The sequence below is a fragment of the Pseudomonas idahonensis genome, from assembly GCF_037903935.1.
Taxonomy (GTDB): Bacteria; Pseudomonadota; Gammaproteobacteria; order Pseudomonadales; family Pseudomonadaceae; genus Aquipseudomonas; species Aquipseudomonas danubii.
This window is the reverse complement of sequence record NZ_CP149586.1, coordinates 1,721,722-1,779,392: the sequence shown is the minus strand read 5'-3', so window position 1 is coordinate 1,779,392 and position 57,671 is coordinate 1,721,722. Positions and strand designations below refer to the sequence as shown.

The following is a 57,671-nucleotide window of genomic DNA, read 5'->3' as shown; positions in this document are numbered from 1 at the left end:
CTTGGACGGGGTCAAAAAACAATCAGAACCTCTCCCCTGCCCCGAGGTGTTTATGGACCGTTTCGACATCCAGCCAAGCATCCGCCTTGATCCAGACCTTGATCTGTACCGGATCAACTCCATCAGCGAACTCAGCCAGGTCATCCTGGAAAAGACCCGCGCCGACGCTGCCCGTCCCGCCTGACCTGCTCGCTCCTCGGGAGTAACGCGATGAAACGGGCCGAAGCACGCGTGGCCGTACACCTGCTCATCCGTCGGGGGCTGGATGAACTCACCGACTTCGATGACCAAAGCGCTCTGCAAGCACTCGGACTCGACCGGGAGGATATCGAAGCGCTGCTCTGGCGCCTGGAGGACAGGTTCGATCTCTGCATCTCCCCCCGGGAAGAGCAGCGAGCGCTCTGGCGCCTGGAAAAGGTCGACGACCTGGTGCAATGGTTGCTGGAAAAGTCCCGGCAAAATCAGGATTGACCCGATTGCCTCGGGTGGATGGCCGAGCGACTGCCGGCCAGAAAACCCTGGCGAGAGCCGGAGTCTGCACTCCGCTCTCGCCCTGAGCTCAACGACGACGTTGCTGACGGCGCCGCAGTTCTTCGTCGGTAGGAATCGGCACCGGTTGCAGCGGTGGCTCGATCAGGCCCAGTGCGACACCAAGGTCGTGCAGCCAGCTTTGCAGTTTGTCTTTCATAGTGCCCCCTCAGGGTCGTGCCGAGCGGCGATACTGCGCCGCCTCAAGCAGATAATAGTCCTAACTTTTCCCGCGCGCTGCCTCGCAATAGCAATGAACTGTTACTGGATTGAAGCGAATCGGCCAAGGCTATTCAGCCATTGGCCCGCAGCGCCTGTGGCGCCTGCCCGGCAGGCGCATGGGCAGCGGCTTATAGAAAGCGCTTGATCCGCCGACGCAGCCATTGCTCGGCGCTGACAAAGGTGATGCCCAACAACACCAGCAGCGCCCCCAGCACAAAGTTGAGGCTCAAGGGTTCACCCAGCAACAGCACGCCGAAGGTCACGCCAAACATCGGTGTCATAAACGAAAACACCGCCAGGTTCGCCGCCAGATAGCGACGCAACAGCCAGAACCAGGTCAGGTAGCTGAAAAACGACACCACCAGCCCCTGGAACAACACACTGGCCACGGCCACCGGGGTCAGGCTGACCTGGGTCACCTGGCCGCTGAGCACCGCAATCAGCAGCAGGCCGACGAACCCGACGATCAACTGATAGAACAGGGTCAGTGTGGCTGGCGCTTCCGACAATCGCGAGGCGCGTACCACCACCGTGGTCGCGCCCCAGGCCAGCCCCGCCAGTAATCCCAATACATCGCCCAGGAGCATGCGCCGATCCAGATTGTCCAGGGAGATTCCACCGGCAAAGGCGATGCTGATGCCAATGAAAGCAAGGATGATCCCCAACCATTGCAACGGCCGCAGCCGCTCACTGGGCAGCAACCAATTGACCCCAAGGGCAGTGAAGATCGGGGCGGTGTAGAGGAACACCGACATATGCGCGGCGCTCGTCAGCTTCAGCCCCTCGGCAATGAACAGGAACTCCAGGCCGAACAGGGCGCCGGCCAGTAAACCGCCGCGCCAGGTACTGGAGACCTGGGACCAGCCCCCTTTCCAGCACATCAGCAGGGCCACCAGCAGCGCCGAAATCCCGGAACGAGCAGCCGCCTGCATCACCGGGGCAATATCCGCCGCCGCCCATTTGATCATCACCTGCTGCACGCCCCAGATCAGGCACAACCCCAGCATCACCTGCAGGGCAAAACCATCGGCGTTGCGCCGCTCGATGCTCACCGCAGTCCCTCAGATTGATTCATCGACATGACAGCTACCCGCTGTGGAAAAGACAACGCCCCCAGGCGCGCGCCCAGCCGTCGTGCTGCAAGGCCGGCCGCACCAGGAAAGACAAGCAACACGAGACAAAGAAGAGGTGGGGCTTTAAGCACATCCACCCCAGAGCGAAACAAGAATCAGCTTAGCTCGATACGATCTGCGTGAATGACAATCTGGCCCTGTTTATAGAGCGCGCCGATGGCCTTCTTGAAGTTGCCTTTACTGACCCCGAACAAACTGCTGATCAAGGCCGGATCGCTCTTGTCGCTGACCGCCAGAGAGCCATTGTTTTCGCGCAACTTGGCGAGGATCTTCGAGTTCAGGCTGGTGGCCGCTTCTTCACCCACCGGTTGCAGGCTCAGGCTGATCTTGCCATCGGCCCGCACTTCCTTGATGAACCCCTTCTCTTGCATGCCGGAGCGCAGGAACTTGAACACTTCGTTCTTGTGAATCAGGCCCCAGTGCTTGTTGTTGATGATCGCCTTGAAACCCATGTCGGTGGATTCAGCCACCAACAGGTCGACTTCCTGACCAACCTTGTAGTTAGCCGGAGTCTTGTCCAGGTAGCGGTCCAGGCGAGCCGTGGCCGTGATACGACGGGTGTGCTTGTCCAGATAGACATGCACCACGCAGTATTCGCCGGCATTCATCTGGCGCTTCTCTTCCGAGTAGGGCAGCAGCAAGTCCTTGGGCAATCCCCAATCCAGGAATACCCCGATACTGTTAACTTCGACGACTTTAAGACTGGCAAACTCGCCAACTTGAACTTTCGGCTTTTCGGTAGTTGCGATTAACTTGTCGGCACTGTCCAGATAAACAAAAACATTCAACCAGTCTTCATCTTCACTGGGAATGTCCTTGGGAATATAACGATTGGGCAGCAATATTTCGCCGTCCGCCCCCCCGTCCAGATACAAACCAAAGTTAGTGTGTTTAACCACTTGCAAACTGTTGTAGCGCCCGACTAAAGCCATTTCCAATACCCTCATTGCGTGGGCGGCATTCTACCTGTTTTCCACGCCCAGGTTGGCGCTCCTGAGTCCCGGACCGGAAAATTCCGTGAAGAGCCTTGGTTTTTCTAGCATCACTGGCGCTCAAGCGGCCATTCGTCAGGCCAACAGCGACCTGCCGGGTAAGGGCAAACAGCCACCAGGCCGCATTTTCAGTAACGGGTCTTTATTTAAAACAGCCACTTAGGAAGATGTCAGCAAGATCAACTTAAGGAAAAAGCCCAAAAAACGACCCTTTATTTCAGAGGATATTTACCAAGCAATTGTCAAGTATTTCTGATAAGATGCCTGGCCAAATTAATTTTCCAAAAGGTTAAATGGCCGCCATGCGAGTAAAAGCCTCCAACAGCAAAGCAAAACCAGCTCCCGCCGTTGAAACCAGCGAATCGATCAACGAACAAATCGCGGCCTTCCTGAAATCGGGCGGCGAAATCCAGCAAATTGCCAAAGGCGTCAGCGGCCAGACTTTCGGCCCATCCAAGCAGATCAGCCTCGGCAAAAAGTAATTCCCCCGCATTATCCTGGTCCCTTAGCGCTTTGCCCTCAAAGCGCTAGGACTGGCACCCCTTCTCTCCTCCCCCTAGCACTAAAAGTCGACCAACGGCCCTTATCCGCTGTTCCTGGCCGCTATCCTTTCAGCTCTCTGGATCAATAGTTTCAGCCAACTCGCAGTTCATCACTGCCGGCCTTCCGCCCTGCGACTGAACGGCTGGCAGCCTTCCGGGTTCAGATGCAGGAACCCGAACTCGCAAGGACTCGAACATGGCGCGCCAGTGGCCCCTGCTTATCTCGTTGCTGATCCTCAGCCTGCTGCTCGGCGCCTGCAGCCGAGTCGGCCTGGCCTATCGCAACCTGGATGTAATCATCCCCTGGACCCTCAACGACTACCTGGACATGAACAGCGAGCAGAAAAGCTGGTTCAACCAGCGTCTGCAGCAGCACCTGAGCTGGCATTGCAGCACCCAGTTGCCCGGCTATCTGGACTGGCTCGATCGCCTGCAACTGATGGTGCAGAGCAATCAGGTCAGTGATCAGGACCTGCAAGCACGAACCCGGGAAGCCAAGCAGGCCATCGCCGAGACTGTAAGACAGATCACCCCTTCCGCTGTAGAACTGCTCCGGGGCCTGGACGACGGGCAAGTCAAAGAGATGAACAACGCCTTCGCCAAGGACCAGCAAGAACACCGCGAGCAGTACCTCACGCCATCATTGGCGCAACAGATCCAGCAGCGCAGTCAGCGCATGAGCAAGCGCCTGAATGCCTGGCTTGGCCCCCTGCCCCCCAGCCAGCAACAACGAATCGAGCAATGGTCTGCCTCCCTGGGAGAGCAGAATCAGCAGTGGATCGCCAATCGCGTCCATTGGCAGACGCAATTCAGCGCCGCGGTGGCGCAACGCCGAGACAGCGATTTCCCACAGCGCATCGAGCAGTTGCTGATCAACCGCGAGAGTTTATGGACAGACGACTACCGCCAGGCCTACGCCCACACCGAACAGGCCGCACGCAGCCTGTTGGTTGACTTGATGGCCGCCAGCAGCGTGGACCAACGCCAGCACCTGCTGAAGAAAATAGACGGTGTACGCAAGGACTTCGCCGCCCTGAAATGCCTGCACAACGCGAGCCAGGGCTAGCATCGCGAAACTAGGCGATCTGCGCCTTGGAGGCCACCTCGTCAAAGGTATCCGCAGCCAGGGCATCAGCCTGTTCATCCAGCACCTGACGCGGGTGATCGTGGCCCGGAATACTGCTGTCGATCAGACACAGCAGGCTTGAGCCGCGAGGCGTCAGTACAAAGTTCTCGCCATTGCCGCCCTCTTCCTCGGGCCTGGTTTCAATAAAACCCCGGTCCAGCAGCAACTTTTCGTACTGGGTGGCGGTGACTTTCAGCTCATCCAGATTGCCGGTGGGCTCACCCTCCGCCTCCTTGGCCGCCGCATGCTGCTCGGCGTAGGGGCGAGGCGTGAAACTGTGGCCGGCGCCGTTCTGCACTTCGTGCAGCAGTCGTTCAATCAGATCCCAGTTATATGTGGTCATTGCGGTTCAACCTCCAGACATGAGAATGAAATGCCGTTCATAGGTTGTGACCGACCGGGTTTTCAGCCGTTCAGGAAATACGCCGCGCCAGCCTGACCCCTGATCGGAAAACCGCTGGGCAGCTTGTCGATCCAGCCCTGCGCCAAACGACTAGCGTGTGTAAGACCCATACCCCCTGCCTTGAGGAGAAACGCCATGAGCACTACCGATCACCCCGTGGTCTCCCGGGAACAATGGCTGCTCGCACGCAAGCAGCACCTGATCCATGAAAAGGCCTTTACCCGCCAGCGCGACCAGCTCAGTGCCGAGCGACGGGCGCTGCCCTGGGTCAAGATCGACAAGCCCTACCGCTTTCAAGGCCCCGACGGAGCACTGAGCCTGGCGCAACTGTTCGGCGAGCGTAGCCAGTTGCTGGTCTACCACTTCATGTTCGGCGCCGGCTGGGAAGAAGGCTGCAAGGGCTGCTCCTTTCTTGCGGACCACTTCGACGGCGCCAACCTGCACCTGGCCCATCACGACGTAACGCTGGTGGCTGTCTCCCACGCGCCCTATGCCCAATTCCAGAGCTTCCGTCGACGCATGGGCTGGCGCTTCGACTGGTATTCCAGTGCCGGTGACGACTTCAATCAGGACTTCGGTGTCAGCCTCAGCGCCCAGCAGCTAGCCGCGGGCACCGCGACCTACAACTATGAACAGGCCAGTGGCGATGAAGCCGAGTTGCCCGGCCTGAGCCTGTTCTATCGCAACGACCAGGGTGAGATTTTTCACACTTACTCCACCTATGCCCGCGGACTGGACCTGCTGGTGGGAGCCTATAACTTCCTCGACCTGACGCCCAAAGGGCGCAATGAAGAGCAGATCATGGACTGGGTCCGCCTCCATGACCGCTACGAACAGACACCCGAAGGCAAGGGAAGCCACCCTTGCTGTGGTGACGCTTAAGATCGTGTTCACCGGCAAGCCGGCTACGGGGCGTTTGTAGGAGCCGGCTGCCGGCGAATCGTACCGACAGGCGATTCGCTCTCACAAACGGCACAAATCTGCGGCAGACTGCAACGTCCGCCCCACAGCCAACTAATCTGCAAACATGAGCGCCGCCTACCACAGCCTCCACGAATACACCCTGCGCATGAGCCGGGTGCTGGAGCATATCGACCAACACCTGGACCAGCCCCTGGAGCTGGCTGATCTGGCGCGGGTGGCGCATTTCTCGCCCTACCACTTCCACCGCCTGTTCAGCGCCTGGGTCGGAGAGCCCCTCGGGGCCTACCTGCGTCGTCGGCGCCTGGCCTGTGGGGCTTATCTGATGGCCAGCCGCCCCGAAGCCTCAATCCTGGAAATCGCCATGGATGTCGGCTTCGGCTCCGGCGAAGCCTTCTCCCGGGCCTTCAAGCAACACTTCTCGGTCTCACCCAGCACCTGGCGCGACACCGAACCCAAACGCTGGCACCGCCGCCTCGACGACATCCGCGAACGCCGCCTGCGTGAATTGAGCAATCCTGATCAGACCCACATCCCGGCCTTCGACGATCCTGACGCCTTCATTCATCTGAAGGAAACCAGCATGAACGTCACCCTGCAGCAACTGCCCGCCACCCGCGTGGCCTACCTGCGCTACATCGGCGCCTACGGGCCCGGCATCGGCCTGTTCTGGCGCGAAACCGCCATGCCCTGGATGCTCGAACACCAGCTGTTCAACCACGTGCGCTACGGCATCGGCCACGACGACCCGGACCTCACCCCCGCCGACAAATGCCGCTACGACGCCTGCGTCGAAGTGCCCAAGGACTTCAAGGCCAGCGCTCCCGCCGTGATCACCACCCTGCCCGGCGGCCTGTACGCCGTGGCCCACTTCCGCGGCTTGGGCCCAGCTATCGCCGACGCCTGGATCGAACTGTGCCGCGACTGGCTACCCAAGAGCGGCCTGCAGTTCGACCCACGCCCGGCCTTCGAGCGCTACCCGGCGGATGCGTACTACGACCTCAAGACGGGAGAGCTGGAGTGTGAGATCTGCATTCCGGTGAAGAAGCTGTAACCCCAAAAGCACGTTGATCCCCATGTAGGAGCTCGCTCGCGAAGAACGCCAACGATAACGCGCTGTTACTGACAGAGCGCGGCGCCATCGGGTTCATCGCGAGCAAGCTCGCTTCTACAATCCCGACACACCCACTCAACGAGAAGGAATGGCCGTGATATCACGAACGATGAACTTCGGCAGAGCGCGAATGTAGAAGTTCTCCACATCCGAGTTACCGCTGTTGGTGATCGCCCCCAACATGGTCTTCATATTGCGCAACTGGCCCATGGCCCCGGCAGGCTGCAAGCCATTGTGCTCCTGAGCGAAGTGCAATACCTCGGCGCCATCGCGTTTGACCTGAACCTTGTAGCCGAAATCGACACTGGCCAGGATCGTATTGTCATCGACGACCATCGACACCAGCCCGCCCTGGGAATCGCTGAGCCGACGTTTGTACACCGCATTCACATCCAGCAGGTAGTCGGCGCTGTCCTTGGTGGCGGCGTAGCGATTGGCATTGCCCAATTGCCGGATCAACTCCATGCCCAGTTGCTGGCGCAACTTGTCCTCGGGCAGAAAGCGCTCGCTCTCGCCGACCAACTGCAGGTTGAAGGTATCGATCCAGTAAGTGGCGGTAGCGGGAATCCGTACCGGCTTGGGCGAGATGTAATAGTCCGGGGTGGAAGCACAACCGGCGAGCAGAACGAGGGTGAACAGCAGAGACAACAGACGCATGACGGATCTTCCTTGAGAAGGTTTTCAACAACGCACTGCCACCGGAAAACCAGCTGTGGCATGGCGATGAGCGGCGGCATTGTAAGCCAGGAAAATCGCGGCGGACCGGCTCGAAAAGATACGCTCGGCAAATTAGGAATTGCCTTACGGCAGAAGCAGACAATCCAGTAGGAATGGGGCTTTAAGGACAGGGGGAGCGCTGGATATAGTCGAGGGGTCGTTGAAAGGACGACCGGGTTTGGCGACCTGATTTACAGAGTCCTCAGTCAAACTAAAGAGGCTCAATAAATGACGCGTTATCAAGCTATAACCGGTCACGACTGCAACATTCCATCCCTGCTGATCGATACCCAAGCTCCCATAGACGTCCTGCACGATGCAGCGGCGTATCGCATTCGCGCCGTGACTCAACTGCTGGAGAACTTCGCGATTTCTGATGACGCGCCCAAAGGTGCAGTGGTGCTGCAGGAACTGTCGCTGGTGTGCAGCATTTTGCTGCGAGATGGGTGTGATTTGATGGATGTGACGAGGAGGCGGATGCAGAAGCAGGTACTTCAGTAAGCAAAAAGGGCGGCTTGAAAGTCGCCCTATCTCATGCTTGCTCGTCGGCTTACTACATGATTTTGTCTACACTCTCCTAGCTATCCTCCAAGAGAGCATAAGTTGCCCTATTGCAAAAACTTAAAGCAATTATTGAAATATTATAAATTTATCCCCTACAACCGCATCAACCGTTTAAAGCAGTTATCTACAGAGCATCCACACTAACTTATTAATTTAACCTCCTCACATCTCAAGAAAAAACCATCCTCCTTAAAGAAACACAAAACTTGATAGCTGCTGAAAAATCTACGGCCGCTTCAAAACCGAAGAAAACATCTGAAGACTCTTCATCTCTCCCACCGCAGTTAAACATCACCCCTATAGAAAAGTATCCATCTTCCAAGCTTTCAGCCTCCCCCGTCATAAACCTTATTTGAAAGTCATTCTCCAAAGGCATGTAAACTCGCGACTCACTTACAGTACCAGCAACCACTTCAGCTCGGTGGTCGTCAAAATATCCAACCAACCTTTTTATATCTTCTCGATACAGCCTACAAAAAAAAGCATTTGGCAAACAGTTAGAAAAATTCTCAAAAAAAACACAAATAATATCAAAGTCAATAACACCGCCACTTTCCACAACGCTCTTAATGGAAAACGTTACAACTCCAGCATCTGTTTCAAGATCAATACTCATACTAAGCCTCACCTAAAACGGAAGATTTTCCCAGCCTTGGTTTCGAGCCATTTTTTCAACCGCGTCCTTCTTAAAAAGACGCATACCCGTAACAACACCTTCTTCTCCAGACACCACAATATTATATCTCGCTTTAGCTCCAAGCCCAACTTTCTGAACAAAAACTACAGCACCATCACTTTGATTAATCTTATGCGCTGCATTATTAATTACTTCATCCACCTGCCTAAGATTTTTAAAGCCATGACGTTGTAAGCTCTCAAATGTATGACCAGTCAGAACACGTCCATCAGGCGTAGCGGAAGAGTTAAAGTTAGAGCCAGCACCTCGTGGATAATCACCTTTATAACGCTGCCAATCTGGATGATAAGGGTTGACCTTCATTTCATCCGAAACTTTGGTTATTGCACCGCCAGCTCCTCTTGCACCACTAACAACCCACTTCCCTCCAACCCACTCAACAGCCTTACCACCAATACCCGCAGTAATCGCCCCCGTCGCAGCGTCAAATACGATACCACCCAACTTGTCCGGTGTTGAAAAAAGTAACTGATCACCGGCACGTTCGATGCTTTGAGCTGGAATTGGGCTATTGAGCCAGTCAACACCATTCTTGCCAGCCTGTACAAGATTGCCCGGAATATCCGTCAAATGAGTCAGGGTATTGACAGTACTTTCGTAAACCTTGCCAGGCCAGTTGATAGCCGCATCAACAAAACCTGCTCCCATCCCACTGGCAATGTACCCCCACTCTTTCGCAGGACCATATCCGGACCAAACAACCTGACTTTTATCAATCCCGCTCCAGTAGCGGTCTAAAGCCTGTTGGTGTTCCGCTGGAGTCATGCCCTCTTGATAAGCCGCAAGCTGTACCAGACGGGCCTGTTCAGTCCGCTCAAAATTTCGAGCCTGATCCAGGCTATCCATGGCCTTAGTAATTCTATTTTGACAAGCCGCAACATCTCCCCCTCGAGCCTTACAACCTTCACGCGCTTGATCTGCTGCCTCTATTTCTCTATGCAGCAACCAGTTGTACTGGGTCGCATTTTTTGCAATCCAGCCACCCTTCTCCATCGACTTCTCATCCGCATCCTTCTGCGCAGCAGCCGTCAGTACACCCACTATCTGTGAGCTCATGGTCAACAAGTTTTCATCCTGTTTGACCAACCGATCCAGTTGCACCACCAACGCTTCGTTGGCTCCCGCGGCCAATGCGCCGGTCTTGAAGTCACCACCAGTCGCTTGCGAAAGCAGTCCTCCCACCATCGCGTGAATAGCGATTTTCGGCAGGGTGCCATCCTTAATCCCCCATTTTTTGGTGTAATCCCCAACAGCGTTAAAACTCGCCGCCGCCAAAGTATTGAACAAGGCACTTTTCAGAGCATCACTTGCACTGCCACCCTGCCCCAGAGCCTTGCTCAACAGCATGGAGGTGCCGCTCTGCAGTGTTTGGCTCGCGGCAAATTGCCCAACACCTGTCCAAGTGCTGAGGTTCGGCCCAATAACCTGATTCGTTACTGGGTTGGTGTAAGTGCCTGTCCATTCATTGAAGTAGCCAGCGGTCAAGCCGGCCGTCACACCTGAAATCACATACCCCTTCATTGCACCCGAAGAGGTTACATCCTTGAATACAGCGCCAAGGTTGCCTCGGTTGTTGATCGTACTGACCGTGGCATTGGTGGCCACGCCCGTGGCAACAGCGCCGCCTATAGCACTGCTGGCGAGCGGCCCAACCACCGCCGCCATCACAATCGCAATAATGATCTGCGAAGCCGGTCCCAGCCCGGAGTTGCTGTACTTGTAGGAGTCGTGGATCTCCTTCACCACCCGCCAATCAACATCGCCGCGTTTCTCGGCCTCCTTGAGCCACGCCAGTTGCGGGTCGGCCTTGACCATCGCGTCGATGCTCTGGCTGACGGTTTGCTGGTTGACCTGCCTCACATCGATCTTCAGGCCATCAACGGCTTTGATCACGATATTGCCGGCCGCCACCATCTGGGTCTGGCGCAGGGTTTCGTCGGTATTGCCCTTGCCTTTGGAGGACACCCAGAAAGAGTTGTTATTGGTCCTCTCGTGGCTTTCCTGGTGCAGGTCCTTCACCCCTTCGAAGGTGATGACGCCACCGCTATCCAGGGTGATGTCCTTGCCGCTCTCCAGCTTGGCGACCTGATACCTCTGGTCGCCATCGCTCTTGAGTGTCAGGTTGCCACCGGCACTGATTTCGCTGCCGATATGTGTGGTGCGGGTGACTTCGTCACGCTGGGTCTGCAGGTTGCCAAAGCCCCCCTTCTTCTTCATGTCATACAACGAATGCTCACTGTCCTGCTCCGCCAGCAGGTTCAGTTCGCCACCAGCCACCAGATAGGCTTCATCCCCAGCCTTGACCTTGCTGGAAATCAGGGTCATGTCCTGGCCAGCCTTGAGCGTCACATCCCCGCCCGCCGTCACCGTGGTGGCTTGTTGGTGGACGCGATCCTCTTCGCTCTTGGTGGTACCGGTCTTGCTGGCCCAGTGTTGCTCATTGGCTGCCGAGGCCAGGGTCAGGTTGTCCTTGGCCGTCATCGAGACGTCGCCCTCGGCGTCGATCTGGCTGGCGACGGCGGTGACGTTGCCTCCGGCCTCAATGCTCAGGTCGCCGCCGCTCTCCAGGGTGGCGCCGTGCTGGGTTTTGCTCTGGTCGAGGTTGCCGATGCCGCGGTCGTTGCTGACCACTTGTTCGACGGCGTTGAGGCTGACGTTGCGACCGGCCTTGATGCGGGTGTCGCCGCCGCTGTGCAGGACGCTGCCGTTGCTGTCGAAGTCCCGTTCGGCATCGATGCTCAGGCTGTTGCCGGCTTCGATGCGGGCGGCGCTGTCGAGGAAGTCGCGGCGCTGCTCGCGGACGTAGTCTTCGCTGCTGCTCTGGTGGGTGGTCAGGGTGCGGTCGTTGATCACGTCGCCCTGGGTGGTGGTCAGGGTCACGTCGCGCCCGGCGATGATGCCGCCAGCACGGTTGACCAGGTAGTTGCCCGCGAGCAGATCCTGGCGGTTGCCCGCCTCCACCAACCCACTATTAACCAGGTTCTCCCCCGCCACCGCCGACAGGTCATTAGCCGCGCGCAGGGTGCCGACGTTGTTCAAGTCTTTACCGGCAATCAGGCTCACGTCCTTGCCGGCGATCAGGGAGCCGTTGGGCGCCAGGCGGTTGTTGGCCTGGGCCAGGTACAGCACTGGCACCAGCACCTGTTCGCCATTCACTTCATGGCTTTCCAGCCAGACGATGTCGTGGGTCAGGGCGGCGATTTGTTCGGAGGTCAGGGTCACGCCCACCGACAGGTCAAGCTGTTGCTTGCTCTGGAGGGCGTTGTCCATCAGGTGCTTGAAGAGCTTTTCGTTGCTGTCCTGGCCGTCGATAAAGCGTTGGCCGGTGCGGGCCACCATGGCTTGCTGGATGAGTTTCTGTTCGTAGAAACCGTCCCCCAGGCGTTTGGCGCTTTCGTCCGGGTTGTAGCCGAGGTTGGACAGCAGGTAGTCCGAGCTCATGAACTGCTTGAGCTGTCAGCAAGATGTTTCCAGAGGTTTTTTGTACTCCTCGTGAGTTGCTACTACTCGTCCTCCACGTTACCCTTCGGCCCTCGTAGCAAATGCTGCGATTGGACTTGGCGGTCCAAACAGATATAGGCGCAACAGCGCCCCCAATACGATTGCAGGCGCTTTTTTTGTGCCCGCATTCTCGTGTTATGGCGGGTTGCGCAGGGACTCCTTCGGGAGTGCCAGGTCCTATATCCCTGGTCCGCCAACCTTGTGCAATCCGTCACCCTTACTCTGTTTGGCGGCAGAAGGTGATGGCTCAGATTGATATAGGAGTAAGATCCATGACGACTCTGAATCGATACATGCCGATTACCGGTCACGACTGCAACATTCCCTCCCTGCTGATCGATACCCAAGCTCCCATAGACGTCCTGCACGATGCAGCGGCGTATCGCATTCGCGCTGTGACTCAACTACTGGAAAACTTCGCGATTTGTGATGACGCGCCCAAAGGAGCAGTGGTGCTGCAGGAACTGTCGCTGGTGTGCAGCATTTTGCTGCGCGATGGGTGTGATTTGATGGATGTAACGATGAGGCGAATGCAGGAGCAGGTGCTTCAGTAAGCAAAAAAGGGCGGCTTGAAAGTCGCCCTTTCTCTCTCGCCATTGATGGCGATATCGATCGATCAAAGGCTTAATTACTCTCTTTGACGATAGAGTGGCAACTACAACCAAAACGCACTACCACACCTAAGTTTCGCGCACTTATTCCGCACATCTTCAATTACTTTAAAACCACAACATAGCCTTTCAACTCTGCCTTTAGCCGCTCAAACAAATGTTTTCCTTCTTTATTAAACTCCGCCTCATCCTCCTCGCTAGAAAATCCAGAGTCAGGAGGATATTCTTCATCTAAGGTATCATCATACTTAAGTGCCCATGACATTAGATTAGCTTTGAGCTCTTGTGAAATCGGCAACTCCTCGGGATCAACATTCCCAATAGAGTCTGGCGACAAACTCCACAATGGGAAACACTGATAGTCAGGCATCAGTTTAATGATCTTCATTCCACCCTCAAAATTAGTCACACCCTTGAGAGCAACTTTACTTTTATGATCCGATATAGATACCCTCGGCAGATCCAGGCGAGCTAATAGGCCAGTCCATTTTTTTAGCCACCCCAGCAGCAAGCCCTCTTATTCCATCCCAGTGGACAGAGTCGTACAAAGAATTTTTAGTCCAAATCTGCGAATTAGAATCACCACTAATAGATAAAATCATTTCATCTAGATTTTGAATTGCCAATAGCGCGTCCGCTGACACCAGCTCTCTAAAAACCTCAAGACCTTCTAAGACATCCTCCCAAATTAATGCAAGCTCATCTGCAACATTAACAAAAGGTGAAAATAAACGCACCTGCTCAGATGCTGGAATAGCCAAAGCTTGAATTATCCATTTTAATTTTGACAACATCAAACTAACCTCCAGAAACAAGCTTTGCCTTTTCCCCAGGATTCGGCTTACACGTTGAAGGATCAACTACCTTTATAGCTCCCTCCGTTGTAGTAGAAACTTTCTAATAAGCTCCTTCATGCCGACCTCCACCAGAATTAACTTGAATCTGCGAAATTTAGGGGTACCCTTTCACCTCCACAATTAGAGTCTTTCTGAAACCACGAGTAAATTTAGGATGAGGCCTGTTTAAGCCAATCATCCCTCAGACCCGTTAGAATATTCAAAACGTTGGAATAACTCAAAAATGGCACCAAAAGAGAAAATCCAAAAGACTCACACTCAATATCTATAGGAAGATAAAAATCAAAGTCCTCTCTTTCACTAGAGAAAAAACTTGCATTCAAATGACTTTTTATAGCAACAACCTCCTCAAAAAGAACCTTGCGAACCTCATCTTTTTTCGAAACAAAAAATCCATCTACACATATATCTAAAACGCCGCTCTCAAGTTTTACAGAACAAAGCAACTGCCTTTCATCTGCAACCTCATAAAAACGCCCTCGACCCGATGCATCTAGTTGCCTCATTCTTTTTTCAAGGGTACGACGTATCTTCACTTCTCAAGCCCTTTTAAGAACCCTTTCAACCCTTCTCGGGTAGCGGGGAAACTGAAGGAAAAATTTTGCTTAACATTATCCACACTACCCGTACCCAACATCGCTCCTTCCTCAGTTGCATAACGGCCTTTTAAAGTAATTTTCTCTGCCCCTTGAGACTGCGCATAGTTGAGCATCTGTTTCAACGGGCCAACCAACTCAGCTGCACCATCTGGCCCATAACCAAAATACCCCTTTGAAGTGCCTACAGAAAAATCGTTAAATATTATCTCACCATTACTCAGACTAACCTTAGGAGAATAGATTGTTCCTATACCATTCGCAGCATCAAAAGAAGCAGAGCCCAAGTTTTTAGAGGTATTTTTTGAACTATCTGACTCACTATACATCCCCCCCGGATTCAGCTTGTGCTCCGGAGTCACATAGGCGCCATCCTTCTGCACCCCATCCAGTTGAGTACCGCCGGTATGTGGCGTTGTAACAACTCCGCCACCCTCAGCGTAGCCTCCACTGGCAGGAATCCCTCCTGACGTATCAACAATCGGATTGACCAGCTTTCGGTTTTCGTCATCAAGCAGGTGAATTGGAAACGCAGTGAGGGTTACCAACTCCCAAAACCTCATCGAAATTTTTAGCTGCCTCTGCACCTCTTCCTTTGCAACACCACCTGCTTCTTTAGCGCTTTCAACAACCGAGTTGGCTGTGTTACGCATATTTTCTTGAGTCTGGGGTAACGCTCCTGAGTAAACCAACGCCAACGCTAAGGCCCCCATCATTCCTAAGCCAGGAGCAGCGGCAAGATTTAACGATCCATTTGAAGGGTTCTTTAAACTGGCCAGCATTTCTGCCAGCTCCAGTGACTTCTCCGGGCTCTCGCGGGCGATATCCTTCATCCGAGCGAAAAGAAGTCTGGCCCCTTCCCCATTCGCTTCGCCGACTTTCGCCCGGATCAGATAATCCATACCCTCCGCACGCTTGTTCTCATCCTTACTGACGAGTTTTCGAGCGTTTTCACGGATCACCAGCACGTTATTCACATGCCTGGATGCAAACTCGATATCACTTCCCGCTGTAAGCAGCACGACCATACTGGCCATAAGCTCGTCGAGCTTTAACATCGCGTCTCGACTGTTCTCCCCATACAACTCAACACTCTTCTTCCACTGCTCATACGTCTTCTTCGGGCTCGCCACCGCCCCAAGAGAAGAACTGCTCGCATACAGATCCGTACGCGACTCCTCATCCTTGGTGATCTCATACGCCTTGTTCACATCCCGGTTCAGCCCGGCCGTTGAATCGGCTCCGGTTTCGGCATCCTTGCGCACCACGATCTCGCCCGCCCCGACGGTGGCGCGGACGATCTGCTCGCGGTCCTTCTGGTAGTCCCAGCCGCTGACGCTCCAGCCGGTTTCACCTTCCTTGCCTTTGCCCACCTGGCTGCTGTCTTGTGTGGTACCACTACCGGAGCTGTAGGTGCCGCCCACGTTCAGGTAATAGCCGTGTTCCTTATCCTTGCCGGCGATATCGCTGAAGCCCAGGGTGCCGGTGTCCAGCTTGAGGTTGCCGTTGTCGGCGGCGATCAGCGCGCCGTCGATCTGGGTGTGGTTTTCGGTGCGGATATCGACCTTGTTCTTGCCAGTGATGCGGGTTTGCTCTTCAACCCAGTTGGTCTTGCCGGTGGTCTGGCCGTAACCGACTGAGCCACTGACACCGGCACCCGGGCCGATGGTGGCAGTGACGCTGATGTCGAATTCCTTGCCCTTGACCTTGCCGGTATCGGCAACCGAAGCGACGTTCAGATCGCCGCCCACACGCCCAATAACCTCGTCACCACGCAGGTTGCCACCGGCGATGGTGGTGTCCTTGCCACTGGTGAAACCTAGACGGTCCCCGGCATAGAGATAAGCCTCTTGATGGCGCTCGCCCTCACGCTCCAGATCGCCCTTACCCAAGCTGACACTGGCATAGAAGCCGATGCCTTTCTCGGTTCCCACGGTGATGCCCACTTCCCCACCACCACTGTTGCGGTTGTTCTCGCTGCTGTGGTCGTTCTGCGCGGCGCGGATGTTCAGGTCGTTGCCAGCATCCAGGTCGATGTTGCGTCCGGCCTGGGCCTGGGTCCCGATCAGGTTCAGGTCGTTGCTGGCCTTGAGGTTGATGTCGCGCCCGGCATCCAGTTGGGTGGCGGTGGAGGAACCTTGGCTGCTCTCGGTGCTGGCGGTGCCGAAGCTGCCGCCGACGCCGATCTTGAAGCCACCGCTGGTGCCGCCGTGGATGCCGCCCCACATCTCGGTGTTGCGGGTTTCCTCGCTGATGCTGCCTTTGGCCACATCCAGGGTGACGTCGCGCCCTTTGATGTTGATGTCGCGCCCGGCACCCAACTGGCTGCCCTTGACGGTCACGTCGTTGTTGGCCGTGAGGTTCAGGTCGTTGCCGGCCTGCAGGGTTGAAGAGCGGTTGCTCTGCTCGATGATCTCCTGGCTGCTGCTTTGCCTGCTGTTGCCAAGCTTGACGTCAGCGGTCGGCCCGGCGAGGAACTGGCTGACCGAGTCGACGGCCTTGAGGGTGCTGGAGGCTTTGCTGGTGTTGTTTTCACCGTCGCCGGCGCCGTTGACCGCGTCCTTGGTCTTGCCATAGTTGTGGTTAATGGTGACACCCAGGCCATTGCGCTCGCTTTCACGCTGCTGCTCGGTCACCCGCACTTCCCGGGCGGCGTCGATCTTGATGTCGCGGCCGGCCACCAGATTGATGTCGTGATCGGCCCGAAGGTCGGAACCGATCTGATTGATGTCGCGCTTGGCGTTGACCGACAGGTCTGCACCGGCGCTGATCTGGCTGGCGGCGGCGGTCTGGATTTCGACGCGGTTCTTTTCCTTGTTGCGCTCAGCACCGGCAAAGAAACTCACACCGTTGTCGTCACTGCTGACGCCAACGCCGACTTGCTTGCTCTTTTTCCAGTCCTGCTCCGCCGAGCTGTTCTGTGCCGCGACGACATTGACGTCACGTCCGGCGTCGAGGCTGACATTGCGCCCGGCGCTGATGCCGCTGCCCACCACGTTGATGTCGCGCTCGGCCTTCAGGCTCGCATCGCGCTCGGCCAGCACCTGGCTGCCCACGCTGGTGCTGCTTTGCGCCTGGCGCCCGGACTCCTTGGCCGAGGCAAAGGAGACGCTGGCCCCAGAGGAGGAAAGCCCGACCTTTTTCTTGTACTGCTCGCTGCGGCTATAGGCGGTGTCGTTGGCCGAAACCAGGTTGATATCACCCGTGTCCTTGACCAGCCCGGCACGCAGTTCCACATCGTTTCCGGCGGTGGCTTCACTGGCCCGCAAGCGGATATCGTTGCCCGCAGCCACCACCACATCGTTGCCAGCGCTCAGCTCGCTGCCGACCTGGGTCGCGGTGGTTTGCAACTGGCTCTTACCGCTTTTGGACAGGCCGAGGAAACCAGACTTGGTCTTCTTGCTGTAGGAGCCGTGTTCCTCGACGCCGGAGAGGATCGCCACATCGCCGGTGGCACCGACCATCAGGTCTGCACCGGCCTTGAGCTGGCTACCGATCACCGTGACGTCGCGGCCACCGTTAATGCTCATACCGCCATCGGCTTTCTTGCTGGTGTTGAGGGTCAGGTCTTTCCCAGCCTCGACCACAGAGGCGATGTTGGTGCTGTGGTAGCTCTCCTGCTGCTTGCTGCTGCTACGCCCGAGGGAGCCTTTGCTCTTCTTCGAGTAGAAAGAGGCGCTCTCGTCCTTGGCGGACAGCAGATTGAGATCGCGAGTGGCGTCGAGCGCGACGTTTTGCTCGCCCTTGACTTTACTACCCAGCAACGTCAGATCCTTGCCTGCGCTGATAGCGACATTGCCACCAGCCGCGACACTGGCCCCTACCTGCCTAATATGGTCTTCCTGACGGGTGACTTTCTTGCTCTTGCTGTAGGAATGCTGCTCGTCCGCTGCGGAGGCCAGGGTCAGGTTCTCCGTTGCAGACATGGTGATGTCGCGTTCAGCCTCGATCGTGCTGGCGATGGTGGTGATATCGCGACCTGCTTCAACCTTCAAATCACGGCCAGCACCCACTGTGGAACCGAACTGGGTGATGGTTTTGTTCAGGTTACGCTGGGTTTGCTCCAGATTGAGTTGCTCAACCGACGCAACATTGATGTCACGACCAGCCTTGAGGCTCAGGTCGCTACCGCTTTTCAAACTACTGCCAATGTTGCTGATATCACGCCCCGCCTGAAGACTCAGAGTGTTCGCAGCTTCAATACGAGCGGCACTGTCCATCACATCATTTTGATTGTGGGACCTGCCAGATTGACTTTCCAAACGGGTGGACGTCCGCTCGTTGATCACATCCCCTTGAGTAGCAGTGACGCTCACGTCACGCCCGGCGATGATGCCCCCGGCCTTGTTCACCAAGGTGTTGCCCGCAAGCAGGTCCAGGCGGTTGCCGGACTCAACAAGGCTGCTGTTGATCAGATGCTGTCCTGCCTGGGCAGACAAATTGTTGGTTGCCCGCAGTGTGCCGGCGTTTTCCAGGTTTTTCCCTGCGATCAGATTCAGGTCATTACCGGCAATCAGCGCGCCATTGGGTGCCAAGCGGTTATTGGTTTGGGCCAGGTACAGCACGGGAACCAGAACTTGCTCCCCGTTGACCTCTGCTTTTTCCAGCCAGACGATGTCGTGGGTCAGAGCCGCTACTTGCTCCGAAGTCAGACTGACACCCACCGACAAGCTAAGTGAGTCTTTGCTCTTAATAGCGTTGTCCATGAGGTACTTGAACAGTTGCTCATCGCTGTTCTGACCATTGATAAAACGCTGACCTGTGCGGGCAACCACGGCCTGCTGGATCAGACGTTGCTCGTAAAATCCGTCACCCAAGCGCTTAGCGCTCTCCTCAGGGTTATAACCAAGATTCGACAGCAAATAGTCCGAACTCATGAACTGTTTGAGATCGGTAAGGGCCGGGTTGGTTTCGATCAGGTACTTGTGCGGTTGCGATCGAATGGAACTGTCTGGGAGACCCTGTACGCGATTCAGGCTTTGTGAGCCAAGCGATGTCACCTGATTGCCTGCAGGATCGATTTGTTGCAGATCCATTAACGAGATGCGCCCTGCAACGTCGCTTACCGGTACAGTGACATTAGTCGTAGCCCCATCGGCAAAGATATCGATACTTTTATGATCGCTCTGAAGTAGCTCTGGAGTGCTGGCCAACGCCAATGTGGAAGCATCGATCTGAGTCTCGCGCACTGTGGCAGGTAACGCTGACTGGTGTTTTTTAAGACTAACTAACGCACTGCTCATGCTCCAGTTCGAGGGTGCCTGGGGTACTGCTGCACTCCCATCTTGTTGACTTAAGCGGAACAAACCGTTCTGACCAGAAGGCAAATTGAACCCTGGCAAGGTCAGCGGATTAATTTGCTGCTGCGCAAGATCGGGAGTTAGCTGTTTATTTAAAAGAACAACTACAGGCGCGACAGACTTTCCAACTTTCGTATCTACACTGCGAAAGTCTCCACTTACACTTTGAGTAAACGACCGCTCCACTCCATTAGAGACCCTTTCAGTTGCAGCAATAGACACACCACCGCCAGCCTGAACGATTGACGAAATAAATTTCGATCCCGTATCCGCCACTATTTTTTCGAAAGTTACGTCAGCACCTTTAAATACAGCTGACGCCTCAGAACTTACACCATTTACATATCGCCCAGATGGAATAGGCAGCGCTCTATCAAGATGCCCAACCAAGCCACCAATATAGACCCAGGCACTTCCGAATATCTGCCATGCTTTAGCCTGTTCTCCCTTTGCTCTATTTGTAATAGCGATTCTTATAGGCGCCATTGTTTCAGAACCCGCCGCATTCCAAAAATGCACACCCCCATTGTAAGTCGGGTCATTGATCGAGTTATAGGTCAAAGCCTCAGCCCAGAGAGCTTTATTGGACGCATTCAAATTCAGATACTTGACTGACTTGTAGCCACTCAGAGAAGTCCCAATATTTGAAAAAGACTCAGACCTTATAGAAACATCACCCCCCGCACTAATCAAGGAGTTGGAATTTACAACATCCCCTCCAAAAACTGAGATATGACTACCCGAAACCAGACCCGCTTGCCTTGGCTCTTTACCAACTATACTTTTTTCGCCATACGTTTCCACCAACACAAAGTGCGAGCGTGGACCGCCACTACCTTTGGTAATATCGTAAAAACCATTACATTCGTAACAACGAACACCAACGTACCCTGACTCCAACTTTGAATCGGCATAAAAATTATCACGCTTGTTTACAACAGTATCAGAAAAAACAGAAAGATCGCCCACACTTTCTATCACCCCCGAAATATTCTCCAGCAATGCCGCCCGAGCGTTCCGTTCATTTTTTGCAATGTAAATACTACCCAAGCTGTAAATATCAGAGTTCTTATTGGTCAAACTACCAACATACAGGTTCATGTTAGAACCACTAAAAACAAACCCGTCTATGTTTTGCAAGTTTTCAGTAACCGCTTTAAATACTTGCGAGCTACCCAGAGAACCATGATTACTGATAGTTCCCGCTTCGATCATCAAGTCAGCAGCAGATGTCAGGCGGCCCGCATTATTTAGCAAACCATTGACGTTGATTGTTGTGGTATCTCCCCCCGCCAAGCTCCCCGCACTGGCCAGGTTCACCTGCGCCGCACTCAGCCCCAAGGTGCCGAGGCTACTGGCACGCCCTCCACCGCTGTAGGCGCCACCCAAGCTCAAACTCAGGCTGCCGTCACTTGCAATCAGCCCGTCGTTCGACCAGTTCTGGCCCGTGCCCACCAGGCTTTCGGAAGCCAGAAGCTGGCCACCCGCGGTCTGGTTGAGGGTGTTGACGTTGACCGTCAAGCGGCCAGCCTGAATCACGCTGCTGTTGGTCCAGGTGTCGGTGTTCAGCGTCAGGGCGCCACGGGTGACGAAGGTGCCGCCCGCCCGGGTCAGGTTGTCGGTGCTGATGTCGAAGGTGCCGCTACCGGCGTGCAGGACGCTACCGCCTTCGTTCAGAAAACTGCCGACATTCAGGGACAGGTCACTGTTGGCGGTTTCCAGGGTGCCGGCACGGCTATCGAACACCCCGCCGATCTGGAATTCAGTTTTGCCGCTAGTGCCCAGCGCACGCAGCTGTCCCCTGCGGTTATCCACGCTGGCGGCGTCGATGGTCAGGGCATGATCGCTTTCGATGACGCCTTTCTGGTTGTTCAGGGCGCCGCTGAGTTTGAGGTCGATCTGGCTACCAGCGACCTGGCCGCGGACATCGCCGCTGTTGTCAAAACTGCTGGCACTGACGCGGACCGCCTGCTTCGCATACAGACCGCCATCGCGGTTGTCGAAAGCGCCGGTGCTGATGAGGACATCACCGGTTTGCGCCGAGAGGCGGCCACCGTTGTTGTTGATACCGGCGCTGACGAGGTTCAGGGCTTGCGCCTGTATCACCCCGACCTGACGGTTGTTGTGCAGATCGAGATCGTTACGCAGCCAGCCACCCAGGGCTTTGGCTTGCAGGATGCCCTTGAGACTGGACAGGGTGCCACCACGGTTGTCGATGGTGCTGGCCTTGATATCGAGATCTCCCGCCTCGGCGATGACCGTGCCGCTCTGGTTGTCCAGGTCGCCACTGATGTCGAGGTTCAGGCCAGTCTTGCTCTGGATCGAACCTTTGCCGTTGTCGAGGCTAGCGGCCTGGAGTTGCAGCTCGGCGTTCTGGCTATGAATCAGGCCGGCGTCACTGTTTTGCACCGCGCCCTCAGTGGCGAGGGTCAGCTTGTGGTTGGCCACAATGGCGCCGTGATTACGGTTATCCAGGCTGCCAGCGAGCAGGTTCAGCCAGCCCTCGCTGGCCAGTTCACCGCCCTGGTTGTTGATCTGGGTGGCACGCTTGAGCAACAGGGATTCGGCGCTACCCAGCTTGCCCTGGTTATTGATCAAAGCGCCGAGCAGGTCGAGGGTGACCGCCCCCTTGCTGATCAGCATGCCGTTGCTGTTGTCGAAACGAGTGCCAATCAGGCTAAGCGCCTGCTGCGTGTTGATCGTGCCGCTGGTGTTGTCGAGGGTTTGCACATTCAAGCCGAGCGCCGCGCCGCTATCGATCAAACCGCCTTGAGCGTTGCTGAGCAAACCACTGACGTTGAGGGTCTGCCCGGCAGCGCTTGAGAGGGCACCATGGTCACTGTTGTCAATGCTGGCTGCGGTAACGCTCAGGGCTTGCTGGCTAACCAACGCGCCGCCACCACGATTGAGCAGACTGTTGGCGAGACGGGCATCGACATTGCCATAACGGCTGGACACCGTGCCGTTGTTACGGTTATCCAGATCGATACCTTTAATCTCCACCCCTTGCCAGCCGGATATCAGGCCGCCCTGGTTGCTCAGTTGGTTGGCATCCAGGATCAGGCTCTGGTGGCTGATCAACTTGCCGCCGTTGTTGTCCAGCGTGCGAGCGACAAGGCTGAGGTTTTCAGTGGTGGAAATCTCGCCACCCAGGTTGTGCAGGTCCCGAAGGTGCTGAATGCTCAACGGACCGCTGCTTTTAATGAAGCCGTTCTGGTTGCTCAGGTCGCCCGTGGCCTGGCCCAGGTCGATGGCAACGGCAGCGCCCGAGAGTGAGCCGCGGTGGTTATCCAGGCCGTGACTGTTGAGAGTCAGCGTCGTGCTGGCGTCGATCAGCCCTTGCTGCCGATTGCTGAGCTGGCCGTCGATGTTCAACAGCAGGTCACTGCGACTGGTCAGGGTGCCTGCATCGTTGTCCAGGCTGGCGGCACGAGCATCAATAGACTGCGCCGCGATCAGGCCCTTGAGGTTGCTCAAGACCTGAGCGATACGCAGAGTCAGCCCCTGGTTGCCGAGCACCTTGCCGCCCGTGTTGTCGAGGCTTTCGGCGGTCAGGGTAAACGCCTGCGCGCTGGAAATTTCACCGTCCTGGTTATTCACCTCTTTGAGGTTTTTCAGGCTCAGCAGCGGGCCGTTGATCAAGCCCCCCTGGCTGTTCAACCGGCCATGGTTGAGATCCAGGTCCACTGAGGTCTGGCTCGACAGCTTTCCACCCTGTTGCTCCAGCCCACTCACCGTGGCGCTCAGGGCCTGATTGCTGGTGAGTTCGCCACCGTCCTGGTTGGTCAGTTGCTCGGCATGAATATCGAGGGTGTCGCGGGAACTGACATTGCCGCCATGACTGTTATCAAAAGCCCCGGTGACGATCTTCAAGGGCCCGGCACTGCTCAAGGTGCCTGCGTGGCGGTTATCCAGGCTCAGGCTCTGCAGCGTAAGGCTTGTATCGGTCACCAGTTGCCCGCCCTGATTGTCCAACGCTCCCAGGCTGGTAACGCTGACGGAGCCGGCGCTGCTCAGGCTGCCTTGACGGTTGTCTAAGCTCGCGACCTTGACGCTTGAGCGGCCTTCGCTGCTCAGCAAGCCCTGGCGATTGATCAGCTCGCCACGAAGGTCAAGATCAAGGTCTTTCTCGCTGATCAGGCTACCGGCACTGTTATCGAGCTTGCTTGCGCTCAGGCTCAGTCCGCTCTGCGCACGCAGCTCGCCTTTGTTGCGGTTCAGAACCTGATCGATTGTCAGGTTCAGGGCCTGTCCAGCTACCACCCGTGCGCCATCACTGTTGTTCAGTTGCTGGCTCTCTAGGCTGATAGCCGCCTTGCTGGAGATTTCACCGCCGCGGTTGTCAATGTCTCCAACCTTGAGTTGTATCCCCTGGGTTGCACTGACCAGGCCACTGCTCTGATTGTCCAGAGTGCTGCCATCAAGCTGGAGTGTGCCTTGGCTAATCAACAGCCCCTTGCGGTTGTTGATTTGTGCGACCTCGATAACGAGATCACTCTTGCCGGACACCTTACCCTCGGCGTTGTCCAGGCTGGCGGCGCTGAGCCGGGTAACACCGTCACCAACCAGGGTGCCGCCCTGGTTCAACAACTCTCCGTCAACGGCAACGCCGGTAACGCCACGGCTGCTGAGCATGCCCGTGCGGTTATCCAGGCTAGCGCTGTGCACCTGCAGAGCAGCGGCGGAAATATGGCCTTTGACGTTAGCCAGCGCCTTGTCGATGCGCAGGGTCAGCGCCTGGGTGCTGATGAGTTTACCGGCGCTGTTATCGAGGTTGTTGGCGGCCAGGGTGAAGGCCTGGGCACTGGAAATCTCGCCGCTCTGGTTGTTCACCCCATTGAGGTTTTTCAACATCAGCAGCGGTCCATTGATCAGGCCCTGCTGGTTATTCAACTGGCCATGATTCAGGTCCAGGCTCAGCGAGGTTTTACTGAACAGCCGCCCTCCCTGTTGGTCAAGACCGGTCACACTGGCCGTCAAGGCATGGTCGCTGGCGATGAGGCTGTCAGTGCCGTTGCTGACCTGCTCGGCCTTGAGGTCGAGGCTGTCCTTGCCGGTAAGGTGTCCGCCTTGAGTGTTGTCGAAGGCTCCCGTGTTCAGGCGCATCGCCCCGTTCGCACTGATTTTGCCCTGGCGGTTGTCCAGGTGGGCGCTGCTCAGGTTCAAGCCCTGATCGGCGCTGATCGAGCCCGTCTGGTTGTTCAATGCACCGCGGCTGGTCAGCTTGATTGCGTCATTACTGAATACTTGGCCGGCCGAGTTGTTGATGTCTTTCGCCGTGAGGTCAATGCCACCGTCGCTACGCAGGCCGCCACGAGTGTTATCCAGTTCGCCGCTAAGCAACAGGTTCAGACCCTGTTGGCCAGACAGTTTGCCGTCGCGGTTATCCAGGCGCTGGCCTTGCAACGTCAACTTGCCTTGGCTGAACAACAGACCCTTGTTCTGGTTGATGACCTGCGCGACCTTGAGCCCCAGATCAGTACCCGACAACACCTTACCGCCGCTGTTGTCCAAGTGCGTGGCGGTCACATTCACGCCTGCCACGCCGGTGATTTTCCCTTCCTGGTTACTGACCTCTTCAATATTGAGCTGCACGGTTCGATCAGCACGAACCTCGCCACTGCGGTTATCCAAGCGAGCAGCAGTCAAGGTCAGTAGGTCCTTGCCACTCAACAGACCGTCTCGGTTATCAAAACTACCCGTTTCTAAATCCATCGCGCCCTTGGCGCTGATCTGCCCCTTGCTTCGATTATCCAATAGCCCGGTGATACGCGCAGTCAGACCGCCATCGCCGATCACCTTGCCGGAATGGCTGTTGTCCAAGCTGGCAGCATGCAATTGGGCAACAGCACCACTGGAAACCTCGCCCAGATTGTTGTTCAACGCACCGTCAACACTCAGGCTCAGGTCGCTCTGGCTGGTGAAGGTGCCGGACTGGTTATCCAGCGCAGATACCCGTGCCGTCAGCCCATTGGCCGAGATCACCCCTTGGACGTTGCTCAACGCCTGGTCCAGGCGCAGCACCAACGCTTGATCGCTAAGCAGTTTGCCGCCACCGTTATCCAGGCTGCGGGCGTTCAAGGTAAACCCCTGTTCGCTGGAGATTTCACCGCCTTGGTTGCTGACGTCAGCAAGGTCTTTCAACACCAGGCTCGGGCCACGAATCAAACCGCCCTGGTTATTCAGATGACCGTTGTTCAGGTCCAGGCTCAGTTGGCCAACGCTGGTCAAACGACCGCCATTGCGCTGGTCCAGTCCCGTCACGCTGGCGCTCAATGCCTGGTTGCTGGCAATACGTCCGGCATTGCTGTTGTCGACCTGACCGGCCTTCAGCTCCAGAGTCTTCAAGCTAGTGAGCTGACCGCCCTGATTATTCAGGTTGGCGACCTGGACCTTCAGGTGCTCGTGGCTGTTGACCAGCCCGCCCTGGGCGTTACTCAGTTGGCTGACCACAAGATCAGCGCTACCGCTACTCAGCACCCGTCCCTGGTTCTGGTTATCCAAGGTCTCGGCGCGGAGGTTAGCGCTCCGCCCTGCACTCAAAGTGCCGCCCTGGTTGTTCAGGGTCTGGGTGGTAGTGACCGTCAAATCACGGCTGGCCACCACGCTCTTGCCGCTGTTGTTCAGGTTTTGCGCGTTCAGCGTGACATTGCCGCGCTGATTGCGGCTGTTGTCGGCATTGACCCCGGCTTCGATGATGCCGTGGTTGCTCAGTTGGCCGCCGCTGCTGAGGCTGATGCTGTCGCCGGCGGCGAGGGTTTTCTGGTTGATCAGATTGTCTTGGGTGTCGATCTTCAGATCAGTCCCGGCGTAGACCGCGCCCTGGGCATCGAGGCTGCCGGTCTTGATCGCAACCGCGCCCTTCTCCGCGCTTGCCTCCACCATGCGCAACTGGCCATTGGCATCCAACTGAATATCGCCGCCGCTGGCGATCAGTTTGCCGTCGAGCTTGACCCCGACACCGGCCTCAGTACCCACCAACTTGATGGCCCCGGCGTACATGCCGCCCAGGGCTGATGAGTCGATCGCCAGTTGCGGCGCATCCGCCGGGTTGGCGGTCCGCGCCGTGGCGTTCAAGGTCTTGGCGTCAACATCGTTGGCCCCGGCGATCACCGCCAGGTGCTTGGCCTGGATCTCGGCGTTGATCTTGGCGCTGCGGGTGATGATTTCGAACTGGTCGATATTGCTCGCGTTGAGCCCCGCGCCTTCAATGGCGACGCTGCCTTGATCCACCTGGTAACGCTGGAGCTGGCCGTTCTCGATCACCGGTTTGCCGGTGGTCAGGGTGGCTTTCGGGGTGTTGATGAAGCCGCAGCCGTTGCAGCTGACGCCGTAGGGGTTGGCAACGATGACATGAGCCGACTGCCCGGCCACCTCGGTGTAGCCCTTGAGCTGGCTGGGGCTGCCGCCGTTGACCTCGTTGAGGATCACATTGGCCGCGCGGCCACCCAGGTTGGGGTTGCCGAGGATGATGCCGCCGAGTTGGGTTTCCTGGGTGCGGTTGATGGCGTTGTTGAGGATCACGCCCTGCTGGCCGACGTTGTAGTCACTGAACTGGTTATGGGACAAGCCACCGCCATTGGGCGCGGCGATGTTGACGATGGGCACGCCATTGCCGGCCTGACCGAGGCTGGTGCCGCTACCGTTAACTACGATGCCGTCGGCCATCACCACCAGCGGCTGCCAAAACATCATATTGGCGAGGATGAACGCCAGGCCGCGTTTTGGCAGGCCCCAGAAGGAGTCGCGCGATTGCAGGGCAGCCGAAGGCTGGCGGGCCAGGAAGGCGAGTTGGCGAACGTCCATGTCAAAAGCCTCAATGAATCAGTGCAATCAGAGAAAGAGATCCAAACGGAAGTAGATCGGTGCTTCCCGCTCACTCAGGGCATCTGGCCGTTCAAGTGAATGAGCAAAGGTCACGCTGGCGGCAAGATTCTTGCCCCGGGCAAAGAACTCGATGGAGTCGCTGGAGACCCGGCCATGCTGCTCAGCGTTGTAGCGGTCGTTGCGGATCGCGCCGAGGTCATAGCCCAGCCCCGTGCCGTACTCGGCGAACACCGGGCGCAGCCAGTCCCAGGTCACCGGGCGACTCCAGCGCAGGTCGTTGCGCCAGTAGTAGCCGCTGTCGCCATTGAGGCTCTGGTCCTTGTAGCCACGGATCGAGGACTGGCTGCCCAGGCTCATGCGTTGCGAGCTGAACAGCACATCCTTGCTGCGCTGGCCGGTGACCAGGCTGCTGAACACCAGGGACTCGTCCCACAGCTTGAACGGCTGCAGGTAGCTGGCGGTGGCGGTGTACTTGCGGTAGCGGGCGTTGGCCTGGCGATTGCCGTATTTGTCGCGCTGGTTTTCGCGCTGGGCATCGAAGGCGCCAATACCGTCCTGCAGCCCCAGGTCGAGGTTGAGGAAGGCGCTGCCGATACGCCGACCGTGGTTGATGCCGAACTGGGCTTCGCTGAGGCGGTTGCTGCTGTTACTCAGCTTGCTGTCTTCGATGTAGTTGTTGGTGCGCAGGTAGCTCAGGCCGCTGTTCAGCGAGGTCTTGCTCACGGCATCGCGGTGGATCACTCGCTCAAGGCGCAGTTGATGGTTCTGGCTGTCGCCGGTCTGCTTGAAGTTGAAGCCCACGGCCTGGGCCAGGGAGCGGTATTCGCTCTGGCTGTAGCTGTAGCTGAGGTTCCACCAGCCAAACGGCAGGTTGTAGTAGAGCATGGCGTTGCGCGAGGTTTTCTGGTGGTCGCTGACGGCGTCGTGGCCGCCGCGCAACACCAGTTGGTCGGCCAATCCCAGAGGGCTGTCCCATTCGAAAGAGCTGCCCCACTGCTGCTCGCCGGTGCTCTTCTGGCCCTCGTTGCTGCGCGACAGACCGACGCGCCAGGGCTTTTGCGGGTTGTTCTTGACCAGGACTTCACTGCCGCCCACGGCCTGCCCCGGGGCCAGTTCCATCTGCGCCTGGTTCGACGGCAGGCGGTTGAGCTGGTCCACCATCTGTTCGATCTGCCGCAAGTTGAGCAGCTCACCGCTGCTGCCGGGAAAGGCCATGTTCAGTTCGCGGGCTGTGAACTTGCTGCCCTCGGCGGCCTTGAGCCCTTCGAGCTTGCCCTCTACCACCAGCACCTGCAGGTGGCCGCTGGACAGGTCCTGTTGCGGCAGATAGGCGCGGCTGGTGACCAGGCCCTTCTCGATGTAGCGGTTGGTGATGACCTTGAGCAGCTCGTTGAGCTGGGCCACCCCCAGGCACTGGCCGATATAGGGCTTGAGCAGGCTCTCGCGTTCGCTGGCGGACAGCGAATCGGCGCCTTTGAGCTGGATATCCTGAATCGGGAAGCAGCGGCTATCGCTGGGCGCGCTGGGCGCTACAGGCGCGGCGCTCTTGCCGGGCAGGTCCTTGAGTTCTTCGAGACGCCGCTGCTGCTCTTCCAGCAGGCGGTTCTGCCGGTCGCGGATCAGGTCCTGGTCACCGGGGTTGAAGGTCGGTGCGGGCAAGGGAGCGGCAATCGCCATGGACAGCGGGACTGTCAGCAGCAGGCAGGACAAGGCACGGCACAACCTCATCCCGAGGGTGGGGATAGACATATTCGGTCCTTCGAAAGGGCAGCAAGGGTCAAGACAGGGCGCGTGATATTAATGCGCCACCATCTTGACGTCAAATAAGCGCTGAACGCCCCGACAAACTGCGTATCCCCGCATAATCCGGGCACTGGAGCGGGTGCCGATACTAGATAGAGCCCGGCAAGCGACACATCAGACGCTTCTGAATCTTCAGGAAAGTTTTCTTGGTAGCGGGCTGTTGATCGACCAGCAACCCAAGGAACTGGCCCACACCGAGAAAAAGCCCGAGTCGAGTCCGTGCTACCCCTCTTGCCAAAACGTATCCAAATGGATACGTTTGCTGCATGAAATATCTCATCCAACAAACCCAGTCCTTTGCCAGATGGCACTCATCACTGAAGGACTTGCGCGCAAAAATCTCCATTGCCCGCCGCATCGATCGCGCTGCAACAGGCAATCTGGGGGATGTGAAATCCGTGGGAGAAGGTATTTCGGAACTGCGCGTGGACGTGGGTCCCGGGTATCGGCTGTACTTCACCCAGCGTGGCGGCGTGATCATTGTGTTGCTGGCAGGCGGGGACAAATCCTCTCAAGACGCGGACATTCGCCGGGCAAAGATATTGGCAAAGGACCTTTCAACATGACCCAGATATTGACCCACTTCGACATGGCCGAGTTGCTGGACAGCGACCAGGCCATCGCAGAGTACCTGTCACAAGTGCTGGCCGACGGTGATACCGAGGAGTTTCTTCGAGCCATCGGCTACGTAGCCAAAGCTCGGGGTATGTCCCAGATTGCCCGGGATGCCGGGATGGGCCGGGAAAGCCTGTACAAGGCTTTTGCCCCGGGCTCAAAACCGCGATTCGACACCGTCTTGAAGGTCATTCATGCCTTGGGGATCGATCTGCAGGCCCAGCCAGGGCATGTGGAGAAACCCAAGGCAAGTTGAGCTATCGAGGCCCGGAGTAGCTCTGAAAGCCAGCCCCAAAAAAACCCGGACCAGGTCCGGGTTTTTCGTTTACCGCTGGCCGCTGGCTTATTCGGCTGCCGGCGCCTGTGGCTTGCGGCGCTTGAGCGGCGCCAGACCGTCCTGGCTGACCAGGCTGTCGCTTTTCGGCCGGTTGGCGGTCTTGCGCTTGGTCGGGGCCTTGGCCACGGACTTTTTCTTGTCGCCCTTGGCGTCGGTCTTTTTCTTCTTCACGCCAACGGCCTTGCCGGACGCCTTGACCTTTTTCGGGCCGCTGTAGGTGCCTTTGACTTCCTTGATGGTGCGGCGCTCGAAGCTCTGCTTGAGGTAGCGCTCGATGCTCGACATCAGGTTCCAGTCGCCGTGGCAGATCAGCGAGATGGCCAGGCCATCGTTGCCAGCACGGCCAGTACGACCGATGCGGTGCACGTATTCGTCGCCGCTGCGCGGCATGTCGAAGTTGATCACCAGGTCCAGGCCATCAACGTCCAGGCCACGGGCGGCGACGTCGGTGGCCACCAGGATCTTGACCCCGCCCTGCTTCAAGCGATCGATGGCCAGCTTGCGGTCCTTCTGGTCCTTCTCGCCGTGCAGGACGAAAGCCTTGTAATCCTGCGCCACCAGGCGGCCGTAGATGCGGTCGGCCATGGCCCGGGTGTTGGTGAAGACGATGGCCTTCTGGTAGGTCTCGTTGGCCAGCAGCCAGTTGACGATCTGTTCTTTGTGCTGGTTGTGGTCGGCGGTGATGATCTGCTGACGGGTGGTTTCGTTCAGCTGGCTGACACTGTTGAGTTGCAGGTGCTCAGGGTTGTTGAGGACCTTGGCGACCATTTCCCGCAGGCCGGAGCCGCCGGTGGTAGCGGAGAACAGCATGGTCTGCTGGCGATTCGGGCATTCGTCCACCAGGCGCTGCACGTCTTCGGCAAAGCCCATGTCGAGCATGCGGTCGGCTTCGTCGAGCACCAGCACTTCGACTTCTTTGAGGTCCAGGTTGCCGGCGTTGAGTTGCTCCAGCATGCGCCCCGGGGTGCCGATGAGGATGTCCGGCACCTTGCGCAACATGGCGGCCTGGACCTTGAAGTCTTCACCGCCGGTGATCAGGCCAGACTTGATGAAGGTGAACTGGGAGAAACGCTCGACTTCCTTGAGGGTCTGCTGGGCCAGTTCCCGGGTCGGCAACAGGATCAGGGTCTTGATGCTGACGCGGATCTTCGCCGGGCCGATCAGACGATTAAGGATTGGCAGGACAAAGGCCGCGGTCTTGCCGCTGCCGGTCTGTGCCGTCACCCGCAGGTCACGCCCTTGCAGCGCGAGCGGAATAGCCGCTGCTTGCACCGGCGTCGGCTCGACAAATTTAAGCTCGGCCACGGCTTTGAGCAGGCGTTCGTGCAGGGCGAATTGGGAAAACACGGGTGCTACCTCGAAGATATGCAAAAAAACAGCTGCATAGGGTAACGGTTTCGAGCGCGCAGGCCGAGTTTCTTTGTGCAAACGGTGGCAAAGAGTTGGTTTTTTGTTAGCCGATTTGTCCTTAACCGTAACTTTCCCAGGGTTAAATGCTCTAATTCTGCCCTTGTGCCTCATAGAAGAATCGTTTTAGCCCATGGATTTCAAACAGCTCTGGCTCAATACCCAGGACCTCTGGGGAGCCCTCGATCAACACCCTCTCCTGCACGCCGGCATCGGCCTGGCCCTGTTACTGGTGATCGCCCTGGTGCTCGGACGAGTGGCCCGCTACCTGGTCCTGCACGCCGTCAGGCTGCTGGGCCGCCAGCCGTCCCTGCACTGGCTCAATGATCTGCGCCACAACAAGGTGTTCCACCGCCTGGCGCAAATGACCCCGTCCCTGGTGATCCAGTTCGGCCTGCACCTGGTGCCGGAGCTGAGCAAGACCAGCCTGCTGTTCCTCGGCAACCTGGCCATGGCCTTCACCATCCTGTTCCAGCTCCTGGCCCTGAGCGCCCTGCTCAATGCCCTGCTGGACATCTACGCGCGCACCGAACACGCCCGCACCCGCTCGATCAAGGGCTACGTGCAACTGGCGAAGATGGTGCTGTATGTGTTTGGCGCAATCATCATCGTCGCCACCCTGATCGACCGCTCGCCGCTGTTGCTGCTGTCCGGTCTGGGCGCCATGTCGGCGGTGATCCTGTTGGTCTACAAGGACACCCTGCTGTCCTTCGTCGCCAGCGTGCAGTTGACCAGCAACGACATGCTGCGGGTCGGCGACTGGATCGAGATGCCCCAGGTGGGTGCCGACGGCGATGTGGTGGACATCACCCTGCACACGGTCAAGGTGCAGAACTTCGACAAGACCATCGTCTCCATCCCGACCTGGCGCTTGATGAGCGAGTCGTTCAAGAACTCGATCCAAGCACCGCACTAAAACTACTATAAGACCCACAACCCCCGCAAACCCTGAACCCTCAAATAGTAGACATACTCCCCATCCTACTACTATCTTAGTAGCCCTCTGTTACCTGGCCTCCCTGGCAGCCACCTTGCTCACCTACGTAGCCAGCAGCCAGCCAAAAGCCACCCGCGACGCCCCGGAGCCAATTTTGATGGACATGATGCGGTTCAACGATTTCTATCTCCGCCTGTATCAGGGCGACGCGAAGCAGGACGGCCCGGCCATACTGGAAGACTTCTACACCCTCTGGCGGGAAGCGGAGAATTCGGGCGTGGACGCACATACTCTGCACGAAGAAGCCAAGGGCGTCCTTCAGCGGATCGTGGCCAAGGACTTGTTCTTATTGGCTGCCTGTGACTGGATCGGAAAAAAGGGCCATTTCAGGCTCAGCAAGGCACTGGCCCACGAGGTCAGCGTCCGTTACCTGCAGCACACTGAGTTGCTGAAATTTGCGCTATCCGAGACCACCGAAGAATGCGCTACTACCGTAGCCCGCAGGTTGTGTGCGCTGGATGTTCCGGTGGCGGTCTCACTCGGCTGGGCGCTCAGCATGAGCGAAGACCTACCTCCGAGCCAGCTGATTACGAGCACCATAGCGAAGGTCACCAATTTCCTAGCCACGGAACACCCGGCAACCTGTAAACGCCTTCTGGAATCGGAGTCGTCACCTTTTGCTGACTCGCAGGTTGCCCAGCAACTAGCAAAGAGGCTTGCCACTGAACTCGATGCCTTGGAAGCGCTGCCCCAGTTGGTCGAGCTCCGGATGTCATCGGAAATGCGCCGGAGCTTCCGCTACCTTCGCCGGAGCGAAAGTCGAGCGGTCACCGAGCGAGCGCATGGGGAGTCCTTCCTGGCCGACATGTTCATGGTCTCGGAGCATTTCAAATACTCCAACCAGGTCGCCGTGGAATACCAGGACGATCAGCAAACGGTAGAGACCATGATCCCCATGTTCACTCACGAGATGAGTGTGGAATTGCCCCAGACCTGGATCGCCGATCCTCTCCTTTATGGACACATGGTGGCGGATCTGTGGAAGGAGGCTTGCCAATGAGTATCCAACTTGTCCTGTCCCATTACCTATCAGGGCTTCGCGAACGCGACGAGTTAGACGCCCTCCTCCCGGATCTACTTCAAGCGATGGGCCACTCGGTGCTGAGCCGCGCCCAAGTTGGTGTGAACCAGGGCGGGGTTGACGTGATGTCCACCAAGGAGAGTGACCAAGGTGAAACGGAAGTCTTTCTGTTTGTCATCAAGTTCGGAAACGTAAGCCGAAATGATTTTTACAGCAGCCAGCAGGCGATCCTTCCGTCCGTCCTGCAAGCTTCGACCGAGTACATCCAAAATCGATTGCCGGAAGCGCTACGCGGTTTCAAGAAACGGATCGTCCTTGTCTCCAACGGTGTGCTGAAACAAGACGCCCAGTCGGACTACTCCGCCCTGTCGACCCGGGTAACGCAGATGGATCCCCTCTGCTCGCTGGATTTTTGGGGTATGGATCAGCTGAGCCCGTTCATTGAGAAGTACCTCTTTGACGATGCGCTGCTGCTCGAAAAAGGTAAATCTGACCTCCGAGCAGCACTGGCAGGCCTGGAAGACACGCACTCCTCTTTCTCTAGGTTCGTACGGTTCGTCGATGATTGCTTGAGCGCCAAGGAAGATGACCAAGACGTATCCGGCAATTCTCGTCGGAACCGCTTCTATAAACGCTCGGCTGCGGCAGCCGTGGGATGGGCAGTGCTGCTCGTATGGGGCGAGAGCGAAGGCAACCAAAAGCCAGGGGTTCTCGCAGGTGAATACCTCTTACTGCGCCTGTGGGGCGAGTCGGTGAAGCTGGGGCTGCAGAATGAGGTTCAGTTCACCAAGAGGTTCGAAACACTTGCGCACCTCCACGCCGATGCACTGCTGCGGTACTACGAGCGTGTGATGCCGTCATTTCTCAACCGCCGGAACGTGCTCCGGTATCGCCCTGATCACGTGCTCTACATGGACTTGATTTGCGATGAGCTTGGCCGGCTAGGCACCACGCTCCTGCTGCTTCTCGCCCTGAAAGTCGATCGGACAAGGGTGGTGGCCATGCACAGTTGCCTGGTATCCCTCATTAACGAACATAACGGTTGCTTCCTGCCGGTCTATGACGGGCAGGCCATCGATCTCTCGCTTGCTATGGGGGCGATCCTGGCAACTGGTGACAACACCAGCGCACGCTTTATGCTTCAGGAATGCATAGATCGCTTTGACACAGCCCTAAGGCAGAGCAGGATCATGCCTGTAGACACTGATGACCTGGAAGACGCAATGGCGCTGCACTATGGAAAGGAACCTGACAGGAAACGGTTCTTCCAAACCACAACGCTCGTGCCGATGCTAGGCACCATGGCCGCCGTGCTGGGTGATCAGGACTGCCTCACCCAGCTGTCTGATGAGATCATCCCGAGATTGAAAGGCGTGACCAAGGAGCGCTGGTACCCCCAAAGAGCGCTGGAGACACTGGTTTGCTCCGATGCCTACGTGAATGGTGTTGGGATATCACGAGGCCTTTCCGGCTTCCAGCCATCATCAGCTGAGGAGCTGGAGGCATCTCTGAAGGTACCTGAAAAAGCCGCGCCTCCCGAAGATTTTTCTTGGCACGGCACTCCCTGGGAAGTATTAATTGCACTTTCGGCAAGGTTGCACCGCCACCCTGTACCGACTTGGTATCTGGCGAAGCTCGCGGGATTACAACGATCGTCATAATACGTCTCGATCCATCTCACCATTTCAATCCATAGAAAGGCTAGGCCCGACCTACACCGCATCGGAAAGTAGACTGGCCGTACTCCGAAACATGGAAATTGCAAAATTAAGGCTACCCCATGGACGTGCAAAAGACGTACGAAAGCTTACTGAAAGGATATCAGCAAATTGTCTTCGATGACTTGACCCCCAAACTAGCTCTTTACCATTCACTATATAAGAAATATGAAGAAAACAATGAGGTCTTCCTCGATAAAGCTGGCATCTTCGCCTACGTGATACAGTCACTAGAAGTCGACACCCTTTTGCTCATGGCAAAACTACTTGACGGCAAGCGATCTGACAGAAACATTCTTAAATTTATTGCTTTCAGTGACAGCAATCGTCTGGCGATCAATTGGAAAAACGGGAACATCCCTGCAGAGTTGACAACAAAGCACAAAGAGCTTATCGCTGAAAAACAAGCGGTTATAGACCGAATCACTGTACGCCGTGATAAATTCTTAGCGCATTCCGATAAACAATATTTTTTGAACAGGGAAAAACTGGACGAAGATTACCCTGTAAGCATCGATGACTTAATAGGTGTAGTTCAGTGTTTTCAGAAGATACTAACTGACCACAGCTTCGGATTGATGAGCGGTGGACGAGCATCATACGAGGGTGCTTTCTACATCGCAGTGGATAATTTGTTGAACAAAATCATGTACCCAGAGCATTTCAAGTGGCCGTGCTCGACCCCTGACAAAACCCTTTGATTTTCTGCCATCTAAGTTGCAAGGCCGCCTACCCTCAGACGGCCATAGCAGGCCGTTCTTCAGGGTCACCTACCGCTGTTTTCCAACGATCATCATCCCGTAAAAGCCTTCATGCCAGGCGGATGGAGTTGCACAACCACCAAATAACACCTCGAAGCAAAGCCCCCTACCCAGGCCTCAACCTGAAGAATTCCGTACTCGACAGGTCGTGAATCACCTGGCCGAAGACTTGGTCAGGATCTGCCGAGTCCGGAGGCTAGCTACGTTAGGCACAGAAGCCATGCTCCAATCGCGCGAGCAGATTCAGTGCATCCTCAATGTCTGCATCAACCGGGCTTTTGTCGGCCAGGGCATGCAGTGGAGTGGTCAGCCAACGCTCTGCCAGCGACTCATCACCGAAAACTCGGATTGCGGCTTCGCGTAGTTTAGGATCGCCTTTTTTCACGTTTACACCCTCAAGAGGCACCACCGGCTCGGTGATGCCCGGCCTTGCTAGTGGCCAAGACACCGGCAAGAAATTTGAACGGGCAGCTCAGGGACGTATCACTCCGGCCATGGGCTTATGCGCCGTGGCATTTTTTGAACTTCCGCCCTGACTCACATGGGCAAGGTTCATTGCGGCCTACTGTACCCATTTGAGAACGGAACGCCACACGCCTGCTTTCGTTGATGATGTTACCAATTAGCGCAGTTTGGCCCGCCAGCTCCTGCCGCTGCCAGTCCTCCAGCTCTTCTAAGTAGGAGTCTAACTTCCTCACGCGTGAGCCCTGTATCATCCAGGCTGACGGCGGCCAACGCGTTCTGGGTAGATATTGTGCTCAGGCAGAAACGAGCACCGGTGACGGTGTACCATTCTCTGGTGATCGGCGCAAAAGAGCGAGCAACCCCCCCTCCCAGCCATGGCCCGTCATAGTTCACCGTTTGTACGAATCGAGCTCCACCTGCGTGGGCTCACTCACACAATCCCTCCCCTCCTGACTGACCAGGGTGACGCAAGAGACTGCGCAATGGTCGCTGACAGGAACGCTGTATAAAAACACGGCTAAAACCTAGAAGCGACCGCTACGAAGGTGAGTATTGATCGGGCGCCTGTAGGCACAGATCAGACAGATTTTGCCCCCTCAGCAGAGGCCAGGAGTGAGGGTGGTAGTAACTGCATGGGTTGCAACGCCCCCACACAAAACCGGAAGCTTGAGTGAGTCCTGGCCCCTCGGCCAGGACAGCCTTTCACCTGGAGTTGCCATGACCCATCTGCGTTTCCCGCCCACTCAACTGGCCCACTATCCACACACGAACGAAGCCCTGTTCGCCATTGCCATATGGCCGGTGCTGTTCGCGGTCGGCTGCTGGCAAACGCCACAGACCGCCCAGTTCCTGAACGCTCTGGGGCTTGAGATCAGCACGCTGCAAGTCTTTCTAGCAGGCTTTGGGGCCTACCTATTTTTGCTCGGCAAGCACCGGGTATTCAACCGCCGCCATTTCGTGCGCCACGCAGTCGATATTGCTTGGCACCGCCGGCTGTGCGAGGTTGAGCAGGAGATGGTTGCCGCAGGCCAGGCTGGTACCGATACGCACAAGGCTGTGATGAGCGAGATTGCGCAGCTTCGCAAGGAGCTGGGTTTCCTGATCGACGCGGACAACTTCTATCGCAAGCTGAAAATCTTGATCGATGTGATGAGCTGGCTACGCAGCAAGCTCAAGTAACTCAAGTCGTCCGCCGGCAAAACACAGTCCGGGTTCCCAGCACTGAACCCGGCTTCTACCGTACCTGAACAGGCAGTTGAAATACGACCATGACAACCGAGCTAAACATTCACAGCATCAGAGGACTCACGCGTCTCGCACTACCTGCTGACGATGGATACATTTACCGACTAGGCGTCGCGCTGTATGGCTTCGCTTCGCTGAGCAGCTTCATGGCCGAGGTAGCACACCATATGGATCCGCGCGTAGATCGTATGGAGCTTCAAGCGAAAACCGGCGGCCATATATTAGACGATTTCCGCGCTAGCCTTAAAAAAGCCAAAAAAACACTTCCGGCGGTGGGGCCCATTGGCAGGGTCGCCGCCGACATGTTCCAGGCGCTGAACACCAGGCGATCAGACATCGTGCATGCCTACCCCATCACCGACGAGGCCAACCAGCAAATACTGCACCGTCGACTGGACGAGAAAAATCGATACTTCGACGTCACCAATGAACTGTTGGACGAGTTCATCAGCAAACTTCATGAGGTGAGCCTCAAGCTCTACGACATCCGCGATATTGTGAAGCCGGAGCTCGGCGACTGATCACCGAGAACAGCAGAACGAAGGTCGCTCGGGAATGCAACCAGCTGTCATAACCCGCCCCGACACCACCTACCTACTGCAGCGGTAGGTATGGATTGACGTAACTGCAACCTGGCAACGAAGAGATGAGAGTCAAAACTGAGGGGAGGTGCAGCTACCACCTAGGAACGTTCAAATTAACGGCGCGGAAGGGAGCGCATGTGCATGCACACGGTCTCCCACTGCCCGAACCGGAATCGGTTGTACTGGCGAACCAGGACAACTTTTCCATGATTGTTCATGGCGTATTCTCCATCTGATCTCAGCGGGCCGCTGATAGCCTTTACACCACGTGCAAAGCGAGCAGATGAATGACAGGCAGGAAGGAGAGTCCATGGGTGGTAGCTGCAGGCGCAATGCTATCAGCGCAGCCAGAGCCTGGAAAGCCCAGCGAAAGGGTAAAACGATTCACTACTGGCGCATTCTCAGCAAATCAGTCCTTGGAGTAGCCGTCGATCTGAGGAGCCCGCTGCAAGCGGCCACGCACGTCGTCCCCATGCCCTGACTCAAGCGATAAGCGAGCGCTACTCCATCATCTTGTCGTAATGCTCCTGAAATTCCGTTCTGACAAACACCTGGCGGAAGCGCTCGACGTACACCGCCGGGTCGATCTCACCAAAATCGGTGATGTTCACGGCATCAGCATGGGACTCGCGGTTGATGTAGCGGTACAACGAGCGGAACTGGGGATCTTCGTCGCTCAGGTCTTCGAGCGCCTTGGCGAGTCTGTCCTGGCGGTGCACGAACGTGAAGTAGTACTCCAGGATATTTCGCATCATGTTCGGGATGACGGTGGCCGAGGTGCGTCCACTCAAGGCGTCCTTGATGGCCTGCCAGAAAGACTGGTAGTCGTTCTGGATCTCCTTGGGCTGCATCGCAACCACTGCGCTGTAATCGGACTTGGTGATCCGGAATAGGGCCAACTGGCCTTCCTGCTGACCACCACTACCCCGGCCACGTCCTCCGTCTTCGTTCATGAGCTTGACCATCTCGTGAAAGAAAAACAGGTTGTGGGTCAGGATGATCACCTGATTGAAGCGGGTACTCGGGCTGATTACATGGCGCTTGATCAGGGAGGCAATGTCATACACGTAATTGTGGGACAAGCTTGAAATAGGATCATCGATCACGATGATACGGTCGCTGATCAACCTTCCCGCAGTCGCGTTCAGCTCTCCATTGCAGACTTCCAGAAAGTACAAAAACGAGATGAGTGTTTTCTCGCCCTCACTCAGCGTTTTGAAGACACCCGCGCGTTGCTCGGGGCGCTGCAACCTGTATTGAGGAACATCTCCCTCTTCCTTGGTCAACTCAAAACCTTTGAGGCCGAGGATGCGCAACCAGTGGTTAATGCTGTCAACCGACTGGTCGATATTCGTGATGGCTGCCCTGGACTGGGCGATGATTTCGCGTTCAGCCCTGGCCTTGCCCCTAAGCGCCTCGATGGTGTCCCTGGCTTTTTGCTGAGCCTGGGCCAGTTCCTGATCCACTTGAGCGTAATGATCCAGCAATGCACCAGCTGAAGTCCTGAGCACGCCCCAGAATCGATCCTTGATCTGGGCCAGATGAACCTGCTTGTTTTTGACCTTGAGGTTGAAGACGTCGATTTTTTCCTGTTCGACTGCAATGCACTCATTCAAGGCTTCAACCAACCCTACGCTGGACTCAAGCTCAACCACGATCGACGGGCTGGCTATCTTTTTCTCGATAGTCTGAACGTTGCGCTGAAGCACTGTAGTTAGGTTTGAAATGGCCAGTTGAAACGAAGGTTGCTGATAGCTCGGACTACGCAGGCGCTGCAGCGTTTGCTCAACAGCTCCGACGTAACGGCGTTGCAGGTTCGTTAGGTCACGTATGCGCTGCTCGTAGGTCTTATCGAAGATCTTGGCAATCTCGCCATGAAAACCTTCCGGCAACGGCTGCTGACAGAAGGGGCATAAATCGCCATCGATGGGGGGAAATGTCAGCGCATGCTGAACCCAATCCGAATGGCCGAGCGCATGGATGAGACCTGCCAAGTAGGAGTTGTCTGTGCCCGTGATGATCTCCTTGAAAATAGGGTTGTGCTCAAGCTCGGAGCTTGGGAAACCGACAAGCGAAATAGAGGGCAACTGCGCGTCTGTTGCCGCCTGAAGCTCAGTGGCCTCTGCCATCAATTCGGCAGTGGTAACAGTATCCGGCACTTCAGAGGTGGCCTGGATCCTCTCCAGCAGACGCTCTTTGGTGTTCACACCTTGAAAGCAGTAGGCCAAGGGTGAGCCATCGAATGGTGTTTTGAGCTTCCAGAGGCCGTCTTTCAATGCCTGCTTCTCAGTGTCTCGGGCTGCCTTACTCGCCTTGCCCTTGGCCATCTCCTCCTCTTGCTGGGTCGACAGCAACTTGATTTTGGCCTGCGCTGCATTCAGAGCATTCTCGGCCTCAATGTTGCCAGCGTTGAGTGTAAATACCCCAGGCTGCGCTACGTCTTCGTGGAAGTTCATCTCCATGAAGGTGTGGTTGTAGACCAAAATTTCGCGTTCGGGGTCAGCAGGCGCCATGCTACAACTCTGGTAGCACGCCTCGCCTGGCGTTTGCAGGTAGTTGCCAATCGTGCTCTTACCGGTGCCATTTTGCCCGTAAAGCATGCTCACACGCTTTAGAGGGCCGATGAGGGTCGGGGCGTTAGGCGAATAGCTTGATACGCCGCATATGAGCAGATTCTCAATCACAAGGGCTGTCCATGGCACACAGAGATTCCGAGATTAAGCCCTCTACCAAAAATTGCAATGTGCCACCACAGAACTCTTCCTGCCCCCAGAACGGCCAACTCATACCAGTCCGATACCGTTGGCGTATGCTAGGGCGCGCAAAGCCCTGCTTGACCAACGCACCCAGAAATGTAAGGGATCAGGATGATGCAGCCCCCTCTTCAGGAACAGGAAAAAACTCAGCTGTGGCTCAACCAGTTCGATAAGCGGCCTGGTGATCGCGAGCTGGCCGAGGTTTTGCTGGACTCAATCAACTACTGCCCACTTAACGAATTCAAGAACAGCCTGGCCAAGCTCATAAAAAGCGAGCTGCCAATGAGGAGGTCTTCGGCTCTGTTCATTGAGCGTGAGCTGCAGAAGACAAAAGCCAAGCTTCCCCCGCCTTTCTACAAGCAGAAGAAAGCCCGCAACTCCAGATCAAAAAAGAAGCACCTACGGGCATATGGTGCAGCGAAGCAAGCCGTCCAATCACTGACCTACTCGACTCAAGATGTGGGTAGCGAAGGCTTGGTGGCATTCATGGCCAACACGCTGTGTCGCTCGAACCCAACGCGCTTTCTGCTTCAGCCTACAGCAGAAAAGGTTAGGGAATCAGAGGTTCGGAACTTCGTCATTTTGACCGACTTTATCGGGAGCGGTGATCGAGCTACAAGGATGCTCGATGCGATGTGGAATGTGGCCTCGATCAGAAGCTGGTACTCAGGAAAGTTTGTCACCTTTTGGGTGATGGCCTACAGCGGCACCGACCAAGGCATCAAACATGTGCGCAGTCACAAATTCGCCCCCAACGTCCGGGTGGTGACCGAATGCCCAACGCTCTTCAATAGCTTTGACGATGACCTGGACGAAATGGTCGAGCTGTGTGAAACGTATGGCGCACATAGCAGCGCCCCTTTGGGCTGGAAAGACACTGCGGCATTGCTGACATTTGAGCACGGGGCGCCGAACAATATGCCGGCGATTTTTGTCTCTGAAAAAACCAGGGGCAGGAAAAAATGGGCGCCTCTCTTCCCCAAGCGCGTTACTGACAACCTCTGGCAGTCCACTCAGGTCAACATGGCCAGTGTGATAAGTAATGCTCTGCATCAGCTTGACCTGCCCGAGATATCAAGATCACCCACCTTCAAACGGGCGAGCGAGCAGAACAAAAACGCAACCATCATCTTGCTTGCTCACTCCCAAAGTAGGCGGAGAATATCGGAGCTTCGGCAAGTCCTTCCGCTTTCCCTTGATACGATCATCAGCGCGATTGAACGCGCAGTAACCCGGGGTTGGATTACCAAATCCGGAGCGTTAACGCTCGCGGGCCAAAAACGCATTCGTCTTTTGCGCCGGGAAGGACGGAAATTTTTTGTAGCTCCTGATCCCTTTACTTCGTACTATCCGAGCCAGCTGAGGGCTCCGCAGTAGCGGAATCTAGAATCCCGCACGTTGTGCGGGCGTAATGGGAGCAAATTATGCTTACCGTCGAACGATCTCACGCCTACTGGAGGGCGACAGCCTTCATGGTGTTCGCGCCGAAGTCTTGCGCCAGAAGGCTGCCATCCGCCAGGGCGGAATTTGAAGGTAGATGAATCGCTGGAGCTCTCAGCCCTATTTGAAAGCAGGCCAACAGGCAGGCGTACCCGAGGGGATTCTCAAAAATGCCGTAAAGACGGCAAAGCAGATGAAACACGGGTGCCCACCCATCCTCACACTGAATCACCTCTCCCATCTAACAGGCATCCCGTACCCCTTCTTACATCGCACCATCAGCCGGAAGTACAAGACTGAAGCGTACAACGTCTTCAAGCTCAAGAAGCAGAATGTTGGCCACCATGTGGATCGCTTCAGGTGGATATGCGCCCCGTGTGAAGATCTATTGAGAGTGCAACGGTGGATAAATACCCACATTCTGTCCAAGATCGAGCCCCACGAGGCCAGCTACGCTTATGACACTCGCCATGGGGTGCTGGAGGCCGCCAAGCTTCATTGCGGTGCAGAGTGGCTGATCAAGCTTGACCTGACAAACTTCTTCGAATCGATCCTAGAGCCACGCGTTTTTGACCTGTTCAGGTCACTAGGGTATCAACCTTTGGTGGCATTCGAGCTTGCCAGGCTTTGCACTCGCGTACGAGCAAGCGGTAACCCGGATCAAAGGTTCTACAAAAAGACACTTCCCCCAGGGCTCCCCTACTCCGGCGATGCCCGTATTGGCCATTTACCCCAGGGCGCTGCCACGTCGCCACGAATCGCCAACTTGGTCATGCAGTCCTTAGATGAGAGCCTGCAGGAATATGCGTCTGAAAATGATCTGGTCTACTCCCGGTACGCCGATGACCTTGTGTTCTCTTCCAAGAATGCATTCGATCGTTCAAAGGCGATCCGCCACATCAAGACGATCAACGAGTGCTTGATTGAAGACGGATTCTGGCTCAACGAGGCCAAGACAAAAATCATCCCACCAGGGGCTCGTAAAATCGTCCTGGGACTGCTTGTCGACGGTGACACGCCACGGCTCCCGAAATCTTACAAGAAGTATGTCAGCGACCACCTTTACTACCTGACCCACCCCACGATCGATGCCATGGCCCATGCGCAGAGTCGTGGTTTTCAGTCACTCCAGGGGCTGCTCAACCATGTCAGTGGAAAAATCGCCTATGGCTTCAGCATTGAGCCGGATTGGGGCAAACAGCACGGTGACCGTCTCAAAGGTATCTGCAGGGCGCTTGAGTTCGACCACGTGATTTTCCCATAGGCACTCTTTGAGTAGCAGCAGACGAGACCACCTACGTTGCTTCAGCGCTGATTTGCAGAATGCGCTGCCACCTGCAAGACCTCGAAAGACCAAAAAGCAGCTGAAAAGATTTCACTCCGCTTCGGCATGAAACTGTCATATAGCGACAATGGCGCCATGCTACGATTCTGCCACTATCGCATCAGGCAGGGACGCATCATGCTTAACAATATCCGATTCGATCTATCCGACTACCTCATTCATTTTTTCCGAGATGTGGATCAGAGCAGCTCTGAAGTCATTCTCTTCCCGGAGCATGTCCGGTTCAACAACATTGCAGAAGCCACTGTGCTGGATTCGCTGTTCCTGATGCGCTGCGCGCTCCGGCACAACAAGATCTTTGCAACCTGGTCATTTCGAAACGAGAGGCCGACCATCTACGGTAGGTCGCCAGCAGTCTGCTTCACAGACATGCCCCTCGCGGCGTTCGTCCAGTCCAGCAACGAGCGCTTGTCCCGAGGCGAGAATGTAGGCCGTTACGCCTTCATGATTCCAAAGGGCACGATGTTCAGCGTAGGCGCCAGGCCAGTGATCTATGGCTTAAGCCAACCGGCCTGGGAGCGCAGAGACGCCGATCCTTACAGAGTCCTTGAAAACGACGTGCTGCCCATCGGTGAGCAATATCGTTATGTCGCGTACAGCATCGGTGATGAAAGAACTATTGACTGGACGCATGAACGAGAGTGGCGGTGGCGCTACCAAGGTGAAGAGTCGCATTTCGAGCCAGATGGGGAGGACTTAGTCGAGACCCTGGCAGAGATGCCTGGGTTAAGTCTTGGAGGCTCGGGTATCCATGGAATGGGGGTATTGGTTCAGGATCAGGAAGATGTACCAAAAATTGTCTATGACATCCTGACCTTGGTGGACGCTGGAATCATTGATCAATCGATGATTCGCTTTGTGATACCCCTATACAAGGTGGAACAGCATGGGAACATTCAAGATCCGAGCCGAGTCTCCGACCTGATCAACAAGCACACTATCGACCTCTCCGGCTATTTCTCTATTACTAAGGAGCGGGTCGAAGAAATCAATAACGAAGTAGATAGCATCATTAGGATCATTACCACCTCGGGGGGTCATGAGCCAAGTGATCGAGATGACGGCTACGGGAAGTCCTGGGTCTGGATTCCGGATAACGGTTCGGAGCTAGTCAGAGCTCTGCTCGCCGCAGACCGCCTAATCGTCAGCACCGAAGGCCGCTACCTTCTTGATATCGCTCCCTTTGAGTCACTCCCTGTAGGCTTCGAGGAGCACTACTGCAAGAGGGTTGCCATGGGCTTGGCAACTGAATTCGAGGTCAATGCCACTTACTTCACCGTTCGGAACAGCCAAAGCTGCGACGGCGTCCCCTACTACACAGATTTTCACGACACGGATCATCCTTTCTACAACAGCACCAAAGGGTGTTATTAGCAGGGTATTCGGCGTCAGCAGCGAGCCGAAATAAGAACGTACTGATGGCGTTGCCGGAAGAGATGCCAAGCGAGCTGAAGGGCAGGTTGTGAGTTCTGAGCTCATCAGCATTTGTGTGCCCTTCGGGTCGGGTCTTGGCCCTCCGGGCTTCGATCCTCACGCCTGCGCGCTCCGCTTGCCGAGCAAGGCCACTCATGAAGACCTCCCTCGGGGAGGAGAACCGCACACGGGCAGGACGAACAGGTTGGCCAGGTGAGGACATGGTGTAGGGACGTTGTGAGTGGCGCAACGTGACGTGTACCCCTCACAGGTACACGCCACAACAAGCGCACTCTTTCCCTATGGACAAATCAGCATGGAGGAAACGGTGAAGGAATCACACCGACGGCTCAAGAGGCCCTGGCCTTTTCTGTGAGTGCTGCTCATGCCTGATGACCCTGGCAAAAGACGCGCGGTGAACGTTTGCTGACTTGAAACTGCAACCGATGACAATGGAGTTATCCATCACCACGCTCTGTAGGTTCGCTTCGCGGAAGCTGCTTCCGGTGAGGTCAGATGCCATCATCATCGCGCTTTCCAGCCAACAATGATCGAACACGGCCTTGTGGGCATGGATCTGCAGCAAGTCTGCCTCAGGCATGATGCTATGCGTGAAGTCTGAAAAACTGAGGTCGGAGCGCTGAAAGCAAGTCTTGGTAAGGATGCAGCTTTTGAAAGAGGCGTGGCTCAACTCCATGAAGCACAGGTCAAGCCCTGACAGGTCGTATCCGTCGAAATTGATCCCGCGCAGATCAGCGACGTAAGCGTCAGTGATCATCGGAATGTTGCTCCCAGCGATCGACGAAGCAGCGAAGTGATTAATCGGAATCAACCAGCTTTCCCCTTGCTGTCGAAGGTCATCCAGCATGTCTTCGATAACCGCCTGGCCCTGGGGAGTGAGCCAACGCGCCTGGAGTGCCGTCACCTGAAGCGGAGTCAATTTTTGCCCTTCTGAATGTTGTCCTGCCATCTCACCACTCTCAAATGCCCATACCGAGTTTCGACCTGCCCTGCACGCTTGATAAGCCGAGCGGGGACGGTGCCAGGAACTGCACACTCACACTCGCCGACGTGGGGGCTATTACCAAATAGGCCACCGGGCAAAGGAACACGTCCTTCGAGTTCCGTATCCACATCCCAGCAAGCGATGTCGTCAAACTGGTAAACCCAACCGTCCTCGCCGGCCCATTCCGCTGCACCTTGGCGCATGTGGCGCGATACCGTCGGAACGCTAGTGGTGCCCCGGAAGGCGCTAACCGGATTCCCTCGCACATGCTCAAGCAGCCTGCGATCGTCTCCCTTGGCAGTCAGGCCCTGACTGAAAACAACATCAGGAGTGAGCGACGTGCCATGATATGGCTGCCCCAGGTGGCTACGTTGAATCTCTGTTCCATCGGGTAGAATTGCCTTCATCTACAGCATGGCTCCTGTCATTGAGCTGTTGCAAGCCCTTGCAGACGACTCCAGTTACCCTCCCATTTCTCCCATGCTGAACAGTCATTCTTGGCTAGCATCTACATGCAAAGGGGTGGTGTGAGTCGCCACGCAGATGACTCAAAGGAGGGAGTGTAACGGCAGTCGAGAGTCGTCCAAAGTAACGACTGATTCATGGTATCTAGAGTGCTTGAGGTTGATCATGTCATCGTTACTTAGTCAGCGTTTCCATCCATCTCTCCGTTGGTATCTGCGCCATGATCGACCTGGGTTGAAACCCTGGCCCGTGCTGTGCTGTCGAGATGGGTTGTCCGGTGGACAACCCGCAGTGGCATCGGATAATTTTCTAGATGGCCAACGAGAAGCTGGCCATCATTCTTCAATTCAAAGATTAGAGCTGAGCATGGTACCTGTTCGTAAGCCCCAGCATTTAGGCGCCCTAAGGGATATTCTGAGCCCTTACCGATACCTACTGTGCATTGATCTTGAGGCTACGTGTGATGAGGACGCCAAGCCCGGAGAGCCACCACGTCAGTTGATCGTGCAACGCGAGGACATGGAAACCATTGAGATCGGCTTGGCGGTGATCGATCTGTCCTCGCTGAAAGTAGTCGACCAATTTCAGAGCTTTGTCCGGCCTACCCTGCATCCGGTGCTCACTGACTTTTGTCGAGCGTTAACGACAATCAAGCAGAGCGACGTGGACGCAGCACCTGATTACGTCCAAGTGGCCCAGATGCTTGATGCATTTCTCGTGGACTACCCCAACTCAATGTGGTGTTCATGGGGCGATTACGACTTCAAGCAGCTTCAGCAAGATGCCTCACGCTTAAATTCCAGACCAATGCTCGACGGGATGCGCCACACCAATTTGAAGAAATGGCATTGGAAGGTTTACGACTGCCGCGCGCTCGGCCTGCAGCCTGCGGTGGAAATGCTAGGGATGGAATGGAAAGGCACGTACCACCGAGGCATAGATGACGCCCGCAACGTTGCTCAGGTGGCGATCCACATGCTTGGTTGATGCGATCGGGCGTAGGAAATATGCTCAGCGGGCCCTTTGTGATCGGCGAGGGCCCGCGCGCAATAGATCAGAACACCAGGTACGCTCAGCGATAACTCAACCGGATTGACTTGAGAGCCTAAGCAACAACCTTATCGCCCGCCTCAACGCCAGCTGCTACGCGATCCAGCAAATGCCGTGCAACATCGGCGAACGCGGCGAAGCAGGTTTCGTAGTCAGGTCTCTCGTGCGCGTACAGCAAGGGCATAAGTCGCTGCTCGAAATTAGCCTTCAAGCCCTCATGGGTGGCGGCAACCTCAAGGGTTTGTCGTAAGACCCCGAACGGATCCGCTCCAAACTCAGGGTGCTGCCTGCCGAACTCTTCGACATCCTTGGCCACCGACGAGGCAAAAACACCTGCAGCAGGCTCTATGGCCTCGGGGTAGCCTGTCGCGATACGCCATACATCGTACACATGGCGAACTAGCGCGGTGTCGAAATCCCCACGCTGGCACCCCGCCCAGCTACTGGCACAGCGCCGCAGCAGCGAGAGCACCTTCTCTGCAAGGGTCTCTGCTACGGTGATGCACTCCATGTTGAATAGGAAGGGTTCGTTAACCCCACCCAGCTTCTCTAGCATGTAGCCCAGGTTTTGCGTTTCTGACGGGATCATAGGAGGCCGACAGACGAGTTCGATTTTCAGCTGCGGGCGCAACGTCCCCGCCGCATCCTGAAAGTGGGCTTGGTACGATACCATCAGACAGTAGTAACGATAGACGTCCCTGCGAGTTGGATTACCCTCGCCTTCAACCCAATGGAAACCAAGATCAGACAAGACCTTCTCGACCTCAGCGTGCAGAGCTTTCAGCCGGCTGCGATCCCCAACGTCTTTTCCAAAAGCGTAGCCCTCAGGTGGTGCGAGCAGCTCCACCTTGATGTCGATATCTTCCGACATCCGCTCGATAAGACCGTAGGCCTTCGAAAGGCAGGTGCCGCCCGCGAAAACCAGACGCGTTGCCACATTGACCGTTGAAGGCTGGGGATCGCCCTTTTTCCGGTTCAATTGAGAGGCGACGTGGGTGACTCGAATTTGCGAAAGGGCGTGAAGGGCATCAGTGATGTGCTGATCTTTCTCTGCGACAGCGGCAGGCATGCTTTTCAAAATGCCAGCCGTTGACGCATCCTCAATATTAACCCGCAGCTGCTCTGACAGAGTTTTCATAGACGACAGCGTTGCTTCCTACAATCACTTTACGAGAAATACGTCGACTCCCAGTGTTGACCACCGTCCCCATTGGGATCTGAGTCGACTTACCGCTGTTGTACTCGGCAACAAGGGTGCTGGGGGCAATCGAAATTTTCAGCTTGCTGAACAGCTCAGCAGCAATCATTTCCAACGTGCCTGCGGGCGTTGGTTTGCCCGTGTACTGGTTAATGCGCGCTTTCGCGAAAGCGCCTTTGCTTACGCGAACAAGCACACCGTTCTCGACAAACCGAGCTAAAACGCGGCCCACTTGCGAATCGCTGCCCATTTTCGAAAAATCCGAACGCAACACGACAATGCTCGTACGTAGCTTGATTGAACGGCTCATGCGGTCTTCGAGTTTCATATATCAGCTCCTAAGACAAGCTATTTACCTTAAGGTCACTATAGGCCTTAATCGCAGCTTAGGCCAGTAATCAAAGGCGTTGAAACTGACAAAACCTGCGCATCCATGCGTGAGATTCTAACCTAAAAAAGGTGGTGGTGGAGACGTTTTTGGCCCACGATCCATTCCCTAGCACAGCGCTAGACGATGGTCGCCCTCGGCACTTTTAGGATGATCACCTTGGACGAGTGAGCTTCTCGCTTAAGCAACGTAGCGCGTGAGCCATCGGCCACGATGAAAATTTCGGGCCCGCCCAAAAACTGGGGCCAAGGTTCACATGACGCGGAGAGCATCACATGGGCTTGTACGGTGGCTACATCGAGAGGTTAGCCAAGAAGGTGGAGGCGCGCCTCCAGGACATCGAGGCGATCTACAATTTCGACCTTGGCGACGAATTCGAGCTCGCCCTTTGCGCCCTTCTGGAGGATGTGCTTCCTGCCAAATACGGTGTCTGCCGGGGCTTCGTCGTTGCTGAGGATGGCAGGACGGCTGGTGACGACGTCATCATCTACGACAAGATGGCCAGTCCAACGTTGCGCTCCAGCCTGAGCCGCCAGTTCCCAGTAAAGGAGCAGATTCCGGTTGACGCGGTGTGCGCCTACATCGAGTGCAAGCACGCCATTTCGAACTCAGACGTGCTGGAGAAAGCTATCGGTCAGGCCGAAGCCGTAAAGAAGCTCCTGCTCACCCGTCGTGCCCGCGTGAACCCTGAGTACGAAGAAGCTGGGCCGGTATACAAAGGCAAGGTCAGAGACTGGCCGCGCACGCACCCACCCCTGAAAAACCAACCGTTCTGCGCAATCTTTGCACGAAAATTTGCACCTGAGGTTGGACTCCCAAGCACCTTCAATGAGCACTCGCCTGACCTAATGGTGCTCGGCAACAACCACATCGCAACTCAGACCGTAAACCTCGGCCCAGACGGCCTAAAATCGTCGCTTTTCTTTGACAGCAAATACTGGGCGGGCCTTTGCGTTGAGTCAGCGCCGGGCAATGCCTATGGACTGGGCTTGGTGACATTGCTTGAAGCGCCAAGCTGGACTGAGCTGCTGCCTATTGACTGGGCAGCAACGCTGAACGCTACCTTCTACGACAATCTGAGCAAGAAACTCTGAGCTAGAAGGCCAGAGAATCAGCCGAGCCTTACCGGTGCCGCCACGCACTGGCAGTACCGAACCACGATACAGCGCGATGTGGGAGAATGCGAAGCTGGCTCATCAGCATTTTTAACGTCCCTCAATCAACGAGACGCGCATGACCCTATCCGATGCCATCCTCGTTCTGATGCTCGCTGGCCGAATCCATGGCTCGGATGAAGCAGTCCGCCGCGCGGGCAAGAACATCGTTAAGAAGTTGCCCCGCAGCAAAAGAGACATCATCTACGAACTGATCAGTAAGCCCCGCCCCAGGGAATTGATCCACCACATCGCGCTGAACAATGACGATTAGTCCGCCCCCTGCCGCTTGAACCGAAGCCCCTGACAGCTCGGGGCACTTTGACTCACCCCAGACTCGTAACGCGACATCGTGCCCCTCCCGGGCGTAGCTTCTCACGTCCGTATACTCCGCTTGAGGCAAGGGTGGCTCGCGCTCAATCGACTCACTAAAGAGCAGAGCATACCCATGGCAATGAGTATCAATAAGGCACGATACCAAACGCATCGGCTATGCATCCCCCCACGCATCCAAGTTGATCAGCGGTGGCGCTTACTAAACTGGCTCACTAGCGCAGAGACAGCGATGGATGAATGGCCTCCGCAAACGCTCGGACTGAATTGCTACTGGGAAACCAGGTGCCAGTCTCCTGCTCGGGTCAGCCGTTGCCCCAGGCCGCAATTCGCCTCTCCGCCATACTTTCCGAGACGCTCGGTCTCTGATGCCTTCAGCTCACCGTTGATCACCATGAACGTCATCGGGCCGCAATGAGTACGCAGCTTGATGCTAACAGCCCCATATCCATGCCCCGCAACTTCATACGGCGCATCCAGCGCCGCAACCTCAGCGCCTTGCTGAATGACCAAACGGGCCTCCCCTCTCGTACCATGCACCAGACTGGAACTGCTGAGCTCTAGCCATGCGCCGTCCCCCAATGCCTGTGCGGCAGCGCCTGTATCGATTCCTGGGCACAGGATGCAAATGACTCCAGCCATTGCGACCACATGCCTGACCGACTTCTTCAAAACTGACACATCTGGCTCCTTCTCACTTTCTCAAAATGCCCATAACAGTTGAGCAATGACCCAAGCTATCAGGTCTGTCAGGAAGAAACCTCCGAAGTCAGCGCAACCACTCACAGGGCTCTTCTTGGCGTGCCTGCAGGACGGAAATTGGGAGCAGGAGTCAGTTCGGGCAGATGTTGATGGCAGGCAAACTGGTAGGGAAAATCCGAAGCTCTGCGTCAACAGCAGCTCGCTTGCTCAAATTACTGGCTTCAAGCGCATTTATCGAACGACAACCCCATACTCCGCCAGCTCACGCACCAGAGTCTCCCGGCGCAGCAGACCGGGTATTTTGAAAGCGCTTCTGTACGCATAAAACAATCCAACCGGGATGAATACCAACCCAACGCCGAAGGTCGCTGTCGCGATGATCAGCCCCGCTGGGATGGCCGCCACGGCAAAAATAATTCCTTTGATGACACTGGACTTCGCGACCGCACGCATGTGTTCCAGGTCATACTCAACCTTTCCGTTACTTTTTTCGAATGCAACGAGAACAATCGACTTCTTGCCAAGATGCTTGTAGTACCAAGTGCGCCTAGCATCTGTAGCGATCGCACCATGCCTTCTCAAATAGTTGAGCATCACGACTTCTTGAAAGTAAAAAGTCGCCCCTCCTTCATCCTCACACCGAACATTTCGATAGAGGGCATCTAGATCACCACTCGCTTGAAGCTCAAAGTTCTTAACTGTGAGTGCAATCTTTTTAAGTTCAGACATGAATTATCCTTAAATGCACTTATTCACCACGGAGGCTTGCGCGTAAATCTCATCGGTAGCGGCATACGTCGCCGCCCTCAATCAGATAGGCGGCTTAGATATCTGGAAACTGCACCGGAGGTAGAATCCTGCGATCCGGCCTTTTTGACACCTGGCGCTGATTAGCAGTGCCCTGCGGAGCGCCGCTACATATTCAGCTCGCTAGTGATTACGTAATAATCCTCACCACTGACACTACGCATCAATTTGAAACCCGACTTGGCCTCGACATATTCAAGAGGCGGTGTCGCGATGGTCATGCCATCCTGGTTCGCCCCTGATCGATCGCCGTAGACCAAAGCGGCATATCGCCTCCCGGCCCGAGCAGCTTCGGCTAAGAACGCGTCGATAGGGACATTCCAATCGATGCGCTGCGCCCGGATTACCTGCAAGGGGAAATCCCGCACAACGGAATCGGAATCGACAGCGAACAAAGGTTGCTTGCTCAAGTGGTTAACCATCAAATCTGGATCTCGAAATAGGGATCAAAGCCCGTGTTTTCATTTGGATAGCCCCTGGGGTTCGAGATCACCCGGCAGCCAGCTAACTCAACGTCGACGGCGTAGTGCGTATGGCCAAACACCCACACATCAGCCTGAGGAATGAGCTCACTCCAGTCGTTTGCATAGGAGGCCGTGAGATGGCCATCATGCTCGTTCCCGATCACCATCGGAGATGGTGAGTGATGAGTCATTACGAGCGTTTTGCCTTCAAATTTTTTTGCCAGCTCCTCACGGAGCCAAACCTTGGCCGCGTGGCTCTTGGCAATGACGTCGTCAGGCCTCAAGCGCCGGTAGTTCGAATCAGTGCGAATGTATTTGAAATCGCCCATCCACTCGCGGGCCATTTTAGTTGCCGCGACCTGGTCACCTGTGCAGGTGAAATCTGTCCAGCCCGTCGTGCCCAAAATCCTGAGATTCCCAAGCGTCAGGGTTTCATTCTCTAAAATGTGGACGTGACCAGAGGCGGCGTCCCTCATTTTCTGCAGCGTTCGATCAACATGGCCGTCGTAAAATTCGTGGTTACCACCGACGTAGGCAACTGGGCATTCGAACGCCGCATTGGCCCAACTGACACCTCGCCCCTTCTTGTCAATGTCGCCCCCCCCAATAGGACGAGGTCGACACCAGTGCAATCCGGGGCCTCCCAACCGTCAAACTCTCGGTGCAGGTCAGAATAAATCCGCACTCTCAAACCCTGATCTCCATTGAACCGGCAACCTCTCGGAAAGGATGGTTGCGACGCGATTTAGGGGTTAATTGATCGTCAGGAGCCCCCTGAGGAACATGACGAAGGGCGCTTGGCATGTGCAGGCTCGGCCCCACGCTGGCTCATCATCGCCGGCCAGCCCAGAACAACACATGGCGCAAAAGCGCCTTCGGACAGTTTTATACACTATATGACGTGTAACTGTACACGCCGACGTGGCTACATCCTCAGTTTTTGAGGACAACGACTTGACGTCGATTAGGCCCGCGCTTGCAGCAGTCATACGCTCAGTTCGTGGTAGCTTGGGTTTGACTCAAGAGGGTATGGCGCAGGCAACCTCCCGCACCTATCTGACCAAAATTGAAAGTGCCCAGAGCTCTCCTACCCTGGATAAATTCATTGAGCTTGCGGCTGCGCTCGAACTGAGCCCAGTGGCGTTGATGGCCCTTGTGCTGGGTACGCGTGACGAGCAGCCGAGCGCTGATCTGCTGGCCCAGGCTAGAGAGGAATTGGAGGCGCTTCAGGTGCGGGTGACCCCGGATGACATCGCTGCACAGATGGTGGGCACCGAAGTCGTTAAACGGCCTCCCGCACGTCCAGCGGATCTGATAAAGCTGCAGAAGGTTCAGGCGTGCAAGGAGTCTGGGCTGAGCCAGGCAGCAACAGCCCGACAGCTGGGAATCAGCAGATCAACTGTCAGCTTTCTATGGAAGCGAGAACTGCCGGTTGCTCCCTAAACCGGCTGCCCCATCAACCCCTGCTTTCCCCAAGACGCTTAACCTTGATCACACGTTCCGCAAACTGAACGAGATCGATGAGAGATCCAGCTCCCGTTCTGTCCAAAAAGTGCCCGGAAATCCCAACAGCACTAGGGCCTTTTTGATCACATTGCAGGGAATCGCCGACCATCACGACCTTCTCACCGGGGGTAGTCAAATCCGACCCCAAGCGTGCCCCTAATTGACGGCAGATCTCGCGGTAGATTCCCTCATGAGGCTTCATAAGCCCGACCTCATAACTCAAGGCAAACCCATCCATGTCGTTCAGCAGATGCCTGAGCACAGGGCCGTAGGGCGCAGCCAGATTTGAACAGACCCCCATCACCATCCCCTCTGCCTTTAGTAACTGCTGCGCCTCAACGGCATCGGCATACACCGAGATTGACTCCAGCTCATCAAGGAGGTCATCCTGCAACGCCATCATTTGCTGCGAGCTCAATCTGATCCCGAAAACTTCAGCAGCCCTCTCCAGGGACAGGCTCGACGTCATCAGGCAATGGAGGTCTGAAACGCTTGGCTTGCGACCTTGCTGAGCACCAATGCGCAGAAGCTTCCGGAATGGATGATGCTTGCGCCTGATGTGAACCACAGTCCCGAAAGCATCAAACACTGCAGCAACGATTGGCATAAGACTGGCTTCCAGGTGTGCCGGCTAGAGTGCCGGCGGAGTACGAACGGCTGGATCGTAGTAAGCAGTAAAATGGCCGCAGGTACACAACACTGAATCACCGTCGAGCAGCGGGTATGCCCTCCAATGGATGCTGTCCGATTTCACGTCGTCGTGAACATACCCATAGCGGTAATCCGAGAAGCTGAGGGGCCTCGAACACTTTCGGTTACCACAGACCACAGTGGCGGGCCGTTGCTCATGATGGGAAGGCATGATGGTTCGCTCTCAATGGTGAGTATTTTGGGGAGGTAGTCCGTAAGCGTCCGGCCAACTCACCTTGCGTAAATCCAGCCCTACGGCAGACACCGCCAGGGTTAATGATCTTTGTCGAAACGGGCTTACCTGAACCCGCAATGATGCTTCACACCCAAGCATTTTAGCGCAGCTCTTAGCCCGTTCTGGAATAGGCGATGCTAGGTAATCCCGTGTACCCTGCTCGATAGTCGGAGAGCGTCACGTAGCTCATTCAGGAAACGGTGAAGTATGGAAAAGATTGGGGTAGACGAGATCGATCTCGATGAGCGCAGGCCATCAATCGAGCCCGTCCAAGGAGCAGCTCGACATGATTTGCCGCTGTGTCCAAATCGATTGATCACTGCAGTTGAAGCTGTGCGCGGCACTGGCTTTGCCCTAGAGTTGCTGCGCGAGCATCTGCATCTTCGTGCGTCAGCGAGGCTCGTCTACTCTGCCTACGCGGAATGCTATTTTCTGCAGTTGGACGACATCGATCGCTTTCAGAACAAAAGAGTTGGAATGCTCGATGCAGTGTCGACGATGCCTTTTCGCTCTAGCGAAGTTTTTCGGCAAGAGATTTCGACTTGGACAACATCGGATATCTCTCGAGTTGTAGAGGCGGAGGAAGTGAAGGCGCTGATTGAGCTTGGGCTTGTTTCCCCAGCAGCTTGAGTGTCCAAAAATGAGCTTGCAAAGTGTCTAGGGAATTCGGGACGATTCAAACCAAGGCTTTGAAACTCTCAATGAACATTTGGATGAGCACAGTGGCCACCTTGAGAGATTGATGCGCTGGGTCATCTGATTCACGCCGCTTCTTTCAGAATGCTGTTTTCAGGCTATTGTCCTTTGTACCCCACGCTAGGCAATGAAACATATTTTGCGGGCGTGGTGCCGAGCGCAAGCTTGAACATCCTGATGAAGCTCGTTACGGCCTCATACCCTAGGTCTCCTGCTACTTGCTGGACGCTCTTCTCCTCAGCCAACAACTTCAGCGCGACCATCAGATGAAGCTGTCGACGCCATTTACCGAACGACATCCCGGTTTCCTTGAACAGCTGTCGTGAAAATGTGCGTTCGCTCATCCCGCCAAAACTTGCCCATTGCTCTAGCGTTCTTCTGTTGTCAGGAGCCTGGATTAATGCTTCAGCTATCCGTTTCAACCTCGAATCAGCGGGTATTGGGAAATACGTGCTCACCCTTGGCATAGCGCTCAACTCTTCAAGCAGTAATTGAGTGATGAGATCTTTACTGAGAGTAGTGCGGTCGCTGCGACCTTCGCATAGTTCAATAATCATTTCGCGCAACATGGCACTGATACTGAACGTACAGCACTCGTCTGGAAGAGTAGATGCTGAGGGTTTGATGAAAAGGAAATAGCCATGGGCATTAGCAGAGGCGCGACTCTGATGCGGGACGCCGGCAGGAATCCAGAGAGCGCAATGTGGTGGCACTATCCAATGGTTATCGGCCACCTCGCACGCGACAACCCCCTGCATTGACAACACCAGTTGCCCTAGCTCATGAACATGAGCCTTTGATCCCGAGAGTCCCTCACTAAAGGCCGTAAAGCTGATCGCAGTTACGATTTTTCCTGACGCGCCGGAAGGTAGAAGTAGATGCTTTGCCATTTTGACGTTTTTTGCAGATAAATTGACCAGATATACAAATCCTAACACGGCTTATCCCAATAAAATCCTCCACAAGCGTGAGATGGCTATCCACCCATCCTGGCCGGAAATTACTGGAGGAAATTATGAGTAGTAATTCGATTAAAGCCCGCATGATCAGCCCTAGTGAGGGGCATCACGTTTTGCACCCTACAGGCGCCCGCATGAACATCAAGGTGTTTGCTACCGAAACGGGAGGAGTCTATTCGCTTATGGAGACCGTACTCCCACCTGGAGGTGTAGTGCCGCGACATATACACGAGGGTGAGGATGAAAATAACTATATCCTCGAAGGACAGCTAGCCATGCAGATTGGCGAGGATTTTCACTTAGCCGGGCCGGGCAGCTATGTCGTTGCTCCGCGCGGCGTACAGCAGTATTTTAAGAACGACGGTGACAGCGATTGTCGATTTCTCACCACCTTTACCCCTGGAGGAGCAGAAGGTTTTTTCAGGGAAGCCGGTGAATTGATACGTCGTCTCGCTCCAGA

47 protein-coding genes and 3 pseudogenes (1 of these 50 running past the window's edge) are annotated in these 57,671 nt (G+C 55.9%); 25 read left to right on the top strand and 25 right to left on the bottom strand.

Translation table 11 applies throughout. From position 1 onward, the window contains the following. Positions 1-52 precede the first annotated feature (52 nt). Both WIN67_RS08090 and WIN67_RS08085 read left to right on the top strand, forming a co-directional pair. Positions 53-184 carry a hypothetical protein gene (locus WIN67_RS08090; RefSeq protein ID WP_258381420.1) on the top strand — a complete coding sequence of 44 codons (132 nt, stop codon included), beginning with the start codon at positions 53-55 and terminating at the stop codon, positions 182-184. Between the two features lie 26 nt (positions 185-210). Next, positions 211-471, top strand: coding sequence for a hypothetical protein (locus WIN67_RS08085; protein ID WP_123393330.1), 261 nt, complete (start codon positions 211-213; stop codon positions 469-471). 88 nt (positions 472-559) lie between these two features. Here the strand turns inward: WIN67_RS08085 and WIN67_RS08080 are convergent, their stop codons facing one another. The 3 genes from WIN67_RS08080 to WIN67_RS08070 form a co-directional block, all read right to left on the bottom strand. Further along, the gene (locus WIN67_RS08080; protein ID WP_011059908.1) at positions 560-688 is read right to left on the bottom strand and encodes a PA1414 family protein; all 129 of its coding nucleotides are present in this window, start codon (positions 686-688) and stop codon (positions 560-562) included. Positions 689-878: 190 nt separating this feature from the next. Beyond that, entirely contained in the window at positions 879-1,802 is a 924-nt protein-coding gene (locus WIN67_RS08075) for a DMT family transporter (protein ID WP_102878814.1), read from the bottom strand. Between the two features lie 176 nt (positions 1,803-1,978). Continuing rightward, positions 1,979-2,815, bottom strand: a complete 837-nt coding sequence (locus tag WIN67_RS08070) for a CvfB family protein (protein WP_060838083.1) — start codon at positions 2,813-2,815, stop codon at positions 1,979-1,981. A gap of 353 nt (positions 2,816-3,168) precedes the next feature. On the opposite strand from WIN67_RS08070, the gene WIN67_RS08065 reads away from it, so the two are divergent. Further along, the gene (locus WIN67_RS08065) at positions 3,169-3,357 is read left to right on the top strand and encodes a hypothetical protein (RefSeq protein WP_016962619.1); all 189 of its coding nucleotides are present in this window, start codon (positions 3,169-3,171) and stop codon (positions 3,355-3,357) included. 256 nt (positions 3,358-3,613) lie between these two features. Continuing rightward, positions 3,614-4,483, top strand: coding sequence for a DUF6279 family lipoprotein (locus WIN67_RS08060; protein ID WP_253085916.1), 870 nt, complete (start codon positions 3,614-3,616; stop codon positions 4,481-4,483). Between the two features lie 10 nt (positions 4,484-4,493). Here the strand turns inward: WIN67_RS08060 and WIN67_RS08055 are convergent, their stop codons facing one another. Further along, positions 4,494-4,886: a transcriptional regulator gene (locus WIN67_RS08055; protein WP_339070913.1), complete on the bottom strand. Its 393-nt coding sequence runs from the start codon at positions 4,884-4,886 to the stop codon at positions 4,494-4,496. 195 nt (positions 4,887-5,081) lie between these two features. Between WIN67_RS08055 and WIN67_RS08050 the strand changes: the two genes are divergently transcribed. Together WIN67_RS08050 and WIN67_RS08045 are read left to right on the top strand one after the other, a co-directional pair. Beyond that, entirely contained in the window at positions 5,082-5,828 is a 747-nt protein-coding gene (locus tag WIN67_RS08050) for a DUF899 domain-containing protein (protein ID WP_110651992.1), read from the top strand. 145 nt (positions 5,829-5,973) lie between these two features. Continuing rightward, positions 5,974-6,921: an AraC family transcriptional regulator gene (locus WIN67_RS08045; RefSeq protein ID WP_273924202.1), complete on the top strand. Its 948-nt coding sequence runs from the start codon at positions 5,974-5,976 to the stop codon at positions 6,919-6,921. Between the two features lie 135 nt (positions 6,922-7,056). Here the strand turns inward: WIN67_RS08045 and WIN67_RS08040 are convergent, their stop codons facing one another. After that, the gene (locus WIN67_RS08040; RefSeq protein ID WP_306400357.1) at positions 7,057-7,638 is read right to left on the bottom strand and encodes a hypothetical protein; all 582 of its coding nucleotides are present in this window, start codon (positions 7,636-7,638) and stop codon (positions 7,057-7,059) included. A gap of 288 nt (positions 7,639-7,926) precedes the next feature. On the opposite strand from WIN67_RS08040, the gene WIN67_RS08035 reads away from it, so the two are divergent. Continuing rightward, entirely contained in the window at positions 7,927-8,199 is a 273-nt protein-coding gene (locus tag WIN67_RS08035; protein WP_273924200.1) for a hypothetical protein, read from the top strand. Between the two features lie 232 nt (positions 8,200-8,431). Here the strand turns inward: WIN67_RS08035 and WIN67_RS08030 are convergent, their stop codons facing one another. Further along, complete coding sequence (locus WIN67_RS08030; protein WP_339070912.1) at positions 8,432-8,878, bottom strand: hypothetical protein; 447 nt, start codon at positions 8,876-8,878, stop codon at positions 8,432-8,434. Positions 8,879-8,890: 12 nt separating this feature from the next. Further along, positions 8,891-12,412: pseudogene (locus tag WIN67_RS08025) on the bottom strand (DUF637 domain-containing protein); the annotation flags it as partial. 320 nt (positions 12,413-12,732) lie between these two features. On the opposite strand from WIN67_RS08025, the gene WIN67_RS08020 reads away from it, so the two are divergent. Beyond that, positions 12,733-13,014, top strand: coding sequence for a hypothetical protein (locus WIN67_RS08020; RefSeq protein ID WP_339070911.1), 282 nt, complete (start codon positions 12,733-12,735; stop codon positions 13,012-13,014). Positions 13,015-13,174: 160 nt separating this feature from the next. On the opposite strand, the gene WIN67_RS08015 is transcribed toward WIN67_RS08020, so the two are convergent. From WIN67_RS08015 to WIN67_RS07995, 5 genes are all read right to left on the bottom strand, one after another. Continuing rightward, the gene (locus WIN67_RS08015; RefSeq protein WP_339070910.1) at positions 13,175-13,459 is read right to left on the bottom strand and encodes a hypothetical protein; all 285 of its coding nucleotides are present in this window, start codon (positions 13,457-13,459) and stop codon (positions 13,175-13,177) included. Positions 13,460-13,502: 43 nt separating this feature from the next. Continuing rightward, on the bottom strand, positions 13,503-13,865 hold the full coding sequence (locus WIN67_RS08010) for a hypothetical protein (protein WP_339070909.1): 363 nt from the start codon (positions 13,863-13,865) through the stop codon (positions 13,503-13,505). Between the two features lie 212 nt (positions 13,866-14,077). Next, a complete protein-coding gene (locus WIN67_RS08005; RefSeq protein ID WP_339070908.1) occupies positions 14,078-14,464 on the bottom strand; it encodes a hypothetical protein in 387 nt (128 codons plus the stop codon). Next, positions 14,461-27,630, bottom strand: coding sequence for a hemagglutinin repeat-containing protein (locus WIN67_RS08000; RefSeq protein ID WP_339070907.1), 13,170 nt, complete (start codon positions 27,628-27,630; stop codon positions 14,461-14,463). The genes WIN67_RS08005 and WIN67_RS08000 overlap by 4 nt, the downstream gene beginning before the upstream one ends. 27 nt (positions 27,631-27,657) lie before the next feature. Next, positions 27,658-29,400 (bottom strand): ShlB/FhaC/HecB family hemolysin secretion/activation protein, encoded by a 1,743-nt coding sequence (locus WIN67_RS07995; RefSeq protein ID WP_339070906.1) that lies wholly within the window; start codon positions 29,398-29,400, stop codon positions 27,658-27,660. A gap of 320 nt (positions 29,401-29,720) precedes the next feature. Here WIN67_RS07995 and WIN67_RS07990 point away from each other — a divergent pair, with 320 nt between their 5' ends. Together WIN67_RS07990 and WIN67_RS07985 are read left to right on the top strand one after the other, a co-directional pair. After that, positions 29,721-30,020 carry a type II toxin-antitoxin system RelE/ParE family toxin gene (locus tag WIN67_RS07990; protein WP_123393354.1) on the top strand — a complete coding sequence of 100 codons (300 nt, stop codon included), beginning with the start codon at positions 29,721-29,723 and terminating at the stop codon, positions 30,018-30,020. Then, entirely contained in the window at positions 30,017-30,325 is a 309-nt protein-coding gene (locus WIN67_RS07985) for an addiction module antidote protein (RefSeq protein ID WP_103741196.1), read from the top strand. The genes WIN67_RS07990 and WIN67_RS07985 overlap by 4 nt, the downstream gene beginning before the upstream one ends. Before the next feature lie 87 nt (positions 30,326-30,412). Here WIN67_RS07985 and WIN67_RS07980 read toward each other — a convergent pair whose 3' ends face one another. Further along, the gene (locus tag WIN67_RS07980) at positions 30,413-31,753 is read right to left on the bottom strand and encodes a DEAD/DEAH box helicase (protein ID WP_042941946.1); all 1,341 of its coding nucleotides are present in this window, start codon (positions 31,751-31,753) and stop codon (positions 30,413-30,415) included. 193 nt (positions 31,754-31,946) lie between these two features. On the opposite strand from WIN67_RS07980, the pseudogene WIN67_RS07975 reads away from it, so the two are divergent. From WIN67_RS07975 to WIN67_RS07960, 4 genes and pseudogenes are all read left to right on the top strand, one after another. Beyond that, positions 31,947-32,708, top strand: a pseudogene (locus WIN67_RS07975) (mechanosensitive ion channel family protein); the annotation flags it as partial. Between the two features lie 136 nt (positions 32,709-32,844). Further along, on the top strand, positions 32,845-33,810 hold the full coding sequence (locus tag WIN67_RS07970) for a hypothetical protein (protein ID WP_339070903.1): 966 nt from the start codon (positions 32,845-32,847) through the stop codon (positions 33,808-33,810). Next, entirely contained in the window at positions 33,807-35,492 is a 1,686-nt protein-coding gene (locus WIN67_RS07965) for a hypothetical protein (protein ID WP_339070902.1), read from the top strand. Before WIN67_RS07970 ends, WIN67_RS07965 begins: the two co-directional genes overlap by 4 nt. Before the next feature lie 119 nt (positions 35,493-35,611). Further along, positions 35,612-36,250, top strand: a complete 639-nt coding sequence (locus WIN67_RS07960; RefSeq protein ID WP_339070901.1) for a hypothetical protein — start codon at positions 35,612-35,614, stop codon at positions 36,248-36,250. A gap of 265 nt (positions 36,251-36,515) precedes the next feature. Here WIN67_RS07960 and WIN67_RS07955 read toward each other — a convergent pair whose 3' ends face one another. Together WIN67_RS07955 and WIN67_RS07950 are read right to left on the bottom strand one after the other, a co-directional pair. Then, the gene (locus tag WIN67_RS07955; protein WP_339070900.1) at positions 36,516-36,695 is read right to left on the bottom strand and encodes an MbcA/ParS/Xre antitoxin family protein; all 180 of its coding nucleotides are present in this window, start codon (positions 36,693-36,695) and stop codon (positions 36,516-36,518) included. Between the two features lie 115 nt (positions 36,696-36,810). Then, the gene (locus WIN67_RS07950; RefSeq protein WP_339071697.1) at positions 36,811-36,885 is read right to left on the bottom strand and encodes an SEC-C metal-binding domain-containing protein; all 75 of its coding nucleotides are present in this window, start codon (positions 36,883-36,885) and stop codon (positions 36,811-36,813) included. Positions 36,886-37,492: 607 nt separating this feature from the next. Here WIN67_RS07950 and WIN67_RS07945 point away from each other — a divergent pair. Next, complete coding sequence (locus tag WIN67_RS07945; RefSeq protein WP_339070898.1) at positions 37,493-37,954, top strand: hypothetical protein; 462 nt, start codon at positions 37,493-37,495, stop codon at positions 37,952-37,954. Positions 37,955-38,043: 89 nt separating this feature from the next. Then, a complete protein-coding gene (locus tag WIN67_RS07940; RefSeq protein ID WP_339070897.1) occupies positions 38,044-38,541 on the top strand; it encodes a hypothetical protein in 498 nt (165 codons plus the stop codon). 563 nt (positions 38,542-39,104) lie between these two features. Here the strand turns inward: WIN67_RS07940 and WIN67_RS07935 are convergent. Then, on the bottom strand, positions 39,105-41,288 hold the full coding sequence (locus WIN67_RS07935) for an AAA family ATPase (RefSeq protein ID WP_339070895.1): 2,184 nt from the start codon (positions 41,286-41,288) through the stop codon (positions 39,105-39,107). A 183-nt stretch (positions 41,289-41,471) separates the two neighbouring features. Here WIN67_RS07935 and WIN67_RS07930 point away from each other — a divergent pair, with 183 nt between their 5' ends. From WIN67_RS07930 to WIN67_RS07920, 3 genes are all read left to right on the top strand, one after another. Next, a complete protein-coding gene (locus WIN67_RS07930; RefSeq protein WP_339070894.1) occupies positions 41,472-42,737 on the top strand; it encodes a phosphoribosyltransferase-like protein in 1,266 nt (421 codons plus the stop codon). Between the two features lie 160 nt (positions 42,738-42,897). Beyond that, positions 42,898-44,064: a reverse transcriptase family protein gene (locus WIN67_RS07925; protein WP_339070893.1), complete on the top strand. Its 1,167-nt coding sequence runs from the start codon at positions 42,898-42,900 to the stop codon at positions 44,062-44,064. Positions 44,065-44,262: 198 nt separating this feature from the next. Next, a complete protein-coding gene (locus WIN67_RS07920; RefSeq protein ID WP_339070892.1) occupies positions 44,263-45,519 on the top strand; it encodes a DUF4427 domain-containing protein in 1,257 nt (418 codons plus the stop codon). 376 nt (positions 45,520-45,895) lie between these two features. Here WIN67_RS07920 and WIN67_RS07915 read toward each other — a convergent pair whose 3' ends face one another. Further along, positions 45,896-46,528, bottom strand: a complete 633-nt coding sequence (locus WIN67_RS07915; RefSeq protein WP_339070891.1) for a pentapeptide repeat-containing protein — start codon at positions 46,526-46,528, stop codon at positions 45,896-45,898. An 867-nt stretch (positions 46,529-47,395) separates the two neighbouring features. Here WIN67_RS07915 and WIN67_RS07910 point away from each other — a divergent pair. Continuing rightward, positions 47,396-48,016 carry a 3'-5' exonuclease gene (locus WIN67_RS07910; protein WP_339070890.1) on the top strand — a complete coding sequence of 207 codons (621 nt, stop codon included), beginning with the start codon at positions 47,396-47,398 and terminating at the stop codon, positions 48,014-48,016. A 118-nt stretch (positions 48,017-48,134) separates the two neighbouring features. On the opposite strand, the gene WIN67_RS07905 is transcribed toward WIN67_RS07910, so the two are convergent. Both WIN67_RS07905 and WIN67_RS07900 read right to left on the bottom strand, forming a co-directional pair. Further along, entirely contained in the window at positions 48,135-49,217 is a 1,083-nt protein-coding gene (locus WIN67_RS07905; RefSeq protein WP_339070889.1) for a nucleotidyl transferase AbiEii/AbiGii toxin family protein, read from the bottom strand. After that, complete coding sequence (locus WIN67_RS07900) at positions 49,186-49,605, bottom strand: DUF6088 family protein (protein WP_159285146.1); 420 nt, start codon at positions 49,603-49,605, stop codon at positions 49,186-49,188. The genes WIN67_RS07905 and WIN67_RS07900 overlap by 32 nt, the downstream gene beginning before the upstream one ends. A 335-nt stretch (positions 49,606-49,940) precedes the next feature. On the opposite strand from WIN67_RS07900, the gene WIN67_RS07895 reads away from it, so the two are divergent. Both WIN67_RS07895 and WIN67_RS07890 read left to right on the top strand, forming a co-directional pair. Continuing rightward, positions 49,941-50,759 carry a DUF6602 domain-containing protein gene (locus WIN67_RS07895; protein ID WP_339070887.1) on the top strand — a complete coding sequence of 273 codons (819 nt, stop codon included), beginning with the start codon at positions 49,941-49,943 and terminating at the stop codon, positions 50,757-50,759. Between the two features lie 139 nt (positions 50,760-50,898). Beyond that, entirely contained in the window at positions 50,899-51,093 is a 195-nt protein-coding gene (locus WIN67_RS07890; RefSeq protein ID WP_339070886.1) for a hypothetical protein, read from the top strand. Between the two features lie 329 nt (positions 51,094-51,422). Here the strand turns inward: WIN67_RS07890 and WIN67_RS07885 are convergent, their stop codons facing one another. The 4 genes and pseudogenes from WIN67_RS07885 to WIN67_RS07870 form a co-directional block, all read right to left on the bottom strand. Beyond that, positions 51,423-51,833 carry a hypothetical protein gene (locus WIN67_RS07885; RefSeq protein ID WP_339070885.1) on the bottom strand — a complete coding sequence of 137 codons (411 nt, stop codon included), beginning with the start codon at positions 51,831-51,833 and terminating at the stop codon, positions 51,423-51,425. 252 nt (positions 51,834-52,085) lie between these two features. After that, positions 52,086-52,583, bottom strand: coding sequence for a hypothetical protein (locus tag WIN67_RS07880; protein WP_339070884.1), 498 nt, complete (start codon positions 52,581-52,583; stop codon positions 52,086-52,088). A gap of 185 nt (positions 52,584-52,768) precedes the next feature. Next, positions 52,769-53,071, bottom strand: a complete 303-nt coding sequence (locus WIN67_RS07875) for a hypothetical protein (protein ID WP_422394665.1) — start codon at positions 53,069-53,071, stop codon at positions 52,769-52,771. Positions 53,072-53,082: 11 nt separating this feature from the next. Further along, positions 53,083-53,816: pseudogene (locus WIN67_RS07870) on the bottom strand (metallophosphoesterase). Positions 53,817-54,088: 272 nt separating this feature from the next. Between WIN67_RS07870 and WIN67_RS07865 the strand changes: the two are divergent. Beyond that, on the top strand, positions 54,089-54,568 hold the full coding sequence (locus WIN67_RS07865; RefSeq protein WP_339071695.1) for a helix-turn-helix domain-containing protein: 480 nt from the start codon (positions 54,089-54,091) through the stop codon (positions 54,566-54,568). Positions 54,569-54,581: 13 nt separating this feature from the next. On the opposite strand, the gene WIN67_RS07860 is transcribed toward WIN67_RS07865, so the two are convergent. Continuing rightward, entirely contained in the window at positions 54,582-55,238 is a 657-nt protein-coding gene (locus WIN67_RS07860; RefSeq protein WP_339070882.1) for an HAD-IA family hydrolase, read from the bottom strand. 525 nt (positions 55,239-55,763) lie between these two features. Between WIN67_RS07860 and WIN67_RS07855 the strand changes: the two genes are divergently transcribed. Continuing rightward, entirely contained in the window at positions 55,764-56,186 is a 423-nt protein-coding gene (locus WIN67_RS07855; protein ID WP_339070881.1) for a hypothetical protein, read from the top strand. Positions 56,187-56,350: 164 nt separating this feature from the next. On the opposite strand, the gene WIN67_RS07850 is transcribed toward WIN67_RS07855, so the two are convergent. Continuing rightward, a complete protein-coding gene (locus WIN67_RS07850; protein ID WP_146232929.1) occupies positions 56,351-57,190 on the bottom strand; it encodes an AraC family transcriptional regulator in 840 nt (279 codons plus the stop codon). Positions 57,191-57,267: 77 nt separating this feature from the next. Here WIN67_RS07850 and WIN67_RS07845 point away from each other — a divergent pair, with 77 nt between their 5' ends. Then, positions 57,268-57,671 carry the 5' portion of a cupin domain-containing protein gene (locus tag WIN67_RS07845; protein WP_110651960.1) on the top strand. 61 nt of this gene lie beyond the right edge of the window, so the window shows 404 of its 465 coding nt (coding positions 1-404); it begins with the start codon at positions 57,268-57,270; the stop codon falls past the right edge of the window.

Bases quoted from the DNA above. Each gene is read 5' to 3' on its own strand.
- WIN67_RS08090 (WP_258381420.1), top strand. From the start codon at position 53: ATGGACCGTTTCGACATCCAGCCAAGCATCCGCCTTGATCCAGACCTT.
- WIN67_RS08085 (WP_123393330.1), top strand. From the start codon at position 211: ATGAAACGGGCCGAAGCACGCGTGGCCGTACACCTGCTCATCCGTCGG.
- WIN67_RS08080 (WP_011059908.1), bottom strand. From the start codon at position 688: ATGAAAGACAAACTGCAAAGCTGGCTGCACGACCTTGGTGTCGCACTG.
- WIN67_RS08070 (WP_060838083.1), bottom strand. From the start codon at position 2,815: ATGGCTTTAGTCGGGCGCTACAACAGTTTGCAAGTGGTTAAACACACT.
- WIN67_RS08065 (WP_016962619.1), top strand. From the start codon at position 3,169: ATGGCCGCCATGCGAGTAAAAGCCTCCAACAGCAAAGCAAAACCAGCT.
- WIN67_RS08060 (WP_253085916.1), top strand. From the start codon at position 3,614: ATGGCGCGCCAGTGGCCCCTGCTTATCTCGTTGCTGATCCTCAGCCTG.
- WIN67_RS08055 (WP_339070913.1), bottom strand. From the start codon at position 4,886: ATGACCACATATAACTGGGATCTGATTGAACGACTGCTGCACGAAGTG.
- WIN67_RS08050 (WP_110651992.1), top strand. From the start codon at position 5,082: ATGAGCACTACCGATCACCCCGTGGTCTCCCGGGAACAATGGCTGCTC.
- WIN67_RS08045 (WP_273924202.1), top strand. From the start codon at position 5,974: ATGAGCGCCGCCTACCACAGCCTCCACGAATACACCCTGCGCATGAGC.
- WIN67_RS08040 (WP_306400357.1), bottom strand. From the start codon at position 7,638: ATGCGTCTGTTGTCTCTGCTGTTCACCCTCGTTCTGCTCGCCGGTTGT.
- WIN67_RS08035 (WP_273924200.1), top strand. From the start codon at position 7,927: ATGACGCGTTATCAAGCTATAACCGGTCACGACTGCAACATTCCATCC.
- WIN67_RS08030 (WP_339070912.1), bottom strand. From the start codon at position 8,878: ATGAGTATTGATCTTGAAACAGATGCTGGAGTTGTAACGTTTTCCATT.
- WIN67_RS08020 (WP_339070911.1), top strand. From the start codon at position 12,733: ATGACGACTCTGAATCGATACATGCCGATTACCGGTCACGACTGCAAC.
- WIN67_RS08015 (WP_339070910.1), bottom strand. From the start codon at position 13,459: ATGAAGATCATTAAACTGATGCCTGACTATCAGTGTTTCCCATTGTGG.
- WIN67_RS08010 (WP_339070909.1), bottom strand. From the start codon at position 13,865: ATGTTGTCAAAATTAAAATGGATAATTCAAGCTTTGGCTATTCCAGCA.
- WIN67_RS08000 (WP_339070907.1), bottom strand. From the start codon at position 27,630: ATGGACGTTCGCCAACTCGCCTTCCTGGCCCGCCAGCCTTCGGCTGCC.
- WIN67_RS07995 (WP_339070906.1), bottom strand. From the start codon at position 29,400: ATGTCTATCCCCACCCTCGGGATGAGGTTGTGCCGTGCCTTGTCCTGC.
- WIN67_RS07990 (WP_123393354.1), top strand. From the start codon at position 29,721: ATGAAATATCTCATCCAACAAACCCAGTCCTTTGCCAGATGGCACTCA.
- WIN67_RS07985 (WP_103741196.1), top strand. From the start codon at position 30,017: ATGACCCAGATATTGACCCACTTCGACATGGCCGAGTTGCTGGACAGC.
- WIN67_RS07965 (WP_339070902.1), top strand. From the start codon at position 33,807: ATGAGTATCCAACTTGTCCTGTCCCATTACCTATCAGGGCTTCGCGAA.
- WIN67_RS07960 (WP_339070901.1), top strand. From the start codon at position 35,612: ATGGACGTGCAAAAGACGTACGAAAGCTTACTGAAAGGATATCAGCAA.
- WIN67_RS07945 (WP_339070898.1), top strand. From the start codon at position 37,493: ATGACCCATCTGCGTTTCCCGCCCACTCAACTGGCCCACTATCCACAC.
- WIN67_RS07940 (WP_339070897.1), top strand. From the start codon at position 38,044: ATGACAACCGAGCTAAACATTCACAGCATCAGAGGACTCACGCGTCTC.
- WIN67_RS07930 (WP_339070894.1), top strand. From the start codon at position 41,472: ATGATGCAGCCCCCTCTTCAGGAACAGGAAAAAACTCAGCTGTGGCTC.
- WIN67_RS07925 (WP_339070893.1), top strand. From the start codon at position 42,898: ATGAATCGCTGGAGCTCTCAGCCCTATTTGAAAGCAGGCCAACAGGCA.
- WIN67_RS07920 (WP_339070892.1), top strand. From the start codon at position 44,263: ATGCTTAACAATATCCGATTCGATCTATCCGACTACCTCATTCATTTT.
- WIN67_RS07915 (WP_339070891.1), bottom strand. From the start codon at position 46,528: ATGGCAGGACAACATTCAGAAGGGCAAAAATTGACTCCGCTTCAGGTG.
- WIN67_RS07910 (WP_339070890.1), top strand. From the start codon at position 47,396: ATGGTACCTGTTCGTAAGCCCCAGCATTTAGGCGCCCTAAGGGATATT.
- WIN67_RS07905 (WP_339070889.1), bottom strand. From the start codon at position 49,217: ATGAAAACTCTGTCAGAGCAGCTGCGGGTTAATATTGAGGATGCGTCA.
- WIN67_RS07900 (WP_159285146.1), bottom strand. From the start codon at position 49,605: ATGAAACTCGAAGACCGCATGAGCCGTTCAATCAAGCTACGTACGAGC.
- WIN67_RS07895 (WP_339070887.1), top strand. From the start codon at position 49,941: ATGGGCTTGTACGGTGGCTACATCGAGAGGTTAGCCAAGAAGGTGGAG.
- WIN67_RS07890 (WP_339070886.1), top strand. From the start codon at position 50,899: ATGACCCTATCCGATGCCATCCTCGTTCTGATGCTCGCTGGCCGAATC.
- WIN67_RS07880 (WP_339070884.1), bottom strand. From the start codon at position 52,583: ATGTCTGAACTTAAAAAGATTGCACTCACAGTTAAGAACTTTGAGCTT.
- WIN67_RS07860 (WP_339070882.1), bottom strand. From the start codon at position 55,238: ATGCCAATCGTTGCTGCAGTGTTTGATGCTTTCGGGACTGTGGTTCAC.
- WIN67_RS07855 (WP_339070881.1), top strand. From the start codon at position 55,764: ATGGAAAAGATTGGGGTAGACGAGATCGATCTCGATGAGCGCAGGCCA.